Here is a 57,671-nt window from a genome sequence, read left to right as displayed (position 1 = left end):
CGTCTCGCATCGGCCCGCAAGCTGCGCTCCGTTGTAGATGTCCTGGGGGCTCAAATAGATGCCAAGCTTGAGCCCCCGCTTCCGGCAGGATTCGGAGAGATCGCGCAGCACGTCGCCCTTGCCGTCCCTCCAGGGCGTATTCTTGACGCCGTACTCGCACGTATCCGTCTGCCACATGCAGAAGCCGCCGACGTGCTTGGCGACCATCACGATATATTTCGCGCCCAGCGACTCGGCCACGGAAGCCCACTGTTCGGTGTCCAGCTCCGACGGATTGATCCGATCCAGCGGCGTCGACAGATCGTCGTACTCCTGATCCTGATAGACGTTGGGCGCCCAGTGGATAAACATGCCGATCTCGGTATTGTGCCACTCCACCTGCTGAGGGGTAGGGACTGCCAGCTTAACGGTCATTTCATCAAACCTTCTCTCTTGGCTCGTAGTAGATAGTAGATAGGCGGGAGAAAAAAAGATCGGGCGGCGAGACGGCGTACGCGGAATCCAATGGACGAGAAGCCCATCGCATTCTCCGCAGCTCCGTTTGGCTCTCCCCCGCCCGATCGCGTTTTACCGTTTCAGTACGGTCGTTTTGGCCAGCGAATCCTTCCAGTTCTGATCCCAGAACTGCTTCGATTTGTCGTAGTCTACTTTATTCAGGTTGTCCAGGAATTCTTCCTTCACCTTGTTGAACTCCGCCTCGTCCTTGGACAGGATGATCTTCGGCATCGTGGTCTTGACCAGCTCTTCGACCTTCGCGTCGATCCGCTTAATATCGTCGGGCGCGCTGGCGAGTCCGGTCTGGACGGTCGTATCGAATGCGCCCCACGAGATTTTCCCTTCCTGCACCAGCTTCTCGAGCGCCTCTCCGGGATACGTCGCTCCGTAATGCTCGCTGTATGCCTTGTCAAGCGGCGTCAGTCTCGTCTGGAATACTTTCGGCGTGTAGAACAGGCTGATCAGCTCGCCGTCGGCCGGATTCACGACAAAATCGTCCAGCCCTTGCAGGTTGCCGTATTTGCCGATTCCGGTCGTATCTCCGAACTTTTCCATCGTTTTCGACAGGTTGATCGTCTCGTCGGTCATCTCCGGCTTGCCGTCGACCATCTGCCAGTGCTCGCCTTCCACGCCGCTGGCTGCCAGTCTCGAGCCTTCCGGGGAGAACAGAAAGTTCAACAAGTCGACCGCGCGATCCGGATGCTTCGAGTTTTTGGAGATCGCCAAATATTTGCCGCTCCAGCCCGTCGGGGAGAATCCGCCCTTATAAATCTGCGTTCCGGTAATCGGAATCATGCCGTAGCCGGCTTCGGGCTTGCCCGCGTCGGCCAGCTTCTTGTTCCCGCCGCCGGTCCACCAGTTGGCGATGCTGGACAGCAGCTGCAGGTTGTCGAGCTTGGCGCTGTATTGATCCATCTGCTGCGTAAACGATTCGGGATCGAGCAGCCCCATCTGGTTGGCCTTGAAGAAATATCTCATGCTGTTCCAGAACGTGCTGTTCTCGTCGGTCAGCAATTCGTAGGCGTTGCCTTCGGCGTCCTGCACATAGGTGCCCGGCCCGTTGAAATACCCGTCCGCAAAGGCGTTCTGAATGATAAACGGCCAGAGACCGCCGTTATAGGCCGATACGCCGTACACCTTCTTGCCGTCCTCCGTCTTCGGATAAAGCTTCTGCATTTCGGCCAGCAGGTTCAGGAAATCGTCCGTCGACTTGATTTCCGGATAACCGAGCTCCTTGTACAAATCCCACCGCGTCCAAAATCCGACCGAATATTCATATTGCGGCGCCGCGGCGCCTACATCCGCATAAGTCCCCGTATGGTTGGGCAGGAAGTACAGCTTGTTCTGGCCTTCGCTCATATTTTGCCTGAAGTATTCGAGCGTCTCGGGCATGCCCTTCTCGATGTCCTGTCCGTTCGTCTTCAAATAATCGTCAATATTGATCACTTGATTGCCTTCGATCATTTGCTTGATATACTTGTGATCGACCATCAGAATATCGGGCAAATCGCCGTCTGCGAGCATCAGCTTCAGCTTGTTTTCGTCGGAAGCCATCGTGTCGAGCGTCACGCCCGTTTTTCTCTCGATTTCTTTCGCCACGGGATCGGACTGAATGCCGGGAATATCGGCCGCGCCCGCGCCGAACATCGTCAACGTGACGGGCTCCTTCGTCTCCGGGCTCTCCTCGGCGCCCGGACTTCCCGAGCTCTCCGACGAGGTCGGGCTCGGCGACTGGGCCTCCCCGCCGTTGTTCTTGCCGTTCCCATTGCTGCATGCGGCCAGCGTCGACGCCAGCAGCATAGACGCCAGCAGCAGCGATAGTCCCTTTCGAACGGAAATCTTGGCAAAGCTCATCGTATTGCCTCCCTTATCCTTCTGATTGGTCTTTATATAATTGAAATGCCGAACCCGCGTGCGTGCTGCGGCATCAATTATCGGGGCGCATCAGCCTTTTACGGCTCCGAGCATAAGCCCTTTGACGAAGTATCTTTGCAGGAAAGGATAGACGAACAGGATCGGAATCGTCACGATCATCGTCATCGTCATCCGCACGGCCTGGGGCGTAATTTGCCGCGCGGCCTCTCCCCGGTTCAGCTCCTGGATCGTCATGTTGGCGATCGACTGCACCTGGTTCAAATAGTTATAGAGCACCATCTGCACCGTCTGCAGCTTCGGGTCCGACACGAGGAAGAAGTTGTCCTGCCACGTATTCCACTGGTTGACGGCGGCGAATACCGCAATCGTGGCGATAATCGGCAGCGACAGGAAAAAGATGATTTTGATGAAAATCGTGAAGTACCCCGCGCCGTCGATCATCGCCGATTCCTCCAAAGCCGCCGGCAGCTGTTCGATAAACGTCTTGATCAGGATGACGTAAAATCCGACGATCGCTCCGGGAATGACGTAGAGCAGGAAGTTGTTTTTCAAGCCCAGGCTTTTCATCGTCAAATACCACGGAATCAATCCGGCGTTCAAATAGAGCGTAATGACCACGAAACGATAGATGAACTTGCGGAACGGCAGCTCTCTTTTCGTCACGATGTAGGCGAACAAGGTGCAGCAGAATACGGTAAGGATCGTGCCGATCACCGTCCGGAGCACGGAGACGACGAAAGAAGAGGAAATGTTGGGCAGCTCCAGAAGCCGCCTGTAGTTGTCGAAGTTTAAGCCCTTGGGCCACAGCACGAGCCCTCCGCCCGCTTGAAGCGGGTCGCTGAGCGAATAGATGAAAATGTAGTAAAACGGATAGATACAGGCAAAGGTGATCAGAGAGAGCAGCACATAATTGCCGATCGAAAAGCCGGCATCCCAAAGCTTGGTCCGTGTCACGTTCGTTTTTCACATCCTTGTCGCGGAGATAAAGATAAGCCAGGGCATGTCTGGTTTGCATACACGCCCTAGATGATGGACTCGCCTCGCACCTTCTTGGAAATGAAGTTCACCGTGAACAGCAGGGTGATGCTGACCACCGTCTTGGAAATTCCGATCGCCGTCGCGTAAGCGTAATCGTTCGTCGCGATTCCGATCCGGTACACGTAATAATCGAGCACCTCGATCTTCTCCGCGACAAGCGGGTTGTGGAAGACGAAATATTGGTCGAATCCGTTCGACAGCATGTTGCTGATGCCCAGCAGCAGCAGCACGATATACGTCGGCATCAGCCCCGGCACCGTCACGTTCATGATCGTCTGGAAGCGCCCGGCCCCGTCCACCTTCGCGGCGTCGTACAGCTCCTGATCGATCCCCGCGATGGCGGCCAAATAGATGATCGCACCCCAGCCGATGCCCTTCCAGACCGACACTGCCGTTTGCACGTACCAGACGGCCTCCCGGTTGCCGAGAATATTCGTCGGCTCGCTGATGATGTGCAGCTTGATCAGCAAGGTGTTAAACAGGCCCTCTACCGAGAAAATGGAGAAAAACAGGGAGAATACGATAAACCAGCTGATAAAATTCGGCAGCGTCGTTGTCGTCTGCACAAACCTTTTGAACTTGCCGCTTTTGACCTCGGACAGCAGAATCGCGAAGATGAGCGGCAGCGGAGTCGTCGCAATGCCCAGAAAGCTCATCGCCAGCGTGTTCTTCAGCACGTTCAGCATTTCGCCCCCGTCATGGAACGTCAGCGTGAAAAATTTCAATCCGACGAACTCCGTCCGGCTCAGCGGGATGCCGGGCTTGTAATCGAAGAAAGCGTACACCCAGCCGAATAAGGGCAAATAGTTGAATATAAACACCAGCACAAGGAACGGGACGGCCATCAAAAGCAAGTTGAGCCTGCTTTTCGCGAGCATCGGTTTATTCCGCATAGATCTACTCCATTTCGTTTAATGACGGGCTTGACTCCATCCAGTATAGGCGAGGTCAACTATACAAAAAACGAACTAACTTACGAATTCTTTCCCTTCCCGCGGCAAAATAAAAAGAGGGAAACGGCAGGCCGCTTCCCTCTTCCAAACAATGCCATAGATCTGTTCATTTCTTACGTTTTCATTCCATTTCGCCGAACTTGGGAAATCTCAGCGTGACCGTCGTGCCCCGATCGGGCTCGCTTTCGAGCTCCAGCCGGTAGGCGCTGCCGAAGTGAAGCTGCAGGCGCTTGTTGACGTTCTGCAGGCCGATGCCGACGTGCGCGTCGCTCTGCTCGCCGGCTTGCTCGCTGTCCAGGATTTCCTTGAGCTGCCTCAAGCGCCGCTCGGCGATTCCCGTGCCGGTGTCCGACAGAACGAGGCGGATGTCGTCGTTATGCTCCTCCGCGGCGATCCGGATCGTTCCCGTATAGTTGTGCGCCTCCATCCCGTGCACGATCGCATTCTCGACAATCGGCTGCAGGATGAACCGCAGCACCCGATAGTCGGCCACCGATTCGGGCAGCTCCCATTCGACCTGAATTCCCTGACCGTAGCGCATGTTCATCAGCTTGATATAGTTGTCGGTATACTGCACTTCCTCTTGGAACGTCCACATCAGCTCGGTGCGGTTAAAGATCGGCTTCAGCAGGTTGGCGAGCGTCGTCAAGCTCTGGGAAATGTTGTCCGCCTTAATGACAATCGCCATCCACTTGATCGTGTTTAACGTATTGTAAATAAAATGGGGCTGGATCTGCGACTGCAGCATGCGAATTTCCAGCTGCGCCTTCTGCTCCTCCGCCTTCCGGTTGTCTTCGATCAGGCCGATCATGCTCTGCGACATTCTGTTGAAGCCGCGGGCCAGCATGCCGAGCTCGTTGTCGTCGTCGCTCTGCAGCGAGATGCCGAGATTGCCCCGCTCCATCTCCTGCATCGCTCTCCCCAGCTGCCAGAGCGGCTGCGTGATTCGGCGAATCCAATAATACGAAATGGCGAGCGCCGCAAGGAGCATAACCGTCAAAATGCCGATCATCGTATAGCGAAGCTGCCAAATATCCTTGACGAATTCGCTGGTCGGCACCAGCTTGACGACCGTCCAGCCGGTCTCGCCCAGCCGATAATAAATGACCTGCCTGTCTCCGTTCGTAAAGCTTCCGAAGGGGTCGTCGATCCGCTCCAGCAAGTCCGCCTCCACCGCTTGCCCCAGCCGCGTGCCGTCCGTATCCGAAATGACCGTGCCGTCCGGGTCGTAAATGAAAATTTCGCTGCCGGGCTCCCCGGCCAATTTGTTATAGGTGGCGGCCAGCGCCTGCTGCTTGAGATTGACGACAAGCGCTCCCGCCTGCGTCATTCTGGAGACGGCCTTTACGCCGCGCATCGCCGCCAGCAGGCTGCTCGATTCGTCCTCGGCCTGGAACGCCTCGCCTTGAAAGTCCTTCGCCTTCGCGGCGCCTTTCCAAATCAGCCGGGGGTAGAGCTCCTGAGCCTTGCTGTACAGTCCCGACGTATAGAACCAATGCTTGGCCTCGGCGTTCACGATGTAGGTCGAAGCCTAATCGCTCACGCCGACGACGATTCCGTGGTCCGTGAACAAATAGATCGAGGAAATCGATTCGTAGTTTTTCAGAACGATCGAAATCCGGTCCATCACTCTATTCGTCAAGTTGACATGTTCCCCGGGGGAGTTGGAGCTGTCCGAGATGGTCTCCAGATACGCCTGGATGTCCGGATCGATCAGGAACAGCTTGGACACCTTGTCGGCGTCGTGACGCATGACGTCCACGCTGTACTGCAGCTGCTCGAACAGCTGCAGCGTCGATTTCTCCGAGCGCTTCTGCCAGATGTCCTGCACGCCGAAATAAATGCCGACCGCGGTGACGATCAGCACGACAACGCTCATGATCATGAACGACAGGCTGAGGCTGGTCTGCAGGCTCCCGCCGGACAGCTTCAGCAGCCTATTCCTGATCATCCGGCTCACCGGCTTTCGACCAGTCGACCATCCACTGCCTGCGGAACTCCCGGGGGCTGCTGCCCGTCATTTTTTTGAAGGCCCGGCTGAAATAGCTGTGATTGGCGAACCCGGTCTTCTCCGCCACCTCGTACGTTTTCATATAGGTGCCGAGCAGCAGCTCCTTCGCCTGCTCGATGCGGTACTGCACCAGGTAGTCCGCGTAGTTTTGCTGCATCTCTTTTTTGAACAGGCCGCTTAAGTAGTTCGGGCTCATCTGGACAAGCTCGGCCAGCTCCTCCAGCGTAATGTCGCGCTCGTAATTCGCCTCGATAAATCGCAGCACGCTGTTGATTTCCCTGCCGACGGTCCGCTTCTGCGCATGCAGCCGGGCCAGCTCGGCCAAATACTGCCGGTAGTCCTCGATCATCTCGTCCAGCGTCTCCGCATTCATGATCCGGTCGGCGTACGTCGTAAAAAACTCGATCCGGTTCGTGCGGGCCAGATGCAAGGTGCTGATCGGCCAGAGGAGCCATTGCATGAACTGCTTCTGCACATCCTGCTTGGACAAGGCGCTGCCGGCGCTCAGGAACGCCTGAATCTTCTCCGCCAGCAGCTTTCCGTAGCCGTCTCCGACCTCCCAGCCTTCGGCCAGCCCGAGCAGCTTCTCCCTCCGCTCCGCGCCGATCCGCTCGTTGTCCGTGTGCGCGACGAACGCATTTTTACCCGGTCCGTCAAAAAACTTCCGCTCCAGCGCTTGAATGCTCTGCCGATACTGCCGGATCAAGGCGCTGTACCCGGTCCGGATGTCGCTGATGCCGAAGGAGACGGTTACGTTAAAATAGGTGGCCATGACTTTGCGGATATGGTCGATAATTTTGTACAAATTTTCATAAATTTGCTGCTCGCTCAGCAAGTCGTGGAAGCTGAAAATCATCGCATAACGGCTTTCCTCGTCGTGGAACGCTTCGCCGCGCTCGTAGCCCCGCAGCACCTCGTTTAATACATTCAGCAGCGACCTGCGGGTCAGCTGCCCCTTCTGATCCTGAAAACGGTTGCGCAGCCGCCCGTACTGGTCGATCTCCATGGCGCATACGATCATCCGCGTCGGCTTCAGGTTCAACCGCAAATAGTCGACTTTGGCGGCGAACTCGCGCTCGGTATAACCGTTGCAGAACAAATAGTCTTTAATCAAATTTTCCTTGACCGCGTCGTGCTCCGACTCCAAATGCTGGGGAACCGGATGCCGAGGGGGAACGGCGGCGTTCATGTCGCGCTGAAGCCGGCCGAGCAGCTTCTCGATCTGATCCGGGGTCATCTCCAGCTTTAATATATATTCGCTGACTTGATGGACAAGCGCCTTGCGCACCAGCTCGAAATCTTCCATACAGGTTAAAATGACGACCTTCGTCGTCTGATCCGTCTCGCGGATACGCCCGATCAGCTCCATGCCGTCCATGACCGGCATCTTGATGTCGGTAATGACAATGTCGGGGGCGTCCCGCTGGTACACCTCCCAGGCCTCCTGCCCGTTCGGCACGTCGGCGATTACGGTCATTCCGAACTTGTCCCATTCAATCGCGTTTTTCAGTCCGACTCTGACCAGCATTTCATCTTCGGCTATCAAAACCTTGAACATCTTCGTCGCCTCCAGAACTATGCCTATGCCAAGCAGATACGCCTTTGACGACAAACGTTCGTCTCCATGGCTTTACCTTACCAGAAACAAAAACAAGGCGGAAGACCTCCTCCCGCCCTGAAAATACCGTAAAGTAAGAAAAACCGTCAGGGATGAGTTCATTCCCTGACGGTCCTTTGTTTTGCGTTCCATGAGACTATTCTGCAGTTGTGCTACGGACATCCTCAATCCTGTATTCGTTACCGTGTATCCCTTTGTAATACTCAGGATACATTGTCCCTCCACATAACCCGCACGAAAATTGAGGCGGTACCGTTGGATCCCCTCCGTCCATGATGTCAAAGCTCCTCACTGTATCCAGGGGGATCTTCTCCTGCTCTTCACATTGCAAACAAATATAATTCACCGCCAATTTCTCTTGTAGGAACTTGCTTAGCGGTGCGGTTCCTTGTTTCTTCTTTTTCCCTTGTTTCTTTCGGCTCTTGGACACCGGCGACATCACGTATCATCCTTTCTAGCACGGCTTTGCTATTTGCACATAACGCCACTTTAATTTTTAACTGTCCTTCTTCCAGACAGACCTCTCCCTTGTATTCATAATAGCATCCACACTTCACGCAGGTCATCGGGTCTCTTCCCGTTTTCTCTTTTTGACGTTGGTTCCATGTCCGCCGCAGCAGCCGCTTAGCTCGTACAATCCATTTTCGTGCATGCTCTTGCCATACGCCCACTAACTTCCTGCACAACGCTTTCGTTCGACGTGAATACACCCCGTAATAGCGGATTGTCTTGAAATGCTCATCCGGTATATGCCGAATCAGCCTTGCAATAAACGCCTCAACCGCAATTCGCTCTGTTTTCTCTTGGCCGTCCGTCTTGTCATGGTAACGAAACTCCACGTACTCCCCGTCATAGTCTACAATTCGACTTACCGCAATCGCTGGTCTTTTTATGTATCGGCCCATGTACCCTAATTGTGCTTTAACGTTACCTTTTTGTTTCGGCGCATGCACATAGAAGCCTTCTCCGTTATTCGAGTAGGCCTTTTGCAATCTTGCTTGTACTTGTTTTTTATCTCGGTCATTTAAGTTTTGACGTATAAGCTTCAGCACTACCGTTTGCCATTGTTTTCTTAACATTTCAAACGGCACAAAATCATACGTCTTCCATTCTCCGTCTTGCTTCATTCCTCCCATAGTCACCAACATATGTACGTGAGGATTGAAGTTCAGCCGGGAGCCAAATGTATGTAATCCGGCAATTATACCGGGGGTTACCTTGTGCTTCTTCTCGAAAAATTCCTTTACAATTCGTACAGCTTCGTCCATGAATTCCTTTAACAAACAACGATGCTTAAGAAACACATCCCTCAGTCCCTCGTCTATTGTCATCACGACATGACGATGATTAACTTGGAATACCTCTTCCTCTAACAACCGACTCCACTCTTCTGTTTCACCACAGGAACAGGTCGTACAGAATCGCCCTTTACAGCGATAAGGAACAAGCCGTAGGTCATGGCATCCTTCGCAGACCAACAACTTAAAACCATTCTTCGGATTTCCGCAATCGCGAAACTTAGCCACTTCTTTTAGTACATTTACACGTATCTTCCCTTGATGCTTTCGAACAAATTCATCCCAGTGGCCTCTTTCATCGAACAAAATTCGCTTGAGAATATTCGGCTCCATGTTTCAAATGTACCAAACAACAAAAAGACCGTGAAGACCCACTCCACACCCGAAAAGTTATAAATTCTATTATGTAAAAAAAACGCCTTCGGCGTCCTTCCGATTGATCGTATTTTTCCGTGGCGTTGTCCAATTCTTTTCTGGCTTCCGCATTTGCTTCGATCGCCCATTTCTTGTACATTTCAAAAGTCGAAGCAAAGCTTGCGGCAAGGGCGGAACTCGTGTAGGAATCGACCTCTTCCAATCGGGGCAAGGCCGGCGAACAGACGCTCCTTCCATCTCCCCATTATGTCGGCAATTCAAGGGCTTCTTTTAAGATCGCCAGAAAGCAAAATAGCGCATGTCGCTCCCTAATAGTAAGAGAGCGGCATGCGCTATCGTCGACCCAATGAATGGAAGACTATTTCCTTCCATCTACCATTGGCGTCTGCTCTTCGAGATTCACAGGCCGAAAGGATCTTCCTCGCGCTTGCGAACCTCTTCCTTCAGAATCGTGTACAGCCCGGCGACGTCTTCCTTGCGGGTTGACTCCGTCAAACGTTCGATCCGCACGGTTAACGTGCGCTGTCCGAATTGGATGTCCAGCTCATCCCCGATTTTGACGGTCGCGCTAGGCTTCGCTTCCCTGCCATTGAGAAGGACGCGCCCTTGATCGGACACGTCCTTCGCAACGGTGCGGCGCTTGATGAGGCGCGACACCTTCAGGAACTTATCAAGACGCATGATTTATTTTACGGCGTCTTTCAGTTTGTTGCCCGCTTTGAACGCAGGAACTTTGGAAGCTGGAATTTCGATCGAGTTGCCCGTTTGCGGGTTGCGGCCTACGCGGCCGGAACGGCTGCGAGTCTCGAACGTGCCGAAGCCGATCAATTGAACTTTGTCGCCCTTGGACAGAGCGTCGGTCACTTCGCCCAGGAAGTTGTTCAATACGGATTCTACGTCTTTCTTCGTCAAGCCGCTTTTGTCAGAGATGTTGTTGATCAGATCTGTTTTGTTCATGGTACGGAATTCCTCCTATGGTTGAACCTTTTATTCGTTCCCTATCCCTCTTGGGGGTGTTCGGAACGTTGATTTTTTGGTGCACGAAGGATACTATTCTGCTCCTTGTTAAAAAAATCCTGCCACTCTCTAAAAAATTTTCGCGAAATAGGTAGAAAGTACGGGGAAATCGGCGATTTTTAGGTTGTTTTTAGGTTTAGTTCGTATGCAATAGGACCTGGTGCGACGACATATGCCGAAGCGTGCGCCAATCGTGCCGGTTAACGGTCCAGTAGACCGTTATTGCGCGCTAGTGGCGACTTTGGGCCGGTTAACGGTCCAGTAGACCGTTATTGCACGCTAGTGGCGACTTTGGGCCGGTTAACGGTCCGGTAGACCGTTATTGCGCGCTGGCGACACTTTTGGGCCGGTTAACGGCCCGGGTAGTCCGTTATTGCGCGCTAGTGGCGACTTTGGGCCGGTTAACGGTCTGGTAAACCGTTATCGCACGCTAGTGGCGCCTTTAGAGCCGGTTAACGGTCCAGTAGACCTTTATTGCGCGCTGGCGACACTTTTGGGCCGGTTAACGGTCTGGTAAACCGTTTATTGCGCGCCAGTGGCGACTTGGAGCCGTTTAACGGTCCAGTAGACCGTTATTGCGCGCTAGTGGCGACTTTGGGCCGGTTAACGGTCCAGTAGACCTTTATTGCGCGCTGGCGACACTTTTAGGCCGGTTAACGGTCTGGTGGACCGTTATTGTGCGCTAGTATCGACTTTGGAGTCGGTTAACGGTTTGCTAGACTGCTAGCCCGTTTCGAGAGTCTTCGCAGCCTCCTTTCTATCGGGATTTCGCCTCTTGCCACCATTCTTCCATCTCTATCAAATCAGTTTCCCCAAATGTGCGTCCGCTTATACGCAGCTGCTCTTCGATGTATTTGAACCGTTCCGCGAACCGCCGGTTCGTTCCCGCCAGCGCTTCCTCGGGGTCGGCCTTGATGAAGCGCGACGCGTTCACGACGGCGAACAGCAGATCGCCGAGCTCGTCCCGCTGCCGCTCTGCGGACTCCTCGCGAACGGCCAGACGAAGCTCGCGAAGCTCTTCTTCGATCTTGTCGAAGACGCCGTCCAGATTCGGCCAATCGAAGCCGACGGAGGCGGCTTTCTTCTGCACCTTGTGCGCGCGCGGCAGCGCCGGGAGGTCCTTCGGAAGACCGTCCAGCAGCGACTTGCGCTCGGCTTGTCCCTTGCGCTTCTTCTCCTCGGCCTTCATCTGCTCCCAGCTGCGCAGCGCGGCCTCGGCGTCTTCGGCGTTCTCCCCGCCGAACACGTGAGGATGGCGGAAAATCAGCTTGTCGTTCAGCTCGGCCAGAACGTCGTACACGTCGAACGTCCCCGTCTCCTCCTCCATCTGGCTGTGCAGCAGCACCTGCAAAATCACGTCTCCGAACTCTTCCTTCATGCCGTCCGGATCGTCCAGGTCGAGCGCCTCGATCGCCTCGTACGTCTCTTCGATGAAATTGCGCCGAATCGACTGATGCGTCTGCTCCCGATCCCACGGACAGCCCCCGGGGCTGCGCAAAATCGCAACGATTTCGTGCAGCCGTTCGAAAGAGCCGCGGCGAAGCCGCTCGTCGGAGCTGGCGGGAATATAGACGAGCATCAGGTTGCCGTAGCTGTTCAGCCGATCAAGCTCGTAGAGCGGAATGCGCAAAATCCGCTCCTGCCCCTCCACGCCCAGCGCTTGCCCGACAACGATCGGGTGATCGTCCGGATAGACGCCCATCAGCGCCAGCTTCGCCTCGGAGGCGGTATACGCGTCGTACACTTGTCCGATCACGGTATGCAGACGCGGCCGCAGATGCTCGCGGGCCAGCTCCGACGCGTCGAGCAGCTGGAAGCCCTCGATCGGATCGAAGCCAAGGCGGGCGAACACCTGATCGAGGAAGCTCTCGCCGCCCAGCAGCCGCAGCCCGATTCCCCGTTCGGGCGCGCGCTGCCGGAGCAGCTGCACCGTCCGTTCCGCAACCATCGGATGGCCGGGCACGGCGTAGACGATCTCCTCTCCGGCACTGTCGGCCGCCGCAGCCAGCAGCTCCTCGGCGATCGCCTCGTACACTTGCCCGAAGTCCTCGTAACGCTCGTACAGCCGGTCGAACGATTCGAAGCCGATCTCCCGCAGCTTCAGATCGGCGACGGCCGGGTGGTCGGCGGTGCGGACGTAGCGTCTCTCGGCCTTCTCCAGCGCTTTCAGCGTGCCGAGCGTCAATTGGTCTTCTCCCCCGGAGCCGAGTCCGACAACGGTAATCGAAGCTTTGTTAGCCATCTGGAATCATCCTTCCTGGTTATCCCGACGAGTCAGGGTTCTGATGCGAAGCAGCCAGCGGTCGGCACGAGTGCCGGAGATGCCCGGCAGCTCGCGCCATTCGTGCGGAGCGACGGCGCCCAGGGCGACGAGCGCCGCGGCGAAGACGGCGGCCCCGAGCGCGACGCCCGGCAGGGCGACGAGCAGGGCCGCCGCGCGCGCGGGCAGGGCGGCGGCGAGCAGCCCGCCGAGGCCGCGCGCGAGCAGAGCGACCGCGGCCGCCATGGCGGCCAGCGCAGCGACGGAGCGCCACGCGAGCTGCGCGCGCGGGGCGGGCAGTGGAACGCGCTGGCGCAGGGACAGCGCGTTAAGGGTTGCGGCGATGGCGTAGGCGATGGCCATCGCGGCGGCGGCGCCCTCGATGCCGTGACGCGGCACGAGAGCGACGTTCAGCGACAGCTTGAGCAGCACGGCCGCGGCCAGGTTGACCGCTGGCGCCCGCAGCTCGCCCATGCCCTGCAGCAGGGCGGCGCTGACCGCCTGCAGCGTGCCTCCGGCGGCGGCCAGCCCGACGAGGGCCATCGCGGCGGCGCCGCTGTCGTCGCCGAACAGCGCCGTATCGATCGGCGCGGCGAGCAGCGCCAAGCCCAGCGCAGCCGCGCAGCCGAACCACCAGGCCAATCGCATCGCGAACACCGCCCGGCCGACAAGCTCCCCTCCGTCTCCGCGCGCCCGGGCCGCCGTCAGCGCCGGAACGAGCGCCGCGGCCGCTCCCGAGGCGCTCAGGATCACCAACTGCAGCAGCGCCACCCCGCGGCTGTAGACGCCGAATTGGGCAAGCGCCCAAGCTCCGCCCTCGTCGAGCAGGCGCGGAATGGAGAACGCGTCGATCAGCGCGAACATCGGCGCGACGACCGAGACGATCGCCACCAGCACGGCAACGCGCATAATTCGCTTCACCAAAGCCGCTCGGGACTCGTTCCAGACGACATGTCCCGCAGGCCGACCCGCAGCGACGTTCCCCCCGCTTGCCGCTACCGCCTCCTCCCCGTCCATGCCAACATGCAGACGGACCCCCTCAGAACGATCGACGGACGCAGCCGCACTCCCAGCCGCTGCCGCCTCCGCCATCTCCCCATCCACTCCAACATGCAGATGGACTCCCTCAAAGCGCTCGGCGGGCGCAGCCGTACTCCCAACCGCTGCCGCCTCCGCCGTCTCTCCTTGCGGGCCGAAGCGCTTCTTCAAGCCGGCCGCGCGGAGAACGACCGGCTCGGCACTGCGCCGCCGTCCGTCGCGAGCGGAGAACCAGGCCATGACGAGCAGCCCGGCCATCGCCCCCGCCGCCAAGCCGCCATGGACGGCCGCGGCCGTGGCGGAAGCCGACCACGCCCCGCCCAGAGCGATCGCCAGCGCGACGAGCATGAAAGCCACTCTGGCGACCTGCTCGGCGAGCTGGGACACCGCCGGTCCGAGCATACGCATCCGGCCCTGCTGATACCCCCGCAGCACGGCCGTAGCGGGCGCGAACAGCAGCGCAAGCGACGACATCCGGATGGCCGAGGCCGCCGCTTCCAGCCCCATCCACCGGGCGAACGCGTCCGCGCCCAGCCAGAGCGCCAGGAACATCGCCAGACCGATCAGACCGATCAGTGCGCCGGCCCACCGCAGCACGCGCCTGGCGCCCTCCTCGTCGCCCCGGGCCGCCTTCTCGGCCACCAAAGCGCTGACGGCTACCGGAATGCCCGCCGAAGCCAGCGTCATCCACAAGACCGCCAGCGCGTACACAGCCGTATACAGTCCGAACACTTCGTCTCCGGCCAGGTTTTGCAGCGGAATTTTCTGCAGGGTGCCGATCAGCTTCGTCAGCAGCGCCGCGCCTCCGAGCAAGGCGGCTCCTTGCCAGAGCGCCTTTTTCCCCGGAGCTCCGGTCTCATATTCGATTCGCATGCCGCCCATTCCCCATTCCTTGGTCGAACCGCTTCCGTATTTTCTCCGTTCCCGATCCCGTGACTTGATTATAATCGAAAGCCGCAAAGCAAAAAAGCTTCCCTAAGAACGGGAGTTAAACCGTCCTGGGAAACTTTTTCGCCCGCTGCGCCGAAGCGGCGCGTCTTATTGCTCCATTTGCTTCGCCAGGAAGCCGGCGGCCGTCTCGACCATCTTGCTCTCCATCGAGCCCATCTTCACCGAGTCGTCCTTGCTGAGCAGCACGACCGTGCCGATCGGATCGCCTCCCGCCACGATCGGCGCCGCGGCGAACGAGCTGATCGTCTCGGATACGTCCCTGAGCACTTCATGGCTGCCCGGAGAGGACTCCAGGATGATTTTGCGATTTTCCATGCAGCCTTCAAGCAGGCTGCCGATCGCCTTGTCGAGATATTCCTTCTTGGAGGCGCCGGCCACCGCGATGAACGTATCCCGGTCGGAGATCATCGCGATATGTCCCGTGCTCTCGGACAACGATTCGGCGTATTCCTTGGCGAAATCGCCCAACTCGCCGATCGGAGAGTATTTTTTGAGGATAACTTCACCGTCGCGATCCACGAATATTTCCAGCGGATCTCCTTCCCGAATGCGAAGGGTGCGACGAATTTCTTTGGGAATGACGACTCTTCCGAGGTCGTCGATGCGGCGTACAATTCCGGTTGCTTTCATAGCTCGTGTTGCCCCACTTTCTTTGGTGTATTCGCTCTGCTGCTGCCGTCGGCGAGGATGGCTTGCCAGCCTTTATGACGAACCTTGTACAGTCGGAGAAAGAGATCTCGAATCGTAAGGGTAGTATTCAACCTCTCCCATTTTCTTATGCGTTCGCCCTCGGCTGACGTATTCCTCCAATCGAGACGGCATTCCGTCGGGGTGGCGGAGGAGCGGCGCTTGGCTCCGCATCCGTCCATTGGCTATTTTAGCATGACGAGCCGGTCGTTTTCCTCTTTTCTCCATCGCAGATTAGACGTTAATTGCCTTTATGGAGTTCAATATTCGCGCAAAATGCCAACTTTTTCTATTTTCTCCCGTCCTGAGCCCGTATTGCGCCGCTTAACGCCCATTTTCGCGAACGCAACTTCGTCCCGCGGGTCGAAGAACGCCCGAATGTCCGCCGCTGCGGGCGGACGATTCGGGCGCTGCTGACAAAGTCTTATTGCGCGGACGCCGACGGCGAAGCGCTTGGCGATTCGCTCGGCGACCCGGAAGGCGATTCCGCCGGAGATCCGGATGGAGATTCCGATGCGCTCGGCGACTCGGACGGCTCTTCGGGCAAGGTGACGACGATGCCCAGCTTGTCCTGCTCGGCCGTGACGAATTCGTTCAGCTTGGTCGATGCCAGCTCTTGTTTGATCGATTCCCTGGACTCCTCGGACAGCTTGTCCACGGAAGTCGCTTCCTCGCGGCTCTCGACCTTGATGACGTGATAGCCGTATTGCGACAGCACGGGCTCTCCGATCTCGCCGATCGGCTGAGAGTTCGCCGCTTCCTTAAACTCCGGCACCCAGCCTCCGGCAACCTGGTTCTCGTACAAGCCTCCGGTGTCCTTCGAACCGGTGTCCGTGGAATATTCCTTGGCCAGAGCTTCCCAGTCGCCTCCGGCTTCCAGCTTCGCCTTCACTTCGTTGGCCGTCTTCAGCGCATCCTCTTCGGATTTCAGTTCGGCTCCCGAGTTCGGGTCTACCGTTCCGACCAGAATGTGGCGGACCGTGACGACGTTGTAATCGGACGGCGCCTTGTCGAACTCCGCCTTGATCTCCTCGTCGGTCACTTGGCCCTGCAGTTCCTCGCCCTTGGCCGAATAGTAGCTCTGGAATTTCATCGTCTCTTCGTACAGAGCGACCACGTCGCTTACGGAAAGATTGTTGTCCTTAAGCTGCTGCTTAAAGTCGGGCTGCGTATTCCGCGTTTTCTCCACGTTTTCCTTAAACGTCTTGGCGGAATCCTTGATCTTCTTCTTCTCGTCGTCGGAGATTTGCTCGCCCAGCACCTTGGTCGCGATATATTGCTTCACCAGCTGCTCCTTGATCTGGGGAATCGACGCATACAGCGCAAGCTGCGTATTGCCGCCGATTACGGTCTGATAGGCGATATACTTCTCGAAAGCCTGGTCCGTGACTTGTCCGCCGTTATTGTAAGTCGCGATGACGGTTTCCTTCTCTTTCTTGCCGCACGCGGACATCAATGCGGTCAGCATAACCGCCGCCAGCGCTAACAGAGCGAGCCGACGGTACGGCATGCTTCTATGGTGCAACATCCTGTAGTTCCCCCTTCGATTTTGTCGCTTCTTTGTATTGTAACAGAAACTCCTCCAGCAGCGCCAATAGAGCGTTCTCATCCAGCCCTCGCGCCTTGAAGCGGATCAAGGGCTGCGGCTCGCCCAGAGCGGGCGTCATGCGTCCCTGGAATTTCGCCTCCAGCGACTTCAGCTTCTTCTCGTCGATATCCGCGCGGCGGCGCTCCTCCAGCTTGATCGTCACGTCGTCCCCGCGGCGCATGATCGATTCGATGCCGTATTTGCGGCCGTACACCTTCAGCCTGGCAACCGTCATCAGGTTGAGGACGGCTTTAGGCGGTTCTCCGAAGCGATCGATCAGTTCCTCCAGCAAATCCTCGACGTCCTCCAGCGAAGCGGCGGCGGCCACCTTCTTGTAAATTTCGATCTTCTGGATGCTGTCGTAAATGTATTCCGGAGGCAGATAAGCGTCCACGCCCAAATCGAGCTGGGTATTCACCGGCTGCGGCGGCAGAGCGTCCCCGCCCAGCTGCAGCTTGCGGCTGCGGATTTCCTCCGCGAGCATCTGGGAATACAGATCGAAGCCGACCGAGGCGATGAACCCGTGCTGCTCCGCGCCAAGCAGATTGCCGGCTCCGCGGATGGACAGGTCGCGCATGGCGATCTTGAAGCCCGAGCCCAGCTCGGTGAATTCCTTGATCGACTGGAGACGTTTCTCGGCGATTTCCGTCAGCACTTTGTCGCGCTGGTAGGTGAAGTACGCATACGCGATCCGGTTGGACCGCCCTACGCGGCCGCGCAGCTGGTAGAGCTGCGACAGCCCCATCTTGTCCGCGTCGTGCACGATCAGCGTATTGACGTTCGGAATGTCGACGCCGGTCTCGATAATGCTCGTGCTGACGAGCACGTCGTACTCCCCGTCCAGGAAGTCGAGAATCGTCCGTTCCAGCTCCTGCTCCGACATCTGGCCGTGCGCGACGGCGACTCTGGCATCGGGTACGAGCGCGCTGATCTGCTCCGCCGCCTGGTAAATCCCTTGCACCCGGTTGAACAGGTAATACACCTGTCCGTCGCGGGCCATCTCGCGCTCGATCGCCTCGCGGACGAGCGTCGCGCTGTATTCGACCACATAAGTCTGCACGGGGAACCGGTTCTCCGGCGGCGTCTCGATGACGGACAGGTCCCGCACGCCAAGCATCGACATATGGAGCGTGCGCGGAATCGGCGTCGCCGTCAGCGTGAGCACGTCCACGTTCGTCTTGAGCTTCTTCAGCTTCTCCTTATGCGTCACGCCGAAGCGCTGCTCTTCGTCGACGATGAGCAGCCCGAGCTCCTTGAACACGATATCCTGGGACAAAATCCGGTGCGTTCCGATCACGACATCGACGGTGCCCGCCTTCAGCCCTTTGATCGTCTCCGTCTGCTCCTTGCGGCTGCGGAACCGGCTCAGCACCTTGATGTTGAACGGGTAGCCCGAGAATCGCTCGCGGAACGTCTCGAAGTGCTGCTGCGCCAGAATGGTCGTCGGCACGAGCAAGGCCACCTGCTTGCCTTCGATCGCGGCCTTGAACGCGGCGCGGATCGCCACCTCCGTTTTGCCGTAGCCGACGTCTCCGCACAGCAGGCGGTCCATCGGCCGCGGAGTCTGCATGTCCTTCTTGATCTCCCGGATCGCCCGCAGCTGGTCCGCCGTCTCTTCGTACGGGAACATCTCTTCGAATTCCTGCTGGTACGGCGTATCCTCCCCGAACCCGAAGCCGCTCGTCGCCTGCCGCTCCGCGTAGAGCTTGATCAGGTCGTCCGCGATGTCCTGCACGGAAGAACGAACCTTCGATTTCGCCCGGTTCCACTCCGCGCCGCCGAGCTTGCTGATCTTCGGCTCCTTCTCCTCGTTGCCCACGTATTTCTGGATCAGGTCGAATTGCTCTACCGGGACGGAAAGACGGTCGCCGCCCGCATAGACGATATGCAGATAATCCTTGTGAATGCCGCCGACCTCAAGCGTACCGATGCCGAGATATTTCCCGATGCCGTGATTTTGATGCACGACGAAGTCGCCCACCTTCAGCTCGGTGTAGCTCTTGAGACGCTCCGCGTTGTCGAGATGGCGGTCGACCCGTCTGGCCTTCCGCTGCTTCTGCGTGAACATTTCGCCTTCGGTAATGACGACAAGCTTGATCGAAGGCAGCTCGAAGCCGCTCTGCAGGTTGCCCTGCAAAATTTCCGGAGGCTCGATCTGATAGTCTTCGAGCACCCTTCTCATTCGGTCGGCCCGCTCCGCGTTGCCCGCAAGCATAAGAATCCGCACGCCGCTCTTGCGCCAGCGCTCGGTCTCGGCCTTCAGCACGTTCATCTGGCCGTGGAAGTTCTGCATCGAGCGGCAGACGAAGTTGATAATGTTCTGCGGCTGCGTATGCGGAATTTGCCGCACGAACAGCGACAGGTAGACGATCTGGAACGCCTTCGGATAGAGCGACTGCTCCGCCGGCACGGCGAGGACGAAGCCGGGCAGCGACTTGCCCTGCTGCAGCAGATGGGTCGTCCATTCCGACTCGTCGCGTTCCAGCTGGCGCGCGGTCTCGCCCAGCCTGTTCGGTTCGTCCATCAGCAGAACCGTGTCCTTGGGCATGTAATCTAGCAGGGTTTGGCGTTCCGGATAGAGCAAGGAAATATATTTGTAAATCTCGGGAAAATACACGTTTTGCCGCAAAAGTTCGATTTCCCGGGCAATTTCGGAGCTTAATCTCTCCTTGGCCTGTCGATCGGTCATTCTCTCCAGCTGCTGGCCCAGCAGCTCCGAGGCGTGTTGGGCCGCATTCTGGAATCTTCTCTCCACGGCGATCCATTCCCGGCTCGGCTGAACGGTATACGTCTCCAGCTTGTCGATCGACCGCTGATCGGCGGGATCGAACGAACGGATCGAGTCGATCTCGTCGTCGAACCACTCGACGCGATAAGCGATCGCGGAAGCGAGCGGGAAGAAGTCGACGATACCTCCGCGCACGCTCATATGGCCCTTCTGTTCGACCCGGTCGACCCGCTCGTAGCCGAGCTCGACCATTCTGCGCAGGAACGGCTCCATCGGCAGCTGCTCTCCGACGCGCAGAACGATATTCGCCTCGGACATCGTCTGGCGATCCGGGAGAAACCTCCGCACTCCCGCAAAGGGCACGACAATAACGCCGCGGAAGCCGTCCGCGAGCTTGAGTATGGCGTCCAGGCGCCGAGCCGACGTTTCCGGGCTGGAGATCGCGGTTTCCGCGGCGATCAGCTCGTTGGCGGGATACAGCAGCACCTCGTCCGTCGATAGACATTCCTGCAGATCGTCGGCCATCTTCTGGGCCGAAAACATGTTGTGCGTCACGACGAGAATCGGCCGCTCCAGCTCCCGATACAGACCGGCGATCGCCGCCTGCCGGGCGGAACCGGACAAGCCGGCGACGAGCTGCTCCCGCATTCCGCTTTTCAGTCCTTGAATGACGCTGATAAGATCGGGATCCTTGGCGAGCGATTGGATTAACGGCTTCATGGCATTTCCCCTCTCCGAAACCAATCTTCCACGTCCGGTGAAGCACTTGTCGCTCCGCCGCGCCCGACTTGAACGCGGCTAAGCCATGCGACCGGATCGTCGAAGGCAAATAAGTCTGTGTGATGTCGCGCCTTGAAAATCAAGAAAAAAGCCCCGGCACATGCCAAGGACTCCTGGAGGATGTCGGAACGTGATGCTTTCGGCGCTTATTGCAACGGATTCGACAGCAGCGCAAGCTCCGGGTTCGCGTCCAGCGTCTGGCTGCAATAATCGCAGATAACCCGTACGGTCACGTCCCCGTTGGAATTATACGCTATTATACGCTTTCGCTCTGCGGGGGTCAAGAATTGCAGGCCCAACCGGTATTCGCCCACTTCGGAATTCCCGAAGCTTCCGAGCGACATGCCGCAGTGGCGGCAAATATAGTTCACAGTCATAGCTATGCCTCCTGGAGTGAGCTTATGCGGCATCTCCGCGTCTCTCCCCAGTATTCCCGAAATCCGCCTCTTTAATTAAAGTCCGCGCAAAAAGTCAGCCTCTGGCATTATACTTCGCCATCGTTTGATCGAACGTATGCGTCAAAGCGTATTCGAGCGCGTCGCACGCCTCCTCCACCGAACGCCGCATCGCTTCTTTCTCCGACTTCGCGAAGCCCGACAGCACGTAATCGGAGATCATCACGCCGGGCTCCGGTCTGGAGATGCCGACGCGCACCCGGTTGAACGTCTGCGTGCCCAGGTGCTGGATAATCGACTTGATCCCGTTGTGCCCGCCCGGACTTCCCTGGTATCGGAGCCGGATTCGGCCGACCTCGGTATCCAGATCGTCGTATACGACGATCAAATCCTCCAGCTTCGCCTTATAGAAGTCCATGAAAGCCCGCAGCGACTCCCCCGACAGATTCATATAAGTCATCGGCTTCAGGAGCGCCACCTTTACGTCCCCGACTCTCGTCTCTCCCGTCAGCGCCTTGAATTTCTGCGTGCTCACTTCCGCATTCAATCTTCGGGCAAGCTCGTCCACGACCATAAAGCCCGCATTGTGCCGGGTATTGGCATAGGTCGATCCGGGATTTCCCAATCCGACAATCCAACGCATCACGATATTCATCCTCCAAGTCCGAACATTTTCGTCATTTTCGCCAAAAAATAGAGTTCGATATGCAACTATTGCTTGTTTTCGCGTGTCCTACCTATTACCGAGTTCAGAACCGATTCCAAAAGTACGAGAAAGGGGGGAATTGATGTGTACTTGAACGGTCAGATGATCTATGACGATCGACACTTCCTGGATCACATGTCTTCTCAAGTTCCTGTGCAGATTTATTGCGGACGGCGGCACAGCGATATCGGTTTTATCGAATATTACGGCAAAGAATTCGTGCAGGTCAATAATATTTTCTACAACCGCAAGCAATTTACCTTCGTGTCGCGTCCCGGCTATTGATGCGCGGGCACAGCGAAAGGCCCCGAAAGACCGATCGTCCGATCTTGAAGGACGTCGGTGTTCCGGGGCTTTTTTGACGATACAGAATTTATAAGTTTCACCCTTATCCTTGTCTGTATCGTCTCCGACAAAAACGCGTTCGCCGTCTTATGGACGCCGCAGGCGTTTTTGCTTGGAATCTCAAGCCGGAGGTCCGCGAGGTCCGTTCGACCCCGCAGGCCCGGCTTAATCCTTCTCCGTCGCCAAGGCGGCTTCCGCATGCTTGCGATCTTCCTCGGCCTGATCGTCGAGCGCCTCGACTTCCTCCTCGGAGCGCTCCTTCTGCGGCGCCAGGACGGCGACGATGATCGTCTCCGGGTCCTGAACGGCGGTGACGCCCGCCGGCAGCGACAGGTCGCCGACCGTCAGATGATCGCCCATCTGCAGCCCGCTGACGTCCGCCGCGATCCCGTCGGGAATATCCTTCGGATAGCACTCGATGTCGACCTCGTGAAGCACGAACTGCAGCATGCCGCCTTCCTTCTCTCCGGGCGATTCCCCGGTGAAGTCGAGCCGCGCCGAAGTCGTAATCTTCTCGTTAATGTCGATGCGGCGAAAATCGATATGCAGCACTTGCCGGGAGATCGGGTCCCGCTGCATTTCCGATAACATGACCGGCTGCTTGCCCGCTCCCGGAATATCCATATCGACGACGGCGTACGGATTGCCCTTCAGCATATCGGCGAACGCCTTCGCATCTATCGCAATTTTGGAAGGAGCGGCAAGCCCTTTGCCGTAGACCACTCCCGGAATTCCCCCGGATTCGCGTATACGCCTTAATTCTCCCTTGGTGGAAGCTTCTCGCAATTGCACTTGAAGCGCGGTCATATCGAATTCCTCCCCTTAAACGGTATACCCTTGGTTTACCCCAGGGAGGAAAGCCCTAAACATTCGGCTCGAACAATGAGCTCAAAGATTGCTGCTCGTGCACCCGCACGATCGCTTCGGCGAGCAGCGGCGCCACGGACAGCACCTTGACCTTGTCCGTTCCGCAAGGCTGCTTGAGCGGGATCGTATCCGTGACCACGATCTCGACGAGCGGGGAAGCTTCCAGCCGCTCGATCGCCGGGCCCGACAGCACGGGATGCGTGCAGCAGGCGTAAATATCCCCGGCCCCCGCTTCCTTCAGCGCGTTCGCGGCCAGCGCGATCGTACCCGCGGTATCGATGATGTCGTCGATCAGAATCGCGGTTCTTCCCCGGATGTCGCCGATAATATTCATGACTTCCACGACGCCGGGCTCGGGCCGGCGCTTGTCGATAATCGCCAGCGGCGCCTGGAGCGTGTCCGCCAGACGACGCGCGCGCACGACCCCTCCGTGATCGGGAGAGACGACGACGGGCGAAGCCAGCTGCTTGTTATGAAAATAATCTCCCAGAATCGGCACGCCGAGCAGATGATCGACGGGAATGTCGAAGAAGCCTTGAATCTGCATCGCGTGCAAATCCATTGCGATGACCCGATGGGCCCCCGCCGTCTCGATCAGATTGGCCACCAGCTTGGCGGTAATCGGATCGCGGGAGCGCGCCTTCCGGTCTTGACGGGCGTACCCGTAATACGGCACGACGACATTGATCGTCTTGGCTGAGGCCCGCTTAAGCGCGTCGACCATGACGAGCAATTCGATCAAGTGATCGTTGACCGGCGCGGACGTCGATTGAACGACGTAGACATCGCTTCCTCTCACGCTGTCGTCCAACTGAACGTGGATTTCTCCGTCGCTGAACCGGCTCAGCGTCACATTGCCCAGCTCGACGCCGATATAGCCGGCGATCGAACGGGCCAGATCGGGATTCGAGCTGCAGGAGAAGAGCTTTAAGGTTGGATCCGAATAGGCCATCGCCCAATTACCGCCTTTGTTATTCGGTTTCGTTGTTTTTCTTGGCCCGGGCCCGGCTGCGAATCTTGTCCGCGTAGCCCGGCTTGTTGACTTGCCGCTCGCGGGCAACGGCCAGATCGTTGTCCGCAACGTTGTGCGTAATGGTGGAGCCTGCGACGACGTAAGCGCCGCTGCCGATTTTGACCGGGGCGATCAGATTGGCGTTGCTGCCAATGAACGCATTGTCGCCGATTTCAGTCATTGATTTATTATACCCGTCGTAATTGGCCGTAATCGCCCCGCAGCCGATGTTCACGCCCGAGCCGACGATCGCGTCACCGACGTAGCTCAGATGCGGCACCTTGCTGCCTTCGCCGATCGTAGCGTTCTTGATCTCCACGAAATCTCCGACCTTTACCTGGCGCCCCAGCTTCGTTCCCGGCCGCAGGTAAGCGAACGGGCCGACGGCGCACCCTTCGGAAATCTCCGCGCCTTCGGCGACCGTCTGGCGAACGGTCGAACCGTCGCCGACGATCGTATCCTTCAAATCCGCGGACGGGCCGATTGCGCAATCGGAGCCGATCGAGGTGCTGCCCCGAAGGAAGGTGCCGGGGTAGACGATCGTATCCTGGCCGATCGCGACGCCCGCTTCAATATACGTATTCGCCGGATCGACGATCGTCACGCCATTCGCCTGATGGGCTTCGTTAATTCTTTGCCTCATCAGCCGTTCCGCTTCCCCGAGCGCGACGCGGTCGTTGACGCCCGTCGCTTCGACGGGGTCCTTGCACCTGCTGGCGGCGATCCGTTCGCCGCGATCGCGCAGGATGCCGATGGCGTCGGTGGCGTAATATTCCCCCTGGGCGTTGTCGTTCTTCACTTCGGAGAGCGCGGAGAACAGCTTGCGGTTATCGAAGCAATACGTGCCCGTATTAATCTCCTTAATCGCCGCTTCCTCCGGCGAGCAATCCTTCTGCTCCACGATTTTCAACACGTTGCCGTCCGGGTCGCGAATGATCCGGCCCAATCCCGCTGGCTCCGCGACATCCGCCGTAAGCACCGTCGCCGCCGCTCCCTGCTGGATGTGGTGGTCGATCAGCTCCCGAATCGTCTCGGCCGTCACCAGCGGCGTATCGCCGTAAGTCACGACGGTAACCCCGTCCTCCGCGCCAAGCAGAGCTTCGGCCTGCCGCACCGCGTGCCCCGTGCCGAGTTGCTCCGCCTGCAGCGCGTATTCGACCGTATCTCCAAGCGCCGTCTTTACCGCTTCGGCGCCATGGCCGACCACGACGACGGTTCTGTCGCATTCCGCGTTCCGGACCGCGTCCAGCACATGTCCGACCATCGGCTTGCCGCACACCGCATGCAGCACCTTGTACAGCTTCGACTTCATTCGTTTGCCTTGTCCGGCAGCTAATATAATCGCCATTTTGTTCATTCGTAAACCCCCTTGTTCCGTTCCGGCGAACCTTGCTCCTCCCTCAGAATGATAGCTTATTCAAGTGAAAATGAAAAGAGAGCCTGTCCAGGCCCTCTTCTCAATATTCATCATTATGCTCCTTCGACCATGACTTCTTCATCTTGCGCCGCCCGCTCGTATTCCGCCAGCACGGCAGCCTGAATCTTCTCGCGCGTTCCGGAAGAAATCGGATGGGCAATGTCCCGGAACTCTCCATCCGGTGTCCGTTTACTCGGCATAGCGACGAACATGCCATTGTTCCCGTCGATAACCCGAATGTCGTGGACGACAAATTCGTTATCGATCGTGATTGAAGCAATGGCCTTCATGCGCCCCTCCGAATTGACACGGCGGAGTCTCACGTCTGTAATTTGCACTTGTGTTCACCACCTTTGTCCCTCAGAAAGACTTGGTGTAATATTCCACAAAGCTGCGCAAATTCCTTCTTAAATATGGTAAAACGGCTGCTAAAAATCAAATAAATTTTTAATTCTTTACAGTTTCGACAGATATCGCCGCAATCAATTCTATTTCGACAAAAACATCCTTCGGCAATCGGGCCACTTCCACGGTGGAACGAGCCGGCGTATGCGCGCCGAAGTACGAGGCGTACACCTCGTTGAACTCCGCGAACTGGTTCATGTCCTTCAGGAACACGGTCGTCTTGATCACGTTCCGAAAATCGGTGCCTTCGGCGGCCAGCACCGCTTGCAGATTGGTCAGCACCTGGCGCGTCTGCTCCTGAATGGTGCCGCCGACAAGCTCGCCCGCGGGCGTAAGCGGAATTTGTCCGGACGTGTACAGCAGATTGCCTGCGCGAACCGCTTGCGCATAAGGGCCGATGGCTGCGGGAGCGTCGGCCGTGGAGACGATTTTCAAAGTCATGCTCTCATCCTCCTAGAAAAAGTTGCCTGGCTGAACTTTGATCTGGCGCGTCTTCAAGTCGACCTCCGACAGACGCGCCAACGAGACGTAATCGTGCAGCAGCCGCTCCTCGCTGTCAATCTCGCCGGATTCCACGAATACGCCGACTCCGGCGACGACCGCGCGGAACTCGTACAGCAGATCGATCATCCCCTGGATCGTTCCGCCCGCTTTCATGAAGTCGTCGACGATGAGCACCCGCGATTCTTCCTTGAGCGCGCGCCTCGCGAGCGACATCGTCTGAATGCGCTTGGTCGATCCGGATACGTAATTGATGCTGACGGCGGAGCCTTCCGTGACTTTATGATCCCGCCGCACGATCACGACGGGCAAGTTCAAGAATTGGGCGGTCGCATGAGCCAGAGGGATTCCCTTCGTCTCGACGGTCATGATCACGTCGATGTGGCGATCCGCGAACGCGGTCGCGAACATCCGGCCGACCTCCTGCATCATTCCCGGCTGTCCCAGCAGGTCGGTCATGTACAGATAGCCGCCCGGCAGCAGCCGGTCCGGCTGCTCGAGCTCGCGGCAGATCGAGCCGATTCTCTCGAGCGCTTGATCCTTGCGGCACTTCGGCACGAACCGGACGCCGCCCGCCGCTCCGGCCAATGTGCTCAGCTCCCCGATTCCTTCGTCTTCGAACACCTCTTTGATGATCGCCAGATCCTCGCTGATCGAGGATTTGGCCGACTGATACCGCTCGGCGAATGCTGTCAGGGAAATTAACGTATGGGGACGGGCCAATAAATACTGCGTCATCTCTACAAGCCTGGCGCTGCGTTTCAGTTTCTTCACGTTCCCCTCTCCCGTCCAAATCCGAATATTTTACCCGTATCATAACATCTTTATACGGTTTTGTTCAACAGAAACGAGAGTCCGAGCCGTTCGGCTCTCATTATGTTAACATTCTTACCACAAACACCTCTTTGCAGAACCCCCGCAGCGCATTGTAGACGCGCGCGACCTTCATTTCCTTGGACACGAGGCCGAATACGGTCGGCCCGCTTCCGGACATCAGCACGCCGTCGGCGCCCGCCTTGATCATGCACTCCTTGATCTGCCGGACCTCGGGATAGCGATGGAGCGTGACGTTCTCCAGAACGTTGCCCAGCGCCGCGCACATGTCCGGGAACGACTGGCGCGACAGGGCGTCGAGCATTCGCGGGACGGACGGATGCCGCTTCACATCGTTCACGCGGAATTTGCCGTAGACGTCCGCGGTGGAGACGTTGATCGGAGGCTTCGCCAGAACGACCCAGCATTGCGGAGGCGGAGACACGGACTCCAGCTTCTCTCCGCGGCCTCTGGCCACCGCCGTTCCGCCCCGAATGCAGAACGGGACGTCCGAGCCCAGCTCGGCGCCCAGAAGCTCCAGCTCCTCCCGGGGGAGCCTCAGATCCCACAGCCGGTTCAATCCTTTAAGCGCCGCCGCCGCATCGCTGCTGCCTCCGGCCAGCCCGGCCGCCACCGGGATCTGCTTGTCCAGGTGAATGTAGACGCCGCGCTTGACCCCGTACCGCTCCTTGATCAGCCGCGCCGCCTGGAAGGCCAGATTCTTCTCGTCGAGGGGGATAAAGCCGGCCTGGCTCGACAGCACGATCTGGTCGCGAGGCAGCTCCTCCATCTCCAGCCGATCGGCCAGATCGACCATCGTCATAATCATCTCGACCTCGTGGAACCCGTCTTCCCGTTTGCGCAAGACGTCCAGCACGAGATTGATTTTGGCCGGCGCTTTCTCATAAATTTTCGACAACGTCTCTTCACCAGCTTCCGGACGGTACCTTATGTAAACCTCGGTTACCCCAAACTTTTACATCATTATAACAAAGGATACCCGCAATTGCGAAAGGAGACCGACCCCCGCGGATTGCGGAAATCGGCCTCCTCCGGTCCGAAGTCGGTCAAGGGTTGGGCGTCCGGGAAGCCGCCTGCTCGGCGATCTGGATGGCTCGCTTCACCATATTGCCGGCGTCCTTCGCGCGTATGCCTCCCCAGCCTTCGCGTTGAACCGTATCGTAGATGCCCAGGTCCTTGGCCAGCTCCGCTTTGAACTGCTCGGACATGACGCTTCTTCTTCTGCTCATGTTGCGCCTCCTGTTCCAGTTGTCTTCGAACGGTTTTAGCATGCCTCGGATATTTCGCATGCATGCAAAACGGGCAGCACGGCGCCTCCGATATTGGCGCGATGCTGCCCGTACTATTCAACCGTCTAGTGCGACAAATAATTGATTCGAACCTGACCGTCATCGCTGCAAAGCATGACTTCCACGGATTCGGTCAAAATATCTGCGTAACTGTAGGACACTCGTTTGAACGTGTGCTGTTCCTGATCCAGCTTGACAATGAAAACCGATGGGTAGATTTCTTCCAGAACCCCCGTGCGTTCGATGGTTTTACGTCGTCCACCGTTGGCGCGGAGCATGATTTTGGAACCGACGTGCGGCTCCAGGCTTCGCTTGATATCGAGAAGCGTGTTTTTAGCCATGATCCACTACCACCTCTTTCCCTGTAAATTATAACTAATAACAGAGAAGGTGTCAAATGAATCAAAATATTATATCAACGATGAGGATTTACTGTCAACGGTCATTTTCCTTGAGATGATCGTGTTTTTTCGAATCCGCCTTATTTTTTGTCACAAAACGTTCACATTTTGCTCCGTATTGGCCGCTTTCAAATTCGGTACGCCGATCCGATAACGCCCCATCGTCTCGATCCCTCCCACGCCCTGCCTGCCACTGATCGTATGCGCGATCACGTCGGAGATGTTGATCGTGTCGCGGAACGGCGTAAACGCCGCGCGTACGGCCACGTAGACGGGGTCGAGCGCATGGATCATAATCCGGCCCGGGGAGCTGGCGAAGTTGGCCCCGGCTTGCAGCAGCGCCTCGAAGTGGGACTGACAAGCGCCCGCGACGACGACCAGCGAGTCCCGGTTGCGCTCGTAATCCCGCGCCACGTTCACGGCGTGCACGAAGTTTAACGAGTTTTTGTAGCTGCCGAGCTGCTGCAGGTCCTGCTGCTGCTTCAGCACGCCGTCATGGCCCGTAATGACGACGATGTCCGGATGGACCTGGGGAAGCATGCGCATCAGCACGTGCGGCATTTGCGATTCGTGGCAGTGAACGCCTTCCGCCGGCACCTTCAGCTGCCCGTAGACCTGCATGCTTTTCTTGAGATAATTCGGGTCGCCGTCCAGATGCAGCACCTTGCCCGGCATTTCAAAGAACGGCTGTCTGCGGTCGTCCGGCGCGGTCATCAATCCGATGCGGCCGAACTGCCGGTTCCGGGCCTCGCTGATTTTGCGCAGCGATTCGTTCGCTTTAATTCGCGCCTGGCGCGATCCTCCGAGCTCGTCGGGGTTGCGCACCGTCTGAAGATCCTCGATCGGGGCATCCGCCAGCAGGCGGTAGTCCGTTCCTCTAAGTACGGCTTGCTGCGCGGCGAATGCCGCAACCCGGAACAATACGTCCCCGCCATAGGATTTCCGTACGACCAGATCCCCCTGCTTCATAGGCCACTCACCTCTCCGTCTATCCTATGGAGCCCGGAGACGATGGGTGCGCGTCCGGGAAACCGGATTTGCCCGGGGACAACGTCCGGCTATCCGAGCATGCCGCTGCCGCTCAGAGCCTCGCAGACGGCCGCGAACTCTTCGAGGGACAGCGTCTCGGCCCGACGTTCCGGCTGAACGCCGACCGCTCTGAGCAGCTCTCCGAGCTCGGCCTTGCGCTCCTTGCCCGACAGGGCGGACAGATTGTTGGCCAGCGTCTTGCGCCGCTGCGCGAACGACGTCTGCACGACGCGGAAGAACTTCTCCTCGTCCGCCACGCGAACGGCCGGCTCCGGCCGCCGCTTCAGCTTGATGACCGCCGAGTCCACGTTGGGCTCGGGGATGAAGGACTTGCCGGGTACGACGCAGACCAATTCCGGCTCGCAGTAATACTGCACGGCGATGCTCAGACTGCCGTAATCCTTGCCGCCGGGCTTGGCGGACATTCTCACAGCGACCTCCTTCTGCACCATCACGACGATGTTCTCGATCGGCAGCTTGTCCTCCAGCAGCTTCATGACAATCGGAGTCGTCACGTAATACGGCAGATTGGCCACGACGCTGACGCCCGCCAGGCCCGCGAACCGTTCCTGCCAGAGCGCGCGCAGATCGGTCTTCAGAATATCGCCGTGCACGATGCCGACATTCCCGTAAGGGGCCATCACGTCCTCCAGAATGGGGATGAGGCGCCGGTCGATCTCCACGGCGGTCACCCTGCCGGCGGCCTTGGCGAGCCTCTCCGTCAGCGAGCCGATCCCCGGACCGACCTCCAGCGCTCCGCGGGTTTCGTCCAGCTGCGCCGCCGCTATAATCCGGTCGAGCACGCTGCCGTCAATCAGGAAGTTCTGCCCAAGGCTCTTCTTGAACGTAAATCCGTGCCGGCGTATAATCTCCCGCGTCCGGTTCGATGTGGCGATCTCTTGCATGGTCTCTATCGTCCTTCCCGCTCCAACCGTTCCAGCGCCGCTTGAAACTCGGCTTTCGTAATCCGGAACATCAGGCATCTCTTGTAAAATTGTTTGCCGTTCGCATAGCCGATGCCCAGAAGCTCGCCCATGCGCTCTCTGCGGCTTGCGGACGCGGCGTGAACGATCAAGCCCGCCTCCAGCAGGTCGGTCCATGCGATCTCCGCGGGCTCTTCCGCGTCCGTCTCCGGCCCGCGCACCCGCTCCAGCGCGCGGCGGATCGCTTCGTCGGCCGCATGCTCCACGCCGATGCCCCCGCGGCCTCGCGCCTCGTCCTTCGTCAGGAAGGCGTGCTTGCACCCCGGCACGCGCTCCGCGACGATCTTGCGAATACGCTCTCCGGGGGCGTCCGGATCGGTGAGCACGATCACGCCTCTGCGGGCCTGCGCCAGCTCGATCCGCGCGAGCACGTCCTCCCCGATCGCCGAGCCTCCCGTTTCGATCGTATCGGCGCCCACGGCCCGCCTCACCGCCGTCGTATCGTCCTTGCCCTCCACGACAATCATTTCTCGAATCATCCGACTTCATTCCGCCTTTATCCTGTGCGTTCCTTCAAGCGTATACGAGATTGGGAAGGAGGGCAAGTCCGGAACCCGCGCTCCTTCCTAACGCAAATCGGGAAGAAGCCCTAGGGCTCCTTCCCGACGCTATGCCGTATGGAATTGGCGTGCGGCCGCCGCGGTCAATCCGCGGAAGGCTTGACCGGACCGATCACGTAGACCGTGTATCCGCGTTTCAGCCCAAACTTGTTGGCATACTTCTCGCTGTCGTAGTACACGTCGATCTTCTTCCCCTTGACGGCGCTGCCCGTATCTTCGGCCCGGCGGAAGCCGATTCCGTCGATATAGACCCACCAGCCCAGGGGAATGACCTTCGGATCGACGGCGATCGTGCGCCCTTCCTTGACGGTCGTTCCGGAACGGGTAATGCCGTAGCCCTCGTCTCCCTTGGATTTGCCGGTAGAAGCAAATCCCGCGGAATACGCGGTCAGCGTAACGTTGTTCAGCATCCGTTTCACTTTGACGCTCTTGCCGTTCAGCTTGACGACTTGGGCTTCGGCCGCCGTCGGAGGTCCGCTGAACGACGCGATCGCCACTTCGGCCTTCTTCTTCGTTCCGACCGCGACGACCTGCTGTACGGCAGGCTTGGCGATCGTCTTCCCGACCGTCTCCTCGCTGACCAGCTGGCCGTCCTCGTAGACCTTCTCGGTCTTGTAGACGACGACGCCTTTCTGGCCTTCGGTGACGACCTTCGTCTTGCCTTCTTCGAGGTCGGCGTTCTTCTGTTCCACGACCTTGAAGGCGATCGGGCGCCGGGTCTCTGTAACCTCTTTGCGCACGCGGACGACCGACACGGTCATCCCTTCCCTCAAGGGGCTGTCCGCTTCCGGCACAATCCGGTCGTGCTCGGACAGCTTAAGGTTTAACGATTCGATGACTCCCCCAACCGTATCTTCGGTTGAATAAGCGACTTGCTGCTTGCCATCCGCCTGGATCATGACGCCTACCGCGCGATCGATGACGAGCCGGCTTCCTTCTTGCAGAGGATCCACGGCCGCCATGGAGAGGCGATCGTTGGGCCCGATGTAAATATCCTGCTCTTCGAGCAATCCGAGAACGTTCGAGGTGGTCGTGGACACGACCTTCGAAATGCCGTTGTCGACAATCGTGATGCTTTTGGTCGCCGCCTTCTGCAGCAGCGAGACGAACATGATGGTGATGGCAAAGACGAGAACCGCGGCCAATAGTGCGGCGCGCAGATGCTCATGCTTCCAACGCAGTGCGAAAAGCTTGCCGGTCGGTCGTGGATCATGGGTTTCCTGAACAGGAATTGCGCCCATATCTCGTTCCTCCTTCATAGCCCCGCCGTCGACTGTAAAACATGATGTTGTCTGACGCGACTAATCCAAAATGGTTAACGACACTTGGCGAGCAGTCCCGAAACTTTCGCGATTTCGGGCCGATCGGTCAAGCGCCGCCTTCCCCAGTTCAGAATACTCACATGAGAGCTCGTTGCCCGAAGCAGTTGTGTCTGCAACACAAAAAGCCATCGAGACAGAGGATCTGTTCGTGGCTTCCGCATGATTGGAATAAGCTAAGAAATGTAGCGGCACGAGGGCGACCTCTCTCTATCACGCTTGCGGGGTTAGCTGTCGGATTCGGGCAAAGAGAGTTGCCCTAACGGCTGCATGCCCGACGCGTCACTCAGATAAAGCCGTCGTCTCGGCACTTGCCGTATTCACCCCAAGATTGCTCGGACCGCATTGGACGCTCTGTCTGAATCGTCGCCGCGTTGGGTCCCCCACTCTTCCGTTCGGAAGATTAAGCGCACTGGAAAAGGAATGTCATATTCAAACTTTCTGATGATGATCATAACCTCTCGGCGATCACGGTGTAAAGACGGCTCATCCGACGAATTTGCCCGTTTTTACGGAAAATCAAATGGAACCTCGGCAATTCCCGCAGCAAATGCCAGTTTTTCCTTGGAACCAGTCCGTTTTACTCCCTATTCTTCCGTTTATCTCGTTATCCCAAAACAGCGCCGGGCGTTTCCGCTTGTAATTTCTGCAAGCTCCTCCAAAGAAATGCCTTTAATTTCGGCCGCCGCCTCGGCGACCAGGCGTACGTAAGCGGACTCATTTCGCTTCCCTCGATGGGGGTGCGGAGTCAAATACGGAGCATCGGTTTCGATCAGCAATCGGTCCATGGGAACCCTTTCCAGCACCTCTTTGGGAACGCGCGCATTTTTGAACGTGACCGGTCCGCCGAAGGAAATATGGAAATTCATATCCAGGCATTGCTTGGCCGTCTCCCAGCTGCCCGAGAAGCAGTGCATAATGCCTCCGACCTCGGCGGCCTGCTCCTCCTTCAGCAGCTTCAGGACGTCTTCGTGCGCGTCGCGATTGTGAATGACGATCGGCTTGCCGATCCGCCGGGCCAGGCGAATCTGTTCGCGGAACACCGTATGCTGAACTTCCTTCGGCGAAGTGTCCCAATAATAATCCAGCCCGATTTCTCCGATGGCCACGACCTTCGGATGCGTGGTGCACAGCCGTTCGATCCAGAGCAGGTCCTCTTCCAGCCTCATGTCGGCGGCATCGGTCGGATGCCAGCCAACGGCGGCGTAGATAAACGGGTATTTCTCCGCCAGCTCCAGCGTCGACGGGATCGTCTCGCGGTTAAATCCGATATTGACGATGGTGTCTACACCGGCTTCCAGCGCGCGCTGGATCATTTGTTCGCGATCGTTGTCGAATTTGCCGGAGTCGAGATGGGCGTGCGTGTCGATAAGCATGTCGATTCATATCCTCTTTTCTACTATTATATAGACAACCTGGAGCGCGTCTCGGCGCTGAGAAAACGGGCGTGGGGCAAGATCCGTTCCTCTGGGTAATAAATGTAGTATTTGCCGCGGTGCAGGCCGGCGATGGAACGAATAATGTCGGATTGGACCGAGATTTCCGTCAATTCCTCGCGCTTGTCCAGCAGCAGGATCGGCGGCTTCTCCTTGCCGCCCGGATGGGCACCCGGCTTGTAGACGTCGTACGGGGAATCCTCGGGCGTATCGACTTCCATATGGTAGGACGGATCGAGACCGATGCTTTGCCACTGATGACGCACGTCCCGGAGCCATTCCCCGTCCTCCTCGGTCAGCGGCGCGTATTTGTACAGCCGCCGGTCCAGGAAGCGCCGGCACAGGTCCGACAACAGCTCGTCCTTCTCCTCCGCCCATTGGCCGAACGCCGTCTGCGCCATCGCTTCGTCAAGCTTCATATATTGTTCCAACGTCACGGAGCCGGTCAGCAGCGCCCGAATCGGTTCCAGCATGAAGGAGAACGCGTAACCCGAGCTCAGAAGCTCGCTGGCCCTGCGGAAAATTTGCCGCAGCAAAATTTCCGAGCTTCGGGTGACGGGATGGAAGTAGACCTGCCAGTACATCTGATACCTGGACATCAGGTAGTCCTCGACGGCATGCATTCCGCTGTCCTTCACGACGATTTTCCCTTGGAACGGGCGCAGCACGCGCAGGATCCGGTCGAGATCGAACGTACCGTAGTTGACTCCCGTGAAGTAGGCGTCGCGCAGCAGGTAGTCCATCCGGTCCGCGTCCAGCTGGCTCGACACGAGGCTGACGACAATCGGCTTCTCGTACTTTTTGCGAATGACCGCGGCGACCTGCTCCGGCAGCCGGCTGTCGGCCTCGCGCAGCACGCGGTTGATTTCCGTTGCGCCCAAGACGACTTTACAGGTCCAATCTTCGTGGTCCGTACCGAATATTTGCTCCAAAGAGTGGGAAAACGGACCGTGTCCGACATCATGCAACAAAGAAGCGCAAAGACTGAGCAATTTTTCCCCTTGCGGCCAGTCGCCATATCCATTACGCTCAAACTGGGAGATGATTTTTCTTGTAATTTCATATACGCCCAGCGAATGGGAAAACCGGCTGTGCTCCGCCCCATGAAACGTCAGATAGGAGGTGCCGAGTTGGCGGATTCTCCGGAGCCTCTGAAACTCCGGCGTATTGATGAGCTTCCAAATCGTCGGGTCCTGCACGTAGATGGAATGATGCACAGGGTCTTTGAATACTTTCTCCTCACTCAATTTCGTCAACATGGCCATCACCTCATATTTGTCGTTTTTCGACAAGAGCACTGGGAAAACATCGAATTAAGTCGAAATTTGTCGAATAATGTTTTCCTTCGATTTTCTGCTTGCCCACTGCCGTAATAACCTGAAATTCGTGGTAGCTGAGAGGATTCACAGACTTTTTCTCATTTTTTTCAGGAATTCCTCAGAGCTTATAGGTTGACTTTTTTGGGAAAGGTTGGTACGATAGAGTACGGAAAACAGAGAACTTTGTCGAATGCTGGCGATAACGTATAAACATAGATATACGCGTTCGTTTGTACTTAATTTTAATCTTATGAGAGGGGTATTACCAAATGATGAAATCTACGGGTATCGTACGTAAAGTCGATGAGCTGGGACGGGTGGTTATTCCGATCGAGCTGCGCCGGACGCTGGGCATCGGAGAGAAAGACGCCTTGGAGATTTATGTGGACGGCGAGCGCATCATGCTTAAGAAATATGAGCCGGCGTGCATCTTCTGCGGTAACGCGGAGAACGTCACCTACTTCAAAGGAAAAATTGTTTGCAGAGAATGTTTGAAGGATTTACCTTCCCCTGTGACAAATTAGGGAAAATAGTTTATAATAAATATTGGCATTCTAAATCATTGTTAATTCCAACCTTTTTATACTCCTTGCCCCCTCCCGATGTCGATCTCGGGAGGGCTTTTTTTCTTATTCTCCGCCGTTCTCCTCGAGCAGCGCCCGATAGACGTCCCGCTTCGATACTCCCCGGTCGGCCGCCGCCGATTTCATCGCCTCTTTGCGGGCTTGTCCGGCCGCCTCGTAATGCGCGACGTGCTGTCCCAATGCCAGAGGCGCCCACCAGGCCTCTGCTTTCTCCGCTTCCGTCCCTCTCCGGCCCCCGCTCTCCGAACGAGTTCCTTCTATTAATATGCAGCATTCTCCGAGCGGCGAATTCGTCTCGAGATGCGCCAAACACGTCTCGACCGTTCCCCTTACAACCTCTTCGTGCTTTTTGGTCAGCTCGCGCACGACAACCATTCTTCGGCCGCCCCACCTCTCGCCGATAGCCGCCACGGTTTTCTTGAGCCGATGCGGAGATTCGTACAGAATGAGCGTTCCGCTCTCGCCTTCCAATCCGTCCAGCAGCTTATGAATCCCTTTGCGCTCGCGGGGAGGAAAACCCGCGAACAGAAAACGGTCCGTCGGCAGGCCCGAGACGATCAGGGCGGACAGCGCCGCGTTCGCCCCGGGAATCGGCACGACGGGAATGCCGGCCTCCGCGGCGTCCCGCACAAGCTCCGCCCCCGGGTCCGAGATGGCGGGAATTCCGGCGTCGCTGACGAGCGCGACATGCTGCCCCTCCAGCAGCAGGCGGATCAGCTCCGGCCCGCTGGCCTCCCGATTGTGCTCGTGATAGCTTACGAGCCGATTCTGAATGTCGAAATGCGTCAGCAGCTTTCGCGTCTGCCGGGTGTCCTCGGCCGCGATAAGCTGAACCTCCTTTAACGTGCGAATCGCGCGGAAGGTCATATCCTCCAGGTTGCCGATCGGCGTCGCCACCAGATACAGCGTTCCGGGCTTCTCGCGGGCGGCGAAGCTTCTCTGGACGGCTGCCGCCGCCAAGCCGTTCGTCTCCGCCGCAGCAGCTCCGGCCTTGTCCCTATTTTCGCTCACGATGGCTCCTCCTCCCCTTCTCTCTTTCTTTTGACGGCCGGCGCCCGTCCGTTCGGACGCCGGAAGTCGGGAAGCGCCGCCGCCTGCCCGTAAAATACGGCCAGCAGCTCCTGCGTGTATTCCCCGTCCTCTTCATACACGATCAGCGGCGGCAGAAGGCGGACCTCGGGTCTTCCGTCGCGCGTTCCTTCTATTAATATCATGTTCGCTTCCGCGTCTCTGCGAGGATGCACGAAGCGGACCCGCTTCGGCTCGATCCGGCAGCGGCGCATCAGATCGACGATATCGGCCAGCCGGCTCGGGCGATGAACCATCGCGACCCGGCCTCCGGCCTTCACGCTCCTGGCGCAAGCTTCGATCACGTCCTCCAGCTTGCAGCCGATCTCGTGGCGGGCCATCGCCTGATGAACGTTCGTCTTGCGATCTCCGCTCGCCACCGGCAAATACGGCGGATTAACCGTGACCGCGTCGTACAATTCGCCCGCGGGCTTCCACTGGCGCAGATCGCCTTCAATAATATGTATCCGATTGTCCAGGCCGTTAATCCCTACGCTTCTGCGCGCCATGTCGGCCAGCCGGGGCTGAATCTCGATTCCGTCGACGGCCGCTTCGGTCCGCGTCGTCAGCAGCAGCGGAATGACGCCGTTGCCCGTGCACAAGTCGAGAACGCGTCCTCTCGGAGGCACGGCGGCAAACCGCGCGAGCAGCACCGCGTCCAGCGAGAAGCTGAACACCTCGGGGCTTTGGATAATTTTCAGTTCATGGGTCAGAAGATCGTCCAGACGTTCTCCCGGTTGCAGCAGCGTTCGTTCCGCGCTCACAGACTTGGGCCTCCTTCATTGTGCTTACGCCCCTTAGCTTACTTGATTCGCTGCTTGATCGCAAATGCTGCAGAAAACCTGAATAAGCCGTCTCCCATGCCCTTAAGGACATAGGAGACAGCCTTCATTCCTGTCTGCTGCCGCGCTCGAATACGGACGGCTTCGAGCCGTCTCAGATCCCCGAAGCGATTCCGTTCACGACATGCACGTCGATTCCGCCGTCGCGCAATACCCGCAGCGCTTCTTCAGGCGCGTCCGCGTCGGTGACGAGAACATCGATGTCCTCGATCCCGAACGTCGTCAGCAGCGAAATATGGCCGAACTTGGCCGAGTCGAGCAGCATGACCTTGGTACGCGCGGTCGCGGCCATGGCCAGCTTGATCTCGCGCTCCATCGGATTCGGGTCCGTGAATCCCTGCTCCGCCGTAAAGCCGCTGGCGGAAAAGAAGGCGTACTGCGCATGAATCTGGGCGAAAAATTGCGCGGCGATCGGCCCGACGAACGTATTCGACCTCTCGCGCACCATCCCTCCGCAGCCGAGCACCGTGCCTGCGGACACGACGCCCATCAGCGCCTGCAGCGTGTTCAAGCCGTTGGTCGCGACCGTCAGATTGTTGAATTCGCTTAAGTGCGCGGCCATCGCGGTCACAGTCGTGCCGCCCTCCATCACAATCATCCCGTTATCGTTGACGAAATGCAGAGCGGCGTAGCCGGCCAGCAGCTCCTTGACCCATTGCCGGGCATTTCTCTTGTCCTCGAAAGCAGGCTCCAGCGGCTTGTTCGCCGACATATACACGGCGCCGCCGTGCGTCCGGCGGACGAACCCTTCGCACTCCAATTGCTTCAGATCGCGCCTGACGGTCATTTCGGATACATTCAATATCCCGCTGAGCTCCGGAATCGTAACGCTTCCCTTTTTGGCCATATGGCCGATCAGCACACTCCTGCGTTCCAAAGGCAGCATCGGGGACACTCCATTCTTCGTGCGAATTCTTATGTGTTTTAATCCAGTCGGATGGTCTGACAATCGCCCAGTTTATCCGTCCGCCGGTACAAGCTGCGGCTGCCCGTCAACGTCCAGCACGCGAAGGCCGAAGCCGTCCCTCTGAATCGAGTCGTAGTCGTGGCCGGCATCCGACGGCCAGCAGGCGCCGACGACGAGCATCGATCGGCCTGTGTTGACCAGCCGATGGGCGGTATAGCCGGAGATGAAATGCAGACTGCCCGGAGACACCCGCTCCGCCCGGCACTGGCGGCTCTCGTCCATGAGCAGAAGCAGCCCTTCGCCGGCGATGCCCCAATAATATTCCGCCCGGTTGCGCTTCGAGTGGAAATGTCCCTTGGTCATAAAATACTCGGCTCCGATCTTGCCCGGGTATACGCGGCTGACGCCGAAAAACAGCCCGCCCTCCGCAGCGCCGCAGGCATCGTGCATGACGACCTCGTAGACGGCTTCCCGCGGATCGCGTCTGGAGCGCGCTTCCTCGTCCAGGAAGATTCCGGCCAAGTCGCCGACGACCCGGAGCGATGCGGATACGCCGGACCCCGACAGCTTGCCTTCCGCAGCTTCGAATCTCGTATTGCTATTCACCAACATGCCTATTCGGCTCCTTCGCAGGGGATCGTCCCGGCCCGGTCAGGGCACGAAACGCTCCCATATTTCCTTCATTCGTTCCGGCCGGGACACCCATTGGAACCGGTCCGGATCGGCTTCGAACTGGCGATAGATCGGAATCCCCCTCGCGATTCCGAACTCCTCGTACGGTTCGGGGCGCTTGATCGCAAGCGGCCGATACGCATAACGTTCGTTGCGGGACCAGTCGAGCCGGCCGGCCGCATCAAGCAGCGGATACCACGCCAACCCCCGATGGCGGCGAACGCCGTCGTATTCAAATCCGTATTCGCGATCGCACCAGGCACCGAACGCAAGCGGGGAGTCCGGATCGGCGCTGATCGTCGCATGGGCCCAGTACGGCGGCACGATGACGACATCGCCCGGCTCCGCGACGACGGCGAAGCAGCGCCCCGGATCGTCCCCGTCCGATTCCTGCATATAGATGAACGCGCGGCCGGTCCATATTTCGTACAGCTCGGGGGGAGACCAGCCGCTGTGAGCGGAGACGCGGTGCACGTGGCCCTGGCTGCGGATCGGCTCGTCGCCGAGCCTGCCCGCCGCGTACGTGACAGCGCCAAACAACAGCATGCGGCTCCGCAATTCCGCGCGATGCACGTTTCGGCCGACATCCATGGCGATCGCGTACACGGGATCGGGACCTTCGCAGTTCGGATCGCGCAGACTGGAGCGAATCTCGTCAATCGATCGGCGCTCGACGGGAGGGCCGAATACGCCTTCGCCGTACCGGAAGCCCAGCGGATCGCTCGTCGGCCGAATATCGAACCCGGGATCAAATCGCGTCATGCCCATCGCTCCTTTCAAGCAAATGGGACAGCCCGAGCAGGACGGAACTGTCCGGATCGCGTGAAGCCGCAATGCGGATGTCGCCCCACGGCGTCCAGGCCCGCTCGCGCACGAGACGCGACAGCTCCGGAACGACGAGCTCCCGCGACTTCATCAAGCCGCCGCTGAGAACGACCAGATCGGGATCGTAGGCGTGAATCAAATTCACGATGCCCGCGCTCCAATGCACCAGCAGATGCCGCATCGCGCGGACCGCGAACGGATCGTTGGCCGCGCTCGCTTCGACTACGCTTCGGTAGCCGATATCGGATACGCCGGCCAGCGCGCTGTCCCGGTAGCCGTCCTGCTTGACCAGCCAAGCCGGCAAAGACCAATGGCTCGCCTGCGCCTCGAGACAGCCGACATTGCCGCATGTACAGATCTCGCCGTAAGCATCCGTCGCCATATGACCGCCGAGGATGCCGGCCTGATAATGCCGTCCGCGGACGATGCGGCCGTTCATAAGCGCCGCCGTGCCGATGCCGGTGCCGAAGGTCATCAACACCGCGTTCGTCTCGCCGCGGGCGATTCCGTAGGCCGTTTCTCCGAGCAGGGCGGCCCGCGCGTCGTTTTCCATCTCCAGCCGCAGCCCGAACGACTCGCGCGCCCACTGCTCGAACGCGAAGCCGGTCGCATCGGCGTATTTCTCGTTGATCGACAGCAGCGTGCGCCGAACGGGATCGACGATGCCGGGCAGCGCGATCGCGACGCCGCCGCAATCGGCCGTTGTCAAGCTGGTCCGGGCAAGCAGGTCGAGGACGGCTTCGCGGGCGGCGTTCAGCCGCGGAAGCAGCCCGCTGCCGGAGTAGGCGGCCAGACGGGAGCCGGCCAGCATCCGCCCTTCGCGGGCGATGCCCAGCTTGATGTTCGTGCCGCCGAAATCCAAAACAATCGCAATCACGGTCAGCACCCCTTCGTTAATCAGACTATGATGCAAAACGGAAATCCCAACATAAAAACACACATATTAACACAAAAAACAACATATATGAAATTATATTGCGACCGATGCTTATCAACTTTGTTTATTCGTGTTATGTTTAGGAGGACAACACAACCGATTAAGGAGGTTCCCGCCATGCTTCAGCAACCTGCGTTGCCCCGAATTTGCGTGATCGGAGATTTTCTCGTCAAAGGCGGTTGGAAGATCGGTCCCCGAATCAATACCGAGTACGAGCTGCTGCTGTTCCCCCAGGCTTCCGACACGGTATTCCTGCTCGACAGGCAGCCCTACGAATTAAACGAGCCATGCGTGCTGCTCATTCCTCCTCGCGTCACGCACGAATTCCGTTCCTCCTCTGGACGGCATTTGCGCCATCTGTTCATCCATTTCGACCATACGCCGGAATCGCTGCAGGATCCGATTCGGGACATCCCGGCCTTCGTGCCCGTCAGCCGGACGGTCATCGCCGAGAAGATGTTCACCCACATTTTATGTCTGGCGGATCAACAGCCCCCGAGATGGAAGGAACGCGCCTGCGCCAGCCTCTATTTGCTGCTGGAGGAATTGGCTTCGCTGAATCAGGAGCAGGAGCCCCGGGAGCAGGATTCCGCCGCCCACCAGTCCAGACAAATCGAACAGGCAATCGAATATATGAATGCCCGGCTCGACGAAGAGATCGCGATCAAGGACATTGCCGCTCACGTCGGCTGGACGCACGAGTATTTCACGCGCACCTTCACGTCCCACATGAGCGTTCCGCCCCAGCAATACATTTTGCAGCGAAGAATCGAACGGGCCTGCGAGCTGCTCGTTACCGAGAACTGGTCGGTCAAGGAAATCGCATACTCCATCGGCTTCCAGAGCGAGCCTTACTTCTGCCGCGTCTTCCGCAAGATGAAAGGCGTCACCGCGTCCCGTTACCGGGAGATCAACGACGATCCGAACGTGAAGAACTTGTATTTGGCCGTCAAGCACGACCAGCACCTGTCCCACCGGCAAAACACGTATTACTTCGCCTGATCGATATCTCTTCGCCGGGGCGCCGGGCCGGCCGTCTGTCTTTACAGCCGGATGTTCCCCTCGTCAAGCGATACGCGCTCTCCGTTAACGAACAGTTCCCGAATGCCTCCGTTCTTCAACGCTTCAACATGCAAGAGGCACGCCTCCGGCTGTATAACCCGGCTGCGGTCGCGCTCGAACGTCAGTTCGGCCGTGCGGCCGTCGGCCGCCACATGCAGCTCGAGCGTGACCGGGCCGAACCGCGTCGGCGTCCGCTCGACGACGATCGCCTTGCCCGGAACAAGCCACTCCTCGGGCAAGCCCGCCAGCAATTCCAATCGCGCTCCCCGCTCCAGCACGAGCAGATGGCGCACGAGCCGGATGAATTCGGCGGAAGCCCAGTTGTGCGGCATATCGCCGACCCAGTGCCCGTGATGCGTATCCCGGAACGGATGTTCCTCCCGCCATACCCGCGTGCCGGACGCATGGTTGGCGAACGCGTACAAGTAGTCGATCGCTTTGTCCGGCCGACCGGCATACAGCCAGACGTGCGCGTAGAAGGAAGCCGAGTAGTTCCATACGGCCTGGTATGGCGCCCACCCCGTTCCGGTCGGAATTTCCTCCTCATCGTCGATCAGCTCGAGCAGATGGCAGAAGTTACTTACGATCGGATCTTCCGCGTCGAATACTTCCCCCGGATAGATCGCGTGGGCGAGCGCCCACGTCGCCGTGGCGGGGTTAACCCGATCCCAAGGATGCTCGGGCGTGCCGGGGTAATCGTCCGTCGTGTTGGCCGGATGGCCGATATATTCGCTGCCGCTGCCCGGCATGAGCATCGGCAAATACGGCGTTCCGTCGGCCAGGCTCCGCATGTCCCGCCCGGCATGCTCGCGGAAAGCCCGCATCAGACTGTCGCAGCTCGCCGCGAAAGCCGCCGCGTCTTCCTCCAGGCCGAGCCGGGCCGCCGCGCCCGCGATCGCCTTGAGTCCGGCCAACGTCCATAGCGGCGTCGTATACTCCGGCCGCCGGCCGGCCAACCCGCCGTCTCCGTAAGCCGGGGGCAGCAGCCCGTATTCCGGCGCGTCCGGTCCCCGCTCCTTGGACTTCTCGCGGAGGTCTTCGATGTAGGCGACCGCCTTGCGAATGAGCGGCCACAGCTCCCGCAGCTTGGCGTCGTCGTCCATCAGCTCGCATTGCCGGACGAACGTCGCCAGCGTAATCCCCGTCTCCTTCGTATGATGGGCGTGCGTGTAGATCGCTCCGTCGGGACGAGCCCGGCGAACGAGCGCCTCCAAGCCGTGGAACGCTTCCTTCGCATGACCCAAATATTGTGCCGCCTCCAGCAGGAAGTGGCCGTCCACGACCCACAACCCCCGGTAGACGGCGGGACCGACCTGGAATTCGGGAACGCCGCCGTGAATTTCCCTGGCCTGCACGATGTTGCGGGCGCATGACGTAATCATGTCCATCACCGCTTCGTCGGGCACTTCCAGGCGCAGCGACGAGAGCATGTAGCCTTCCCAGAACTTGCGTTCCTCCTCCAGCGCCCGCTCGGCCCACGCATAGTCGAAGTCGGAGAAGTCGGCTTCCGCCGGTTCTAGCGGGATCAGCACGGCTCCGCGGACCGGCGCGTCCGGACGGACCGGGAACCGCTCCGTGCGAAACGACGGAATCGGCCCGTAATCGTCCGCGAGACCTCTGGCCAGAGGTACGCTGGATAATACGCTGCGGACAGGCACGTCCGCTCCGCTCTCGGCGCTGAGCGCCATGCCGCCTCCGGCGGCCTCGTCCCGAATCGTCCACGAGCCGAAGCCTTGCGCCTGAAGCTGAAAATGCGTCATGAACGACGGTTCGCGCGTCGCGATCGTCCACATCACGACATCGGCGCGCCGGCCCTGCGCGTCCCGGTGCCCGAACGCCAGCAGCTCGATGGAAGCCTGCTCGTATTCCACCGTCGTCCGCACAATCGGCACTCGCGCGCTTTCCGTCGATTGCCGAATCGCAAGCGGCTCGCGATCGGTATTCAAGCGAAAGCCGATCACGCGTTGGAAGCAGCCGCCGCGAAATTCGTACAGCAGCCTGCCCTTCTCGTCGACGACCGTCTTGTGGGGATCGTCGGGGCGGCAGATAGCGGTCCACACGGAATGCGGCGCATATCGGAAATCTATCGTTCTCGCAGAGACTGCGGCAGAGGTAACGGTCATGGGTATCTCTCCTCGCGAAAGCTTGCGACGCTAACCTTTGATGCCGGTCAGCGTGATGCCTTCGATAATATATTTTTGTCCGGCGATATAGACGATGAGCAGCGGTAAAAAGGCGATCACGGTGCCGGCCATCATGAGCGGCAGGTCGGTCACGTATTGGCCGCGGAACAGGTTCAGCACGAGCGGCACGGTAAAGTTGCGCGGGTTGGACAAGTAGATCAGCGGCGCGAAAAATTCGTTCCATTTGCCCACGAACGTCAGAATGCCGAGCGCCGACAATGCCGGACCGACCTGGGGCAGCACGACCCGCCAGTAAATCTGCCAGCGATTGGCGCCGTCGATAATGGCCGCTTCCTCCAGCTCGCGCGGCACGGTCAGCATGAACTGCCGCAGCAGGAACACGCCGAACGGGTTCAACAGCATACCCGGGACGATCAGCGCCCAACGCGTATCCAACCAGCCGAATTCCCGGATCATCAAGTATTTGGGAATCAGCGTAACGATGTCGGGCACCATCATGACGGCGAGGAAAGCGGCGAAGATGACATCGCGGAACGCGAAGCGAAGCTTGGCGAAGGCATACGCGGCCATCGAACTCGTCAGCAGCGTGCCGAGCACGATGCCGATCGAGATGATTCCGCTGTTCAAATAAGCCCGCCCGAACGATATGCTGGGCAGCGCGGTCAGAGACTTGCGGAAGTTATCCCAATGAAATTGCTCCGGAATCCACGTGGGCGGTACCCGGTAAATTTCGTCCAAATCCTTCAATGCCGCCAACACGAGCCAGACGAACGGCCCGACCATGATGACGGAGCCCAGAATAAGGCCCGCGTGCAGGGCAACGGTGCCGGGTCTGATCGAGATTCGCATGCGGCCGCCTCCTTTCTAGTTGCCGTAATGGACCCAACGCTTGGAATATTTGAGCTGGATCAGCGTAAACACGAGCAGGATGAAGAACAGCACGATGGCGGCCGCCGAGCTTTTGCCCCAGATGACGTCCACAAAGGCGGCATTGTAGATGTACATTAGAACCGTATAGGTAGCCCGGTAAGGCCCGCCGTTCGTCAGAATGTACGTCTGGTCGAAGACCTGGAACGAACCGATAATGCCGAGGATGACGGTGAAAAAAATCGTCGGCGTCAGCAGCGGCAGGGTGATATGGCGGAGTTTGCCCCATTTGGTGGCGCCGTCAAGCTCGGCCGCCTCGTAATAAGTCGCCGATATGCCTTGCAGACCGGCCAGATAGAGCAGCATCGTGCCGCCGAGCGATTGCCAGGCGACGACAACCGCAATGAGCGGCATCGCGAGAATGGGATCCTGGAACCAGCGGGGCCCGTCGATGCCGAACCAATCTTTGAGATAGGCGTTAATCAGGCCGAAATCCGGGTTGAGCACCCACAGCCAGACGATGGCGACCACGACCGTGCTCGTAATTCCCGGCATATAGTAGATGACGCGGTAGATCATCCTGCCCGCGACCTTGTTCAGCGCCAGCGCGACGGACAAGGCCAGGGCAAGGCCGAAGGGCAAGGCAATCAGCGTGTAATAAGCGGTATTGACGAGCGCCGTGCGGAATAACTCGTCCTGGTACAGGAAGGCGAAATTGTCGAATCCGACGAACTCCGCGCTTCCGAACCCGTCCCACTTCAGGAACCCGATGGCGAAGCCGAACGCAACGGGCAGGAGAGCGAATACGATCAAGCCGACCAACTGGGGCGCGATGAAGAGATATCCCCAGAGATGGTCCGATTTCGATGGTTTCATGGCTATCCCCCTTTCTCACAGGCAAGGGGGAACGGCGGACGGAACGAAGGCGCGCACGCATTCGTCCCGCCGCCATCCCCGCGGCGATTATTGCGCTTTCAGTTCCTGCAGTTTCTTGTTAGCGTTTACATCCGCTTCCTTCATCGCTTCCTCGAAGCTTACGTCCTTCTTCTGGATCAGCCTGTCGAATTGCGTGAACACTTCGTCGGATACGGACGGGTACAAATAGTCGGGGTACACGTAGCCGACTTCGCCCGCGTCCAGGAAATAACGCGCGTGCTCGGGCAGATTGCCCTCCTCCACGAGACTATCCAGTCCGATCATCGTCGGCACGGCGTTGCCGCCGTCCTTCAGACGGAACAGCTGGCCTTCCTTGTTATTGAACTCTTCGATGAAGGTCCACGCGGCTTCCTTATGCTTGGAATCGGCATTCATGACGACGAAGGCGTCCGCGATCGCGCCCGGCTCGATCTTCTTGCCCGTGTTGGTCGGATGGGGCACGACGTCGAATTCCAAGCCTTCCTTCGTCTTGAAGTTCGGCAGCACCCAGCGGCCGGAGGACAGGAATCCCGCCAGATTGTTCATGAACTGGGCTTCCGAGCCCTGACCGCTCGGCAATACGTTCGCGAACGTGAAGTTTTTGGCCTGAATGTTGTCGTACAAATATTTGTAGGCTTCCACGGATTTGGGATCGGAGACGCCGACATAGGAATCGTCGGAATAGAACGTTCCGCCGTTGCCGCTCACCCAGGTGTAGTAAATCGCCCACCAGGTATCGACGATATAGCCGTGCTTGCCGCTGGCGCGGATTTTGTCGGTCATCTCCTGGAACTTCTGCCACGTCCATTGGCCTTGCTCGTACAGGTCGGCCGGAGATTCGGCGATGCCGGCGTCCGCCAGCACCTTCTTGTTGTACCAGAGCACCATCGGATTCATATCGGGCGGTATCGCGTACACGTTGCCGTCCTTCGTCGCCGGCGTCATCAAGCCTTGGTACAAGTCGTCGGGGTTGATCGAGCTGTTTTCCAAATAAGGAGACAGATTTTCGATCAGACCGTTGTTAATCAGCTGCGGCATCAGGCTGTCGTCGGCGTAGAAGACGTCCGGAGCCGTCTTGCCCGTCAGCATCGTCTTGATCTTCTCGGCGTAGCTGCCCGGAATCGGCGCCAGTTCCGCCTCGATGTCGTCGTGGCGCTTGTTGAAATCGTCGGTGAATTCCTGCAGCCGCTGCTGCTCGCCCGGATTGCCCCACACCGACCAGGTGATTTTGACCTTGCCTCCGGAGCCCGAATCCTTGCTCCCGCCGGAGCAGGCCTGCAGGATCGACAGCGCACCCAAAGCCAGAACGACCAGCAGGACAAGCGGCGTACGTTTCCTCATATCGTTTTCCCCCTTATAAATAAATCGCTTACATTTTGTATTGTAGGAACATTGGGCGACGGTTACAATTCACAAAAACTTGAAACCATTGCACGGAATTGACCTGCGTTCGCCTTTCCGGCCGTCTGCCGCGGCTCCCTTCGTCCGCAAGATCAAACGCGTGCAGCGATTGTTCGTTTCGCGACATCGCTTGCCAACATCTTCCCGACACATTAGACTGCTATGATTAAACGATGACCGTCTTGAAACGGTAAGCCGGTAACGGAAGGAGAGGCCTCCCCCAGTGCTCGAGAAACTTCGACAATACCCTATCGTCGACCAGTTGGAAGCGGCGGACAAGGAAGCGCTGTTCCCTTATTTGAGCGAGAGCGAGTATGCCGACAGCTCCGTTATTTTGCGCAACGGGCAGAAGAGCGACCGCTTTCACATTGTCCTGTCCGGAGTTGTCGTCGTCTATATCGAAGACGAGGTTCCGGTGACGCTGGCCGAATTGACCCGAGGACAGTTTTTCGGCGAAATGTCCTGCTTGACCGGAGAAGCCGTCAGCGCCTCGATTATGGCTCGCGGACCGGTCGTCACCTTGTCGATGCCGCGCGACGGCATGCTGACGCTGATGGACAGAAGCTCCGCTTTTCGCCGGCAGGTGATGGAGAACATGATCGCCCGCATTCGCAGCTCCAATCATCGAGTCGTGGAGGAGCATGCCCGAAGCTACGTCGTCCTCCGGGAAATGGAGCGGCAGCGGCAGATCGGATACGGCCCCTTGATCGGCAGCAGTCCGTTTATGCGCGAATTGCGCCAGGAGCTGGAGCGGCTTGCCGTTCAGGAGTTCCCCGTATGCATCGTAGGCGAGAACGGCGTCGGCAAGCTGCATATCGCCTATCGGCTGCATGACGGCTCTCCCCGCCGGGATTATCCTTTGCTGACGGTTGACGGGGACGGATTTAACTGGGAGGAATGGGAGCGGAAGGTGCGCGCCGCCAGAGGTGGCAGCATCGTCCTGAAGCATGCGGACGCCTTGCCCGGGGACGTTCTTCAACGCGTAGTGCGAACGTCGGGGGAATGCCGGGTCGTTATGACGGCCTTGAAGCCGCCGCAAGCCGAGGTTCGCCAAATCCATTCGCTTCCGCTGCGGGAAAGAACCGAGGATATCCCGGAGCTGGTTTACGAGTTTTTGTCGAAAGCCGGCGCGTCCCATCCTCGCGACGCGATCACCGAAAGTGCAATGCGAATGCTTCTGCTGTTTCCTTTCCTTAAAGGGAACGTAGGGGAGCTCAAGAAGCTGGTCGAGGAAGCGTATCTGCTCAGCAGGGGCAACGTGATCCGGAATACGCACCTGAGATTCAGCGGTCCGCGCAAGCCGGGGACCCGGCCGACCATCGGTCTGGCGCTAGGCAGCGGCTCCGTTCGCGGCGCGGCGCATGTAGGCGTCCTGAAGGCGCTGGAGCAAGAGCAGATCCCGGTCGACCTGATCGCGGGCAGCAGCGTGGGCGCGTTCATCGGCGCTCTCTATGCCGGCGGCCAGCCGATCTCCGCGTTCGAGAGAGTGCTGCCGACGGTGCGCTGGAGGCAGCTCGTTCAATTCATGCTGAATCCGAAAGCTTTCGTCAGCAATCACCGGATGATCCGGTTCATAGAGAAATATATCGGGCCGGTCGATTTCGAGGAGCTGCGGATTCCGTTTGCCGCCGTCGCCGCCAACGCGCTCACCGGCGAGAGCCATATTTTGAACACAGGCCGAGTGTCCCACGCGATCTGCGCCTCCACGGCGATTCCCGGAATTATCAAGCCGGTCTCCCTGGACAACCGCCTGCTCATCGACGGCGGAGTCGTTCATGCCGTACCGGTCGCGCTGGCGAAAAGCATGGGGGCGGACCTCGTGATCGCGGTCGACGTCAGCCTGGGCTCGTCGACGAAAAAAGCGCCCAAGCATTTCATCGGTTCGATCCTCAATACGATTGAAATCATGAGCGAGAAGATCAGACAAGACGAGCTGCAGCTGGCCGACGTGGTGCTGCATCCCGACTTCGGCATCAATCCGCTGTCTTTTAAAGCTTCTCCGTCCTTAATCCAGATGGGCGAAAAAGCGGCTCGCGAAGCGATGGCTTCCATCCTAAAAAAAATCGGGCCGCTGAATTCTGCGGACCCGAGTTACGTTCGTATGGAAGGAAGCCTCTGACCGGACGTGCGGAACAACCAAGCGCGCAGCTGAGCCGCTCATCCGTGCTGTCGGGCCCGGTAATCGCCGGGGGTGATTCCGCAATGCTTTTTGAATATGCTGAAAAAATGCCTGACGTTCTCGTAGCCAACCTTCTCCGAAATCTGATGGAAGGACATCTCCTGGTGCTTGGTCATCAGCTGCTTGGCCTTCTGAATCCGGTACAGGTGCAAATAATGAATAAACGTAATTCCCGTCTCCTTCCGGAACAAGGAGCTGATATAGTTCGGATGCAGGTACACATGCTCGGCGATCTGATCCAGAGACAGATCCAGCGCGTAATTTTCATGGATGTAATGAATGATTTTCTCCACGTTGCGGGACATCGGACCGCTGCTCTCGATGCGGGCGAACGTCGGGTCCTTCTCTCCGGGGCCGGAGCCCGTCCAGGGCGCCTGGCGGGCCGACGCCTCGCCCAGCATCTCGATCGAGACGTTCGCCAGCACGTCGTACAGCTCGATCTTGTTGATCGGCTTCAGCAAATAATCGATCACCTTGCAGCGAATCGCCTTTCGCAAATACTCCGTATGGTCGAATCCCGTCAATAGGATAAACCGCTTGCACAGCTCGCGGCTTTTCGCTTCGTTGATCAGCTCGAGTCCGTTCATTTCCGGCATCTGAATGTCGGTAATGACCAGGTCCGGCCTGAAATCCTGCATTTTCTCCAGCGCTTCGATGCCGTCATGCGCGCATACGATTTCCGAGCACGGAGTGCTGCCCTTCTCGATAATGTTGATCAGACCTTTAAGAATAATGGGTTCGTCGTCCACGATCATTAGATTCAGCATCGTTTCACTCCCAATCTCAAGATGTAGGTCGTACCCAGCCCGACGGCGCTGTCGATTTGCAGACCGCTGTCGTCTCCGTAGAAGGCTTTGATCCGTTCGCTTACATTGTGGAGGCCGAGTCCCGAATCCTCCGTCTGCAAGACGCTGCGATCGATCTTGTTGTCCAGAACGTCGCGGATGATCTTCAGCCTTTCCTCGGGAATGCCCGCGCCGTTATCCGAGATTTCAATCCGAATCCATTCGTCCTCCCGATCGACCAGGACGCGAATCTCGCCCCTGCCCCTTCTTTTCGCGATGCCGTGATTGATGCAATTCTCCAGCAGCGGCTGCAAAATAAATCTCGGGCAGCGCATGTCTCCGATATCCGTGCAAACCTGAATGTCGTAGTGGAGAAGCTCCATCATGCGCGGCTTGTGAACGTCCAGGTAATGCGTCACATTGGCCAGTTCCTTCTTCAGCGTCGACTCGTTCTCCTGCGACGACAGGCTGTAGCGCAGCAGCTTGCCCAGCGAATAAATCGCGTCGACGACCTCGTCGTCGTCGTGGATCTCGGCCAGCATCCGGATGGACTCCAGCGTGTTATACAGAAAATGGGGCTTCACCTGCGCTTGCAGCACCAAATAATCGGCTTCCTTCTTCATCAATTCCGCTTTGTGGACCGTATTGAGCAGTTCGTCGATTCTCTGGATCAAGGAGTTGTACGAGAGGATCAGGAAGCCGATCTCGTCCTTGTTCCCCTTGTCCTCGAAAGGCGTCAAATTGTTCTCGTTCACCCTCCGCATATGCTTGGTCAGGTTCAGAATCCGTTTCGTCAGCACGGACGCGATCGCGTAATAGACGGAAGAGAGCAGAAGAAGCAGGCCGCCCATAATCCAGGCCAGATTCCTCGTCTGCTTGGACAGGTCCGAGAACAGTTCCTCCGTGGAGGTCATGAAATAAACCTTCAACTGCAAATCCGGAATGGCCAGGGCGTTCACGAGAATGCCCTGCTCGCTCCAGGCCGTCCGGTCGGCGTCCGTCCCTTCCCGGATCTTCCCCAGTATGGCGAGGTAAGCCTTCCGGTCGAGATGCTCTCCCAGATTTTCGTATACGCTTTCATCGTCCTTTAAAGCAATGACGCCCATGTTGTCGGTAATGTTGACGGCATCCAGGAAGTCGCCGATAATGCGGTCATTGACGCGGATTTCCACAACGCCCAGGTGCTTGGAGAACGTCTCGTCGTACAGGTTCTGATAGAAGACCAGGCCGGGAACGGCGGCGTCGCCCGACGCTTCGAAGCTCCATCGCTTCTGATTGATCCTTAGGCTCCGGGATATCTCTCTCGCCGCGCGCGACTCCTCGTCCTCGATATCGCTGATCTCCTTCCCGACAGGCATGACGGCCGGCTTGATCTTGTAGAGCCGGACGGACTCGATCGACGGATTGGAGCCGTTGGCGAACGTGAAGATGGGCCGGATATCCTTCAGAAAATAATACACGTAGTCGCCGGGCGTCTGATAAAGCCCTTTCAAATATTCGAGCGTCTGCGAATTATGCTGGAACAAGGAATGAATCGACTCTACCTGGGTCAGGCTGACCTTCAGGCTGTTGGACGCCTGAATAATCAATTGCTGCTTGGCCTGGGAGAAATCGTTCACGACCTTCTCGTGAAATTGATTGTACAGGTACATTCCCGACAGGACGACGGGCAGCAGCACGAGCAGGACGTAGCCGAATATCATTTTATGAACGATTCTGACGCTCTTCAAATATCGAATCAAGACGATCCCATCGCTTCCCGCTGTAAAATGACAATTCGGGTAAGATTCCGAAGAATCTTACCCTGCGCCCGAAGATCATCAGTTGGATTATTTCATTAAAGCTTTAGCTTCATTATACTCTTTCGTCGCCCACTCTTCCAAGCGGTCGATTCCGATGCTCTTCGTTTTGTCCAGCATCGCTTGGAGCGCCGCTTTGGCGTCTTCCTCGGATTTGGCCAAATAAATTTTCATCTCTTCGTTCTTGATCATGTTGTCGATGTTGGCCTGAATGACCTGCTCGTTGGAATCCGCCTCGGGCACGACTTTGCCGAACAGCGCGTCGATCTGGGTCACCTTCTTCAGCTCCAGCATCGCTTCGGTCGACGCCGAGTTCGGCACGTAGCGCTGCAGGCTGGACGTCTCCCCTTTGTCGGCGAGAATGCCCCACCAGACGACGCCCATCTGAACCTGGACGTCCTGATCCTTGGAATCGAAGTGGAATTCCGGATAACCGTCCGCATGCATCGTCCAGTCTTCCCCTTCGATGCCCCAGGAAGCGAGACGCTGTCCTTCGATGCTGTACATATATTGGATGAATTTAATAGCCGCTTCCGTATTTTTGGCCGTCTTCGGCACGTACATGCCGGACCAGCCGATGCTGTTCGCGTACACCTTCGGATTCGGGCCGAGGTTTTGGACGACCTGCGTCATCCGAAAATCTTTGCCGTTCGATTCCAGACGGGGATTAAGCGTTTCCGAATCTCCCGAAGCGTTGATCAGCGAGAACGCTTTGCCGTTCAGAATTTGATTTTCCGCTTCCGTCCGCTCCTGCCAGGTGAAGTTCTCCGCCACGATGTAACCTTCGCGGTAAAGCTTGTTTATATAGAGATAGAATGCCTCTTGATCGGGATGGTTGATATAATACTTGGCCTGATCGTCTCCGGCATTATAGAAGCCGAACCGCGGCACGCCGAACTGGATGCGCATGTAGCTGCCCGCTTCGCCCGGAGTAATGACCGCCGGAATGAGGTCCGGATACTTCGCTTTCACCTGTTCGAGTATGCTCAGATAATCGTCCAGCGTCTCCAGCTTCGGATTGCCGAGCGCTTCCATAATATCCGCGCGCACCGACAGCCCTTGGCCCGGATTCAGACACTTGTCGCAGGCTTCCGCTTCTTCGGCCGTCATGAACCCGTTGCGAATCGTATACAGGCTGCCGTCCTTCGTCGCGTTAACCGCTCTGGCGATCGGAGCAATCTCGAAATCCTGCAGCTTGTATTGATCGATCAGCTCGTCCCAGGTGTAAGAAATGTTCGGATTGGACATCGCTTGATGGTTATTGTACGTATAGACGATATCCGGCATCTGCGCGCCCGAAGCGACCATGAGCGGCAGCTGCTGCTCGTCCGCGGCGATCTGCACGTTAACCTTGACGCCGGTTCTCTTCGTGATTTCCTCGGGAATTTTGCCTTTCCACTCGGTCATCGGCCACCAAGGGTGATCGACGAACAACGTAATTTCTCCGAGATCCTTGGCCGCCTCTTCTCCCCCGCTCTCTGTCTGTGTCGCCGCGGGAGCCGACGGGCTGGCGCCCGACGAGGCCGGAGCGTTGTTGCCGCCCGAGGAGCAGGCTGCAAGCAGGGAGCCGATAAGCGCGATCAGCCCCAACGTTTTCACACGATTGCCCGTTGTCTGTTTCATAGCATAAACCCTCCTGTTGAGTAATGATTGTATATGAACATGCGGCGATAAGAGAAGCCCTTCCCGTTATCTTCGCAAGCCGATACCGACTTTAGCCTTTCACCGCGCCGATCGTCGCGCCCTTGACGAAATACTTCTGCAGGAACGGATAGACGATCATGATCGGCACGACGGCGACCACCATGGACGTCACCTGCAGCGAATAGGTCGTCACCCGCACCGCGTTGGCCGCGTATTCGATGCTGACCGCATCGGTCGGGATATTGCCTCTGTTGATGACTTCGATCATGCGGTAGGTCAACGTTCTCAAGTTTTCATTTTGCACATAATACGCCGAATCGAGCCACGCATTCCATTGTCCTACTCCCAGGAACAGCGCCATCGTCGCCATCAGAGGCTTGGAGATGGGCAGAATGATCGAACGGAAAATCTTCAGGTCGTTCGCGCCGTCGATCGTGGCGGCCTCCCTCAGCTCCGACGGAATTTCCCGGAAGAACGAGACGGCGATAAACACGAAGAAAATATTGAGCATGGACGGAATCACGTATACCCAGAAGGTGTTCAGCAGATGAATGTGCCTCAGGATAATGTAAAACGGGATCAGCCCGCCGGAGACGTACATGCCGATAACGAACAGGGCAAAGTAGACTTTCTTGAACACGAGGTCCCGATGCGCCAATCCGTAGGACACGAGACAGGTGAACACGACCCCGATCAGCGTGCCGACCCCCGTCCTCGCGACGGATACGAAGAAGGCCAGCGTCCATTTGGAATCGCCCATGATCTTCTCGTAGTTTGCCAGCGTAAAGTCTCGCGGCCAGAAATAAATGCCTCCCAGGCCGGTGTCGAGCCCGTTGTTGAAGGAGATGACGAACAAATAGTAGAACGGGTAGGCGGTTACGATCAGGATCAGAATCAGCAGCGCGTAGACGATCCCCTCTACGAAGTAATCCTCAAGCGTTCTTTTTCTCAAGCGAGGTCCTCCTTTCTTCATGCTGTCTAGAACAAGCCCGACTTCGTCGTTTTCTTGGAAATCCAGTTGCTGCCGAAAATCAGAATGACGGAAATGACGGCCTGCAGCAGATCGATGGCGGTAGCGAACGAATAGCGGCCCTGCGACAGTCCCACCTTAAACGCGTACGTCTGCAAAATTTCCGACTTGTCCGCGTTGACGGCGTTGCCGAGCAGGAAGGCTTGCTCGAAGTTCGAGCCGACGAGTCCGCCTCCGAGCAGGCTTCCGATCGCCAGAATCAGCACGACGATGGCGGTGCTGCGGATGCCGGGAAGCGTCACGTGCCAGATCCGGCGCAGCCGGCCGGCTCCGTCGATATGCGCCGCCTCGTACAATGCCGGCGAGATGCCGCTGACGGCGGCCAGGAAAATAATCGTCCACCATCCGGATTCCTTCCAGACCGCGGTTCCGACGGCCAATCCCCAGAAGTTGCCGGGCTCGGACAGGAAGGCGATCGGCTCCCGGATGAGGCCCAGGCCCATGAGCAGGTTGTTGAAGATACCGCTGTTCTCGGACAGGAACACCGAAGCGAGTCCCGCGACGACGACCCAGGAGATAAAGTGCGGCAGGTAGCTGGCCGTCTGCACCGCCCGCTTGAACAGCCCGTCCTTCAGCTCGTTGAGCATAAGCGCCAGCAGAATCGGGACCGGGAAGGCGAAGATGAGCTTAAGAAAGCTGATTCCCAGCGTATTGGCGACAATCGTATTGAAGTTGTAGCTGTTCACGAATTCCTTGAAGTATTTCAAGCCCACCCACTCGCTGGTGAAGATGCCGGAGATGCCGGACGCGATCTTGTAGTTCTTGAACGCGATCAGGATGCCGAACATCGGGAGGTAGTGAAAGACGAACAGCGAGACCAGGCCAAGCCAGACGAACAGCTGCATATACTTCTGCTGCCTAAAGCGCTTCCATACAAGGCTGATGGAATGACCCGATTTCGTGTGCCGTTCCTTTGCCGTTAGTAGTTTCAAATCGATTCACTCCTTATGAGCGCGTATCGCAGCCTCAATTCGAGGTTACAATACGCGCCCGAACCGCTCAATTGTTCATTTTTCAACTCAGATGATCGATTTTAAGATCCTGATCGGAAAATTCGTCTGCCATATAGCCAAAACCATTCCCCTTCTCCATTTCATTGGGTCCGCTCTTCGCGTATCTTTGGTTCAACTTATATAGCTTCGCGACGTTTCCTCGTAAATTCGGACGGGACCGAACAGTCCCCCCGCGGCAAACTGACGCTGCCAGTCCGGATCGACGGCGCCGCCGTTCCAATACGAGACTTTGGGATCGGTGCTGCCGCCCACGTTGTGCGAGGGCCTTCCCGTCTCGTAGTGCGCGCCTAACGTGTTCGTAACGCGAATGCGCAGACGATGCGCTCCCGGCTCCAGGTTATCGCCCAGCTCGAAGCGGTAGGGCCGCCACGCCCGGACGCCCAACGGGCGCCCGTCCAGCCAGACCTCGGCTGTGCCCCGGACATGGCCCAGCTCCAGGGTCGTTCGCCCGGCGCCCGGCAGCTCGACGATACGTTCGTATTCGACCGCGCCGCCGTGATGCGGCAGGGCCAGCGCCGTCCGCCAATCGCCCAGCGCGCCCGGCGCGGGCGAGAGCCTGAAGCGGATCGGCGCGAACAGGACGTCGGCCTCCGAGCAGGGGCCGTGCGGCTCGATCCGGATCGCCGCGATCGTTCCCGCCTCCTGGGGAGGGAACTCGGCACAGCCGCCGCGAACGGCGACCTCCTTGCCGGCGATCCATACCCGCATGGAGCCGGCCGCGGCCACGGTCATGCCGGAGGCGCCGACCGGAAGCGGCAGCCGCACCCAGATGGGGCGGCCGATCGCAGCCGGATCGCTCTGGAACGGAAGCGGCTTCGGATCGGGAACGGATTGCGGCATGAGCCAGCCGACATCCGGCAGCGGATGCGGCCGGGGAGACAGCCACAGCGTCTCGGTCTCGGCGAATTGCAGCACCGCCTCGTGAAGGATAGCCGCCGCATGGCCGCTTTCGTCGAGCCAGTCCTCGCCGGTGCAGAACGTCGTTTGTTCCCCGTCCGCATACTCGACGATTCCGTCCGCCAGCACCTCGCCCACGCCTTCGGGCAGCTCGAAGCGGAGTTCGTTCGCGCCCTCGCGCCATAGCGAAGTCACGTCCGTCTCTTCCTGTCCTTGCCGGATGTAAGGGTTGAAGTCGCCGTGCTCCGTCACCTTCGTCCCGTTCACGTACAGGGCGACCCGGCCTCTGGCGGCGAACACGAGCCGGACGCGCTCCACGGACGCACCCGAACGCGGCTCGATCGTCTTGATCAGGCGCGAGCCGTCGTTCGGAGTCGTCGTCATTATCCATTTGGGCAGCGAAGGTCTCTCTTCGGCGTTCACTTCCACGCCGGCCCGGATCAAGCCCGAGACGATCGCCTTCGCCCGCAGCGTCAATTCGTTGGGACCGGCATCCAGCTCGATCCAGGCGGTCTGCTCCTCGGGGCCTCCCCGCCACCGAATTTCCCGGCCGTTGGTCCGGCCCGCGAT

General features: G+C 58.3%; 52 protein-coding genes and 1 riboswitch (2 of these 53 cut by a window edge). Of the genes, 4 read left to right on the top strand and 48 right to left on the bottom strand.

Annotated features, from left to right (window positions below; genetic code table 11):
- The 17 genes from ACFFT4_RS02805 to pth form a co-directional block, all read right to left on the bottom strand.
- A protein-coding gene (locus tag ACFFT4_RS02805; protein ID WP_378044895.1) for an alpha-L-fucosidase crosses the window boundary here: on the bottom strand, window positions 1-414 show its 5' end (the start). 1,185 nt of this gene lie to the left of the window's left edge; the window shows 414 of its 1,599 coding nt (coding positions 1-414); its start codon is at window positions 412-414; the stop codon falls past the left edge of the window.
- 153 nt (window positions 415-567) lie between these two features.
- Window positions 568-2,349 carry an extracellular solute-binding protein gene (locus ACFFT4_RS02800; protein WP_378044894.1) on the bottom strand — a complete coding sequence of 594 codons (1,782 nt, stop codon included), beginning with the start codon at window positions 2,347-2,349 and terminating at the stop codon, window positions 568-570.
- A gap of 90 nt (window positions 2,350-2,439) precedes the next feature.
- Window positions 2,440-3,324, bottom strand: a complete 885-nt coding sequence (locus ACFFT4_RS02795) for a carbohydrate ABC transporter permease (RefSeq protein WP_378044892.1) — start codon at window positions 3,322-3,324, stop codon at window positions 2,440-2,442.
- Between the two features lie 68 nt (window positions 3,325-3,392).
- Window positions 3,393-4,301, bottom strand: coding sequence for an ABC transporter permease (locus ACFFT4_RS02790; RefSeq protein ID WP_378044890.1), 909 nt, complete (start codon window positions 4,299-4,301; stop codon window positions 3,393-3,395).
- A gap of 181 nt (window positions 4,302-4,482) precedes the next feature.
- The gene (locus tag ACFFT4_RS02785) at window positions 4,483-5,877 is read right to left on the bottom strand and encodes a cache domain-containing sensor histidine kinase (RefSeq protein ID WP_378044888.1); all 1,395 of its coding nucleotides are present in this window, start codon (window positions 5,875-5,877) and stop codon (window positions 4,483-4,485) included.
- A 15-nt stretch (window positions 5,878-5,892) separates the two neighbouring features.
- A complete protein-coding gene (locus tag ACFFT4_RS02780; RefSeq protein ID WP_378044886.1) occupies window positions 5,893-6,312 on the bottom strand; it encodes a hypothetical protein in 420 nt (139 codons plus the stop codon).
- Window positions 6,299-7,930 (bottom strand): response regulator transcription factor, encoded by a 1,632-nt coding sequence (locus ACFFT4_RS02775; RefSeq protein WP_378044884.1) that lies wholly within the window; start codon window positions 7,928-7,930, stop codon window positions 6,299-6,301. The genes ACFFT4_RS02780 and ACFFT4_RS02775 overlap by 14 nt, the downstream gene beginning before the upstream one ends.
- 380 nt (window positions 7,931-8,310) lie before the next feature.
- Window positions 8,311-9,621, bottom strand: a complete 1,311-nt coding sequence (locus tag ACFFT4_RS02770; protein WP_378044882.1) for an IS91 family transposase — start codon at window positions 9,619-9,621, stop codon at window positions 8,311-8,313.
- A gap of 441 nt (window positions 9,622-10,062) precedes the next feature.
- The gene (locus ACFFT4_RS02765; RefSeq protein WP_378044881.1) at window positions 10,063-10,344 is read right to left on the bottom strand and encodes an RNA-binding S4 domain-containing protein; all 282 of its coding nucleotides are present in this window, start codon (window positions 10,342-10,344) and stop codon (window positions 10,063-10,065) included.
- A 3-nt stretch (window positions 10,345-10,347) separates the two neighbouring features.
- Complete coding sequence (hbs, locus tag ACFFT4_RS02760) at window positions 10,348-10,620, bottom strand: non-specific DNA-binding protein Hbs (protein WP_378044880.1); 273 nt, start codon at window positions 10,618-10,620, stop codon at window positions 10,348-10,350.
- 817 nt (window positions 10,621-11,437) lie between these two features.
- Window positions 11,438-12,922, bottom strand: coding sequence for a bifunctional methyltransferase/pyrophosphohydrolase YabN (gene yabN, locus ACFFT4_RS02755; RefSeq protein WP_378044879.1), 1,485 nt, complete (start codon window positions 12,920-12,922; stop codon window positions 11,438-11,440).
- Window positions 12,923-12,928: 6 nt separating this feature from the next.
- Complete coding sequence (locus ACFFT4_RS02750; protein ID WP_378044878.1) at window positions 12,929-14,851, bottom strand: oligosaccharide flippase family protein; 1,923 nt, start codon at window positions 14,849-14,851, stop codon at window positions 12,929-12,931.
- Between the two features lie 165 nt (window positions 14,852-15,016).
- Window positions 15,017-15,559 carry a stage V sporulation protein T gene (gene spoVT / locus ACFFT4_RS02745; RefSeq protein ID WP_378044876.1) on the bottom strand — a complete coding sequence of 181 codons (543 nt, stop codon included), beginning with the start codon at window positions 15,557-15,559 and terminating at the stop codon, window positions 15,017-15,019.
- A 481-nt stretch (window positions 15,560-16,040) separates the two neighbouring features.
- Window positions 16,041-17,144, bottom strand: coding sequence for a peptidylprolyl isomerase (locus ACFFT4_RS02740; RefSeq protein ID WP_378044875.1), 1,104 nt, complete (start codon window positions 17,142-17,144; stop codon window positions 16,041-16,043).
- Window positions 17,131-20,652 (bottom strand): transcription-repair coupling factor, encoded by a 3,522-nt coding sequence (mfd, locus tag ACFFT4_RS02735; protein WP_378044873.1) that lies wholly within the window; start codon window positions 20,650-20,652, stop codon window positions 17,131-17,133. The genes ACFFT4_RS02740 and mfd overlap by 14 nt, the downstream gene beginning before the upstream one ends.
- A gap of 206 nt (window positions 20,653-20,858) precedes the next feature.
- On the bottom strand, window positions 20,859-21,089 hold the full coding sequence (locus tag ACFFT4_RS02730) for an anti-sigma-F factor Fin (RefSeq protein ID WP_378044871.1): 231 nt from the start codon (window positions 21,087-21,089) through the stop codon (window positions 20,859-20,861).
- A gap of 94 nt (window positions 21,090-21,183) precedes the next feature.
- Window positions 21,184-21,750 (bottom strand): aminoacyl-tRNA hydrolase, encoded by a 567-nt coding sequence (pth, locus tag ACFFT4_RS02725; RefSeq protein WP_378045008.1) that lies wholly within the window; start codon window positions 21,748-21,750, stop codon window positions 21,184-21,186.
- Window positions 21,751-21,897: 147 nt separating this feature from the next.
- Between pth and ACFFT4_RS02720 the strand changes: the two genes are divergently transcribed.
- Window positions 21,898-22,098, top strand: coding sequence for a hypothetical protein (locus ACFFT4_RS02720; protein ID WP_378044870.1), 201 nt, complete (start codon window positions 21,898-21,900; stop codon window positions 22,096-22,098).
- 225 nt (window positions 22,099-22,323) lie between these two features.
- Here the strand turns inward: ACFFT4_RS02720 and ACFFT4_RS02715 are convergent, their stop codons facing one another.
- From ACFFT4_RS02715 to ACFFT4_RS02645, 15 genes are all read right to left on the bottom strand, one after another.
- Window positions 22,324-22,965, bottom strand: coding sequence for a 50S ribosomal protein L25 (locus ACFFT4_RS02715; RefSeq protein WP_378044868.1), 642 nt, complete (start codon window positions 22,963-22,965; stop codon window positions 22,324-22,326).
- A gap of 55 nt (window positions 22,966-23,020) precedes the next feature.
- Window positions 23,021-23,977, bottom strand: coding sequence for a ribose-phosphate diphosphokinase (locus ACFFT4_RS02710; protein WP_378044866.1), 957 nt, complete (start codon window positions 23,975-23,977; stop codon window positions 23,021-23,023).
- A 19-nt stretch (window positions 23,978-23,996) separates the two neighbouring features.
- Window positions 23,997-25,394 carry a bifunctional UDP-N-acetylglucosamine diphosphorylase/glucosamine-1-phosphate N-acetyltransferase GlmU gene (gene glmU / locus ACFFT4_RS02705; RefSeq protein ID WP_378044864.1) on the bottom strand — a complete coding sequence of 466 codons (1,398 nt, stop codon included), beginning with the start codon at window positions 25,392-25,394 and terminating at the stop codon, window positions 23,997-23,999.
- Between the two features lie 113 nt (window positions 25,395-25,507).
- Window positions 25,508-25,792: a septation regulator SpoVG gene (gene spoVG / locus ACFFT4_RS02700; RefSeq protein WP_035119511.1), complete on the bottom strand. Its 285-nt coding sequence runs from the start codon at window positions 25,790-25,792 to the stop codon at window positions 25,508-25,510.
- A gap of 109 nt (window positions 25,793-25,901) precedes the next feature.
- Complete coding sequence (locus ACFFT4_RS02695) at window positions 25,902-26,300, bottom strand: RidA family protein (RefSeq protein WP_378044862.1); 399 nt, start codon at window positions 26,298-26,300, stop codon at window positions 25,902-25,904.
- 12 nt (window positions 26,301-26,312) lie between these two features.
- Window positions 26,313-27,134: a pur operon repressor gene (gene purR, locus ACFFT4_RS02690; protein ID WP_378044860.1), complete on the bottom strand. Its 822-nt coding sequence runs from the start codon at window positions 27,132-27,134 to the stop codon at window positions 26,313-26,315.
- A 100-nt stretch (window positions 27,135-27,234) separates the two neighbouring features.
- The gene (gene ispE, locus ACFFT4_RS02685) at window positions 27,235-28,092 is read right to left on the bottom strand and encodes a 4-(cytidine 5'-diphospho)-2-C-methyl-D-erythritol kinase (protein WP_378044858.1); all 858 of its coding nucleotides are present in this window, start codon (window positions 28,090-28,092) and stop codon (window positions 27,235-27,237) included.
- Between the two features lie 148 nt (window positions 28,093-28,240).
- Entirely contained in the window at window positions 28,241-28,423 is a 183-nt protein-coding gene (locus tag ACFFT4_RS02680; RefSeq protein ID WP_378044857.1) for a small, acid-soluble spore protein, alpha/beta type, read from the bottom strand.
- Window positions 28,424-28,548: 125 nt separating this feature from the next.
- Window positions 28,549-28,824, bottom strand: coding sequence for a biofilm formation stimulator Veg (gene veg / locus ACFFT4_RS02675; RefSeq protein WP_378044855.1), 276 nt, complete (start codon window positions 28,822-28,824; stop codon window positions 28,549-28,551).
- A 150-nt stretch (window positions 28,825-28,974) separates the two neighbouring features.
- Entirely contained in the window at window positions 28,975-29,853 is an 879-nt protein-coding gene (yabG, locus tag ACFFT4_RS02670; RefSeq protein WP_378044853.1) for a sporulation peptidase YabG, read from the bottom strand.
- A gap of 89 nt (window positions 29,854-29,942) precedes the next feature.
- Window positions 29,943-30,818, bottom strand: coding sequence for a 16S rRNA (adenine(1518)-N(6)/adenine(1519)-N(6))-dimethyltransferase RsmA (rsmA, locus tag ACFFT4_RS02665; RefSeq protein WP_378044851.1), 876 nt, complete (start codon window positions 30,816-30,818; stop codon window positions 29,943-29,945).
- Between the two features lie 5 nt (window positions 30,819-30,823).
- Complete coding sequence (gene rnmV, locus ACFFT4_RS02660) at window positions 30,824-31,375, bottom strand: ribonuclease M5 (RefSeq protein ID WP_378044849.1); 552 nt, start codon at window positions 31,373-31,375, stop codon at window positions 30,824-30,826.
- 164 nt (window positions 31,376-31,539) lie between these two features.
- Complete coding sequence (locus ACFFT4_RS02655; RefSeq protein ID WP_378044848.1) at window positions 31,540-32,697, bottom strand: resuscitation-promoting factor; 1,158 nt, start codon at window positions 32,695-32,697, stop codon at window positions 31,540-31,542.
- Window positions 32,698-32,976: 279 nt separating this feature from the next.
- Window positions 32,977-33,195: riboswitch (cyclic di-AMP (ydaO/yuaA leader) on the bottom strand.
- A gap of 179 nt (window positions 33,196-33,374) precedes the next feature.
- Complete coding sequence (locus ACFFT4_RS02650; RefSeq protein WP_378044847.1) at window positions 33,375-34,151, bottom strand: TatD family hydrolase; 777 nt, start codon at window positions 34,149-34,151, stop codon at window positions 33,375-33,377.
- Window positions 34,152-34,177: 26 nt separating this feature from the next.
- On the bottom strand, window positions 34,178-35,470 hold the full coding sequence (locus tag ACFFT4_RS02645) for an HD domain-containing protein (RefSeq protein WP_378044845.1): 1,293 nt from the start codon (window positions 35,468-35,470) through the stop codon (window positions 34,178-34,180).
- 332 nt (window positions 35,471-35,802) lie between these two features.
- Here ACFFT4_RS02645 and ACFFT4_RS02640 point away from each other — a divergent pair, with 332 nt between their 5' ends.
- Window positions 35,803-36,054 carry an AbrB/MazE/SpoVT family DNA-binding domain-containing protein gene (locus ACFFT4_RS02640; protein WP_512699937.1) on the top strand — a complete coding sequence of 84 codons (252 nt, stop codon included), beginning with the start codon at window positions 35,803-35,805 and terminating at the stop codon, window positions 36,052-36,054.
- 105 nt (window positions 36,055-36,159) lie between these two features.
- Here ACFFT4_RS02640 and rsmI read toward each other — a convergent pair whose 3' ends face one another.
- The 6 genes from rsmI to ACFFT4_RS02610 form a co-directional block, all read right to left on the bottom strand.
- On the bottom strand, window positions 36,160-37,074 hold the full coding sequence (gene rsmI / locus ACFFT4_RS02635; protein ID WP_378045007.1) for a 16S rRNA (cytidine(1402)-2'-O)-methyltransferase: 915 nt from the start codon (window positions 37,072-37,074) through the stop codon (window positions 36,160-36,162).
- Between the two features lie 47 nt (window positions 37,075-37,121).
- Entirely contained in the window at window positions 37,122-37,946 is an 825-nt protein-coding gene (locus tag ACFFT4_RS02630) for a tRNA1(Val) (adenine(37)-N6)-methyltransferase (protein ID WP_378044844.1), read from the bottom strand.
- Window positions 37,947-38,118: 172 nt separating this feature from the next.
- Window positions 38,119-38,910 carry a DeoR/GlpR family DNA-binding transcription regulator gene (locus tag ACFFT4_RS02625; protein WP_378044842.1) on the bottom strand — a complete coding sequence of 264 codons (792 nt, stop codon included), beginning with the start codon at window positions 38,908-38,910 and terminating at the stop codon, window positions 38,119-38,121.
- Between the two features lie 72 nt (window positions 38,911-38,982).
- The gene (locus ACFFT4_RS02620) at window positions 38,983-39,543 is read right to left on the bottom strand and encodes a glucose-6-phosphate isomerase family protein (protein WP_378044840.1); all 561 of its coding nucleotides are present in this window, start codon (window positions 39,541-39,543) and stop codon (window positions 38,983-38,985) included.
- Between the two features lie 39 nt (window positions 39,544-39,582).
- Window positions 39,583-40,365: a glucose-6-phosphate isomerase family protein gene (locus tag ACFFT4_RS02615; protein WP_378044838.1), complete on the bottom strand. Its 783-nt coding sequence runs from the start codon at window positions 40,363-40,365 to the stop codon at window positions 39,583-39,585.
- Window positions 40,352-41,305 (bottom strand): ROK family protein, encoded by a 954-nt coding sequence (locus ACFFT4_RS02610; RefSeq protein ID WP_378044836.1) that lies wholly within the window; start codon window positions 41,303-41,305, stop codon window positions 40,352-40,354. Before ACFFT4_RS02610 ends, ACFFT4_RS02615 begins: the two co-directional genes overlap by 14 nt.
- Window positions 41,306-41,482: 177 nt before the next feature.
- Between ACFFT4_RS02610 and ACFFT4_RS02605 the strand changes: the two genes are divergently transcribed.
- Window positions 41,483-42,367, top strand: coding sequence for a helix-turn-helix transcriptional regulator (locus ACFFT4_RS02605; protein WP_378044834.1), 885 nt, complete (start codon window positions 41,483-41,485; stop codon window positions 42,365-42,367).
- 41 nt (window positions 42,368-42,408) lie between these two features.
- On the opposite strand, the gene ACFFT4_RS02600 is transcribed toward ACFFT4_RS02605, so the two are convergent.
- The 4 genes from ACFFT4_RS02600 to ACFFT4_RS02585 form a co-directional block, all read right to left on the bottom strand.
- Window positions 42,409-44,550, bottom strand: a complete 2,142-nt coding sequence (locus ACFFT4_RS02600) for a glucosidase family protein (RefSeq protein WP_378044832.1) — start codon at window positions 44,548-44,550, stop codon at window positions 42,409-42,411.
- Window positions 44,551-44,580: 30 nt separating this feature from the next.
- A complete protein-coding gene (locus ACFFT4_RS02595) occupies window positions 44,581-45,420 on the bottom strand; it encodes a carbohydrate ABC transporter permease (RefSeq protein WP_378044830.1) in 840 nt (279 codons plus the stop codon).
- Between the two features lie 15 nt (window positions 45,421-45,435).
- Window positions 45,436-46,314: a carbohydrate ABC transporter permease gene (locus tag ACFFT4_RS02590; RefSeq protein ID WP_378044828.1), complete on the bottom strand. Its 879-nt coding sequence runs from the start codon at window positions 46,312-46,314 to the stop codon at window positions 45,436-45,438.
- An 87-nt stretch (window positions 46,315-46,401) separates the two neighbouring features.
- Window positions 46,402-47,694 carry an ABC transporter substrate-binding protein gene (locus ACFFT4_RS02585; RefSeq protein ID WP_378044826.1) on the bottom strand — a complete coding sequence of 431 codons (1,293 nt, stop codon included), beginning with the start codon at window positions 47,692-47,694 and terminating at the stop codon, window positions 46,402-46,404.
- Between the two features lie 283 nt (window positions 47,695-47,977).
- Here ACFFT4_RS02585 and ACFFT4_RS02580 point away from each other — a divergent pair, with 283 nt between their 5' ends.
- Window positions 47,978-49,873: a patatin-like phospholipase family protein gene (locus ACFFT4_RS02580; RefSeq protein WP_378044824.1), complete on the top strand. Its 1,896-nt coding sequence runs from the start codon at window positions 47,978-47,980 to the stop codon at window positions 49,871-49,873.
- A 38-nt stretch (window positions 49,874-49,911) separates the two neighbouring features.
- On the opposite strand, the gene ACFFT4_RS02575 is transcribed toward ACFFT4_RS02580, so the two are convergent.
- From ACFFT4_RS02575 to ACFFT4_RS02550, 6 genes are all read right to left on the bottom strand, one after another.
- Window positions 49,912-50,700, bottom strand: a complete 789-nt coding sequence (locus tag ACFFT4_RS02575; protein WP_378044822.1) for a response regulator transcription factor — start codon at window positions 50,698-50,700, stop codon at window positions 49,912-49,914.
- Entirely contained in the window at window positions 50,694-52,460 is a 1,767-nt protein-coding gene (locus ACFFT4_RS02570; protein ID WP_378044820.1) for a sensor histidine kinase, read from the bottom strand. The genes ACFFT4_RS02575 and ACFFT4_RS02570 overlap by 7 nt, the downstream gene beginning before the upstream one ends.
- Before the next feature lie 87 nt (window positions 52,461-52,547).
- A complete protein-coding gene (locus ACFFT4_RS02565) occupies window positions 52,548-54,140 on the bottom strand; it encodes an extracellular solute-binding protein (protein WP_378044819.1) in 1,593 nt (530 codons plus the stop codon).
- Between the two features lie 91 nt (window positions 54,141-54,231).
- Complete coding sequence (locus ACFFT4_RS02560) at window positions 54,232-55,113, bottom strand: carbohydrate ABC transporter permease (protein WP_378044817.1); 882 nt, start codon at window positions 55,111-55,113, stop codon at window positions 54,232-54,234.
- 26 nt (window positions 55,114-55,139) lie between these two features.
- Window positions 55,140-56,123: an ABC transporter permease gene (locus tag ACFFT4_RS02555; protein ID WP_378044815.1), complete on the bottom strand. Its 984-nt coding sequence runs from the start codon at window positions 56,121-56,123 to the stop codon at window positions 55,140-55,142.
- 192 nt (window positions 56,124-56,315) lie between these two features.
- A protein-coding gene (locus tag ACFFT4_RS02550; protein ID WP_378044813.1) for a hypothetical protein crosses the window boundary here: on the bottom strand, window positions 56,316-57,671 show its final stretch. Its footprint extends 2,532 nt past the window's final position; only the last 1,356 of its 3,888 coding nucleotides appear in the window; its start codon lies beyond the right edge, outside the window; the stop codon is at window positions 56,316-56,318.

It is taken from the genome of Cohnella cellulosilytica (assembly GCF_042431195.1).
Classification (GTDB): Bacteria; Bacillota; Bacilli; order Paenibacillales; family Paenibacillaceae; genus Cohnella; species Cohnella cellulosilytica.
Note: the sequence above shows the minus strand (reverse complement) of the source record. Positions and strands in the feature narration are given on the sequence as shown.

Bases quoted from the DNA above. Each gene is read 5' to 3' on its own strand.
- ACFFT4_RS02650 (WP_378044847.1), bottom strand. From the start codon at position 34,151: ATGCTTATCGACACGCACGCCCATCTCGACTCCGGCAAATTCGACAAC.
- ACFFT4_RS02770 (WP_378044882.1), bottom strand. From the start codon at position 9,621: ATGGAGCCGAATATTCTCAAGCGAATTTTGTTCGATGAAAGAGGCCAC.
- ACFFT4_RS02710 (WP_378044866.1), bottom strand. From the start codon at position 23,977: ATGGCCTATTCGGATCCAACCTTAAAGCTCTTCTCCTGCAGCTCGAAT.
- ACFFT4_RS02765 (WP_378044881.1), bottom strand. From the start codon at position 10,344: ATGCGTCTTGATAAGTTCCTGAAGGTGTCGCGCCTCATCAAGCGCCGC.
- ACFFT4_RS02730 (WP_378044871.1), bottom strand. From the start codon at position 21,089: ATGACTGTGAACTATATTTGCCGCCACTGCGGCATGTCGCTCGGAAGC.
- ACFFT4_RS02575 (WP_378044822.1), bottom strand. From the start codon at position 50,700: ATGCTGAATCTAATGATCGTGGACGACGAACCCATTATTCTTAAAGGT.
- ACFFT4_RS02740 (WP_378044875.1), bottom strand. From the start codon at position 17,144: ATGTTGCACCATAGAAGCATGCCGTACCGTCGGCTCGCTCTGTTAGCG.
- ACFFT4_RS02790 (WP_378044890.1), bottom strand. From the start codon at position 4,301: ATGCGGAATAAACCGATGCTCGCGAAAAGCAGGCTCAACTTGCTTTTG.
- ACFFT4_RS02695 (WP_378044862.1), bottom strand. From the start codon at position 26,300: ATGACTTTGAAAATCGTCTCCACGGCCGACGCTCCCGCAGCCATCGGC.
- ACFFT4_RS02615 (WP_378044838.1), bottom strand. From the start codon at position 40,365: ATGACGCGATTTGATCCCGGGTTCGATATTCGGCCGACGAGCGATCCG.
- ACFFT4_RS02600 (WP_378044832.1), bottom strand. From the start codon at position 44,550: ATGACCGTTACCTCTGCCGCAGTCTCTGCGAGAACGATAGATTTCCGA.
- spoVT (WP_378044876.1), bottom strand. From the start codon at position 15,559: ATGAAAGCAACCGGAATTGTACGCCGCATCGACGACCTCGGAAGAGTC.
- ACFFT4_RS02595 (WP_378044830.1), bottom strand. From the start codon at position 45,420: ATGCGAATCTCGATCAGACCCGGCACCGTTGCCCTGCACGCGGGCCTT.
- ACFFT4_RS02800 (WP_378044894.1), bottom strand. From the start codon at position 2,349: ATGAGCTTTGCCAAGATTTCCGTTCGAAAGGGACTATCGCTGCTGCTG.
- yabG (WP_378044853.1), bottom strand. From the start codon at position 29,853: ATGAAGCAGGGGGATCTGGTCGTACGGAAATCCTATGGCGGGGACGTA.
- ACFFT4_RS02655 (WP_378044848.1), bottom strand. From the start codon at position 32,697: ATGGGCGCAATTCCTGTTCAGGAAACCCATGATCCACGACCGACCGGC.
- ACFFT4_RS02620 (WP_378044840.1), bottom strand. From the start codon at position 39,543: ATGTTGGTGAATAGCAATACGAGATTCGAAGCTGCGGAAGGCAAGCTG.
- ACFFT4_RS02715 (WP_378044868.1), bottom strand. From the start codon at position 22,965: ATGACCGCGCTTCAAGTGCAATTGCGAGAAGCTTCCACCAAGGGAGAA.
- ACFFT4_RS02775 (WP_378044884.1), bottom strand. From the start codon at position 7,930: ATGTTCAAGGTTTTGATAGCCGAAGATGAAATGCTGGTCAGAGTCGGA.
- glmU (WP_378044864.1), bottom strand. From the start codon at position 25,394: ATGAACAAAATGGCGATTATATTAGCTGCCGGACAAGGCAAACGAATG.
- ACFFT4_RS02565 (WP_378044819.1), bottom strand. From the start codon at position 54,140: ATGAAACAGACAACGGGCAATCGTGTGAAAACGTTGGGGCTGATCGCG.
- ACFFT4_RS02680 (WP_378044857.1), bottom strand. From the start codon at position 28,423: ATGAGCAGAAGAAGAAGCGTCATGTCCGAGCAGTTCAAAGCGGAGCTG.
- ACFFT4_RS02750 (WP_378044878.1), bottom strand. From the start codon at position 14,851: ATGCGAATCGAATATGAGACCGGAGCTCCGGGGAAAAAGGCGCTCTGG.
- ACFFT4_RS02605 (WP_378044834.1), top strand. From the start codon at position 41,483: ATGCTTCAGCAACCTGCGTTGCCCCGAATTTGCGTGATCGGAGATTTT.
- ACFFT4_RS02645 (WP_378044845.1), bottom strand. From the start codon at position 35,470: ATGTTGACGAAATTGAGTGAGGAGAAAGTATTCAAAGACCCTGTGCAT.
- yabN (WP_378044879.1), bottom strand. From the start codon at position 12,922: ATGGCTAACAAAGCTTCGATTACCGTTGTCGGACTCGGCTCCGGGGGA.
- veg (WP_378044855.1), bottom strand. From the start codon at position 28,824: ATGGCTAAAAACACGCTTCTCGATATCAAGCGAAGCCTGGAGCCGCAC.
- ACFFT4_RS02625 (WP_378044842.1), bottom strand. From the start codon at position 38,910: ATGCTGCCTTTGGAACGCAGGAGTGTGCTGATCGGCCATATGGCCAAA.
- ACFFT4_RS02640 (WP_512699937.1), top strand. From the start codon at position 35,803: ATGAAATCTACGGGTATCGTACGTAAAGTCGATGAGCTGGGACGGGTG.
- mfd (WP_378044873.1), bottom strand. From the start codon at position 20,652: ATGAAGCCGTTAATCCAATCGCTCGCCAAGGATCCCGATCTTATCAGC.
- ACFFT4_RS02585 (WP_378044826.1), bottom strand. From the start codon at position 47,694: ATGAGGAAACGTACGCCGCTTGTCCTGCTGGTCGTTCTGGCTTTGGGT.
- ACFFT4_RS02590 (WP_378044828.1), bottom strand. From the start codon at position 46,314: ATGAAACCATCGAAATCGGACCATCTCTGGGGATATCTCTTCATCGCG.
- ACFFT4_RS02780 (WP_378044886.1), bottom strand. From the start codon at position 6,312: ATGATCAGGAATAGGCTGCTGAAGCTGTCCGGCGGGAGCCTGCAGACC.
- rsmA (WP_378044851.1), bottom strand. From the start codon at position 30,818: ATGCAAGAGATCGCCACATCGAACCGGACGCGGGAGATTATACGCCGG.
- rnmV (WP_378044849.1), bottom strand. From the start codon at position 31,375: ATGATTCGAGAAATGATTGTCGTGGAGGGCAAGGACGATACGACGGCG.
- hbs (WP_378044880.1), bottom strand. From the start codon at position 10,620: ATGAACAAAACAGATCTGATCAACAACATCTCTGACAAAAGCGGCTTG.
- pth (WP_378045008.1), bottom strand. From the start codon at position 21,750: ATGCGTTGGATTGTCGGATTGGGAAATCCCGGATCGACCTATGCCAAT.